Raw genomic sequence first — 57671 nt, forward strand, 5'->3', positions numbered from 1 at the left:
GTTTAGCCGCCGCTGTAATTACAGGGGTTGGTTTTTTGGGTGCGGGGACCATTTTATTTACAGGAAAGTCCATTACAGGACTTACAACGGCAGCTTCGATCTGGGTAGTTGCGGGGATTGGACTTGCAGTAGGTGCTGGATTTTATTTCGCTGCCATTGTATCTACCGTATTGGTTCTTCTTAACCTATGGGTGTTTAATAAAGTGGAAAGGCGTTATCTGAAAGCGAATAAACCCCATATTATTACACTAAGTGCGGTGTCTACACCTGTATTGATAGAGAAGATCTCTCATTTTATGGAAGAAGAGAAGATTGCCGTTCGTAAAATGACCGTAAGTGATCTAGATATTAGTTCATCGAACTATCGATCAGAGTTAGAAAGGCATGTCGAGGTTACTCTGCATGTACTCGTTCCAACCAGTTTCAATACGGTTTCCCTTGTTACTAAGTTGCAAGATTGGCATCAATTTCGTTCCATTTCAGTGGAATAGAAGACTTGCTTGCATAAGAAGGGTATTCTTTTGTATCTTATATAGATCATACAGAACTGTTCAAACCTACTGAACAGTTCTTTTTATATTTCTATTACTATGTTTCTGTTTACGAAGGTCAGACTGATAAATCCCATTTGATTTCCAGTTACACACAAAAGAGAATAGGGTAGTATCAAAAAGAAAATGGACTAACTGTTCATAGTCTGTTATTCAGGAGGTGGATAATCACATGCAGCCTTCCATGCAATCTGGCTCATCAAAACGTTTTACACGAAAAAAACATAAATTCGTTGCAGGTCTATTATCTGCTTTATTCCCGGGTCTGGGTCATTTATATCTTGGTGTATACCTTAAAGGTCTGACCTTTATTTTTCTCTTATTACTTGATTTATCAGCTCTTCTCTATTTCTCTACGATCGGTATACAAATTAACGTCCCACTGTTGATATTGCTGGGTCTTCTTATACCTGTTCTCTATTTCATCAATATTTATGAAGTTCTCCAACTTGCAGATCAAATTGTAATGCGCAAGCGCAGGCCTCAGGAGCAGAGCGACGAAGATGACAAGACTTTAGCTACAACTCGTCCTAATATTAGATTTTTAGCGTGGGAACGAGGAATATCCTTTGGGTTACTCCTTATTATTGGCGGTACCTTAATGGTATTGTTCATACAGAGACCGAGGTGGTTGCAGCAATACATCGCACTATATGGAACCACGGGCACAGCAGTTGTCTTGATTTTGATTGGCAGCATTTTTCTCGTTAGAGAAATTTTACTTTCGCTAAGCTTCTGGAAGAAACAAAAAAATAAAAGAATGGCTTTACCTTATAAAATTCGAATTGGACGGTATACAGCTACTTTATTTATTATGGTAACGGGTATTCTGCTTCTGCTTGATCAGGTATATCAGGCCGAGTATATGTTTGAGCTTCTAAGATACTGGCCGTTTATTCTAGTAATATGGGGAATCGAATTTATTATTTCGTTTATCCTGCATCAACAACTTCGGCCTTCCAGTAAAAGAAAATATAAATGGCGATTTAAGCCGGATTTCAAAGGTATCATCTTCTCCGTTACGCTTATCGCTTGTGTTTTTGTCGTAACCGAGCAGGATCATTACACTCATCTCTGGAACAGAGTAAGTTTGAATCTTTCCTCTGCTTCGATGGACTATAGTGAAGCTAAAGATAATCGGATTGTTAAAGACACCATTGCTGTTCCAGTAGAGATGAGTACGGCATCTGTTCTTATCGAGAATGTGAATGGAGATATTAGAGTAAATCGTGACGATGTGGATGAAATTCAGATTAACACGATTGTATGGGTAGATCAGGTAGAAGAAATTGAAGCAGAGGCAGTAGCAGAAGCTTCAGAGGTGAAGGTAAACGAAGGTAAGACCATTCATATTTCTACCTCGCCCCAAGGTTATGGGAGTGAATCGAAACGCCAGCCAAGACTCGATATGACGATTACGATCCCAGACGACCGTAGATTTGATCTGGAGGTTAGAACATCGAATGGTGCTATATATATGGATCGACCGCAAGCGATTAACAACATTAATGTCGAGAGCGGTAACGGTAAAATTTATATTCATAGTGCAATCGGTGATATACGAGCTAAAACGTTGAATGGGAACATATCGGTTGCCAATGTGACGGGAAGCGCTTCGTTAGATACGAATCGAGGAGATCTCAGAGCGGAAGATGTATCAAAAGAGATCCGTTTATCAACACAAGTGGGTCATATCCAAGCTTCCGGGGTTGTAGGAGATATTGAAGCAAAAACACGCAATGGGAATATTAATGTAATTGATCCTTTAAATAACCTCAATCTTGAAACATTGAATGGAGCAGTTAAGGTAACATCGAGTATGGTGGGTGGCAATTGGAATATATATAGTGCGGTGGGGGATATTAATCTATCATTACCTGAAGACGGCGACTATACCCTTGAGGGTTCCAGCACCTATGGTAACTTAAATAGTGAATTGCCATTTACCGTTAAGAACAGAGAAATTCAAGGAACGATTGGTGAAGGCGAGTATAAAATTACAATCGAGGGAAATAGTGATCTGGTAATCAATCAGATCCAAATGACGGAGGATATTTCAGAGCAACAGACAACTCCGCAGGATGAACTTTAGTACCTAAAGTATTTAACAGTGAACTTATACTTAGGATAATCATTCTTTTTTGTCTAATATACCTCTCCTTTGCCTATATGCGTTGACAACTGTAAGAATAACAATTTACAATAAATATGAAGTCTGTCACTTAACTTGGAAAAATTTTGTCTAATAATTTAAATATTTAATCCCTAGTAAGGGTGCGATGTAAGAAAGGTAAGGCGGTGGGCTTATGGCAACACGTGTCCAACATGCGTTAGAACAACTTAAAACGACTGGTGTCCGCATTACGCCTCAACGCCATGCGATTCTTAATTATTTAATGGAATCAATGGGACATCCAACTGCAGATGAAATTTATCGTGCGCTGGAGCCGCAATTTCCTAGTATGAGCGTGGCCACTGTATATAATAACTTAAAGATGTTTACACAAGCAGGTATGGTGAGAGAGCTGACTTATGGTGATAACTCCAGCCGATTTGATGCAAATATATCGGAACACTATCATATTATTTGCGAAAAGTGCGGAACAATTAAAGATTTCAGTTATCCTTCACTGCATGACGTAGAAGAGAAAGCCGCAGCCTGTACAGATTTTGAAGTGCATGGTCATCGTCTCGAACTATACGGTGTATGTAAAAGTTGTAGGTAGATAGAAAACTGTTACAATTACGTGAGAATTCCTTTTTGGAATTTCTCGCGTTTTTTTTATTTCTTTTCAAACTTTAGTACTTTACTTTTGTTATATCAAATGGAGGATACTTACATGGTGAGAAGAAAAACACGAAAAGCATGGACTAGAGTTCCCTTTTGGAAAAAGGTGTTGGGTTTAGGTTGTATTATCGCACTTGCTTACATATTGATTACGACCTTTGTGATTCGTAGCGTGGATGAAATTACGGATTGGAGAGAATTTGAAAAACCGATCTTCGTTGAAGGAGAACTTATGGATTATGAAGCGAAAGGCTCTAATGAGAGTTTGAAGCTGCCACTTTCCGTACTTCGAGAGAAAGTAGATCCTTCGATTCGTTATGAGGAGTCAGAGGGTGTAGTTATTTTAACTTCCCCTGATAAGGTGCTTCAGCTAACAAAAGATGAAGAACAGGGAAAACTAAATGGAAAACCTTATGTTTTACAAACCGTACCTAAAGAAACGAGTGGTGAACTTTACATTCCTGTACAAGCATTGAAGGAGGTATATGGAATCAGCGTTCATGAGAGCGCAGACACAGGAGCTGTTTTACTCATGAATCAAGGTGAAACCATAGAATATGCAGTAGCAACAGGCAATGGTAAACAAAAAGAAACGGAAGAAAGCATTTCTCTTTATCAAAAACCTAATAATCAAGCTGTTATTGTGAAAAGGATGAAACTTGGTGACCGGGTTAGGATATGGTCTTCTGATGGAGAATGGTTATTTGTGCAATTGGATAGTGGTTATACGGGGTATGTTTTAGCTAGGGAAGTAAAGCAGACAGAGACGGTAACTGTTCCTAAACTGGAAGTAGCACCAACAGCGGCAGATCAAAGATGGAAAGATAAAGCGATTAATCTTACATGGGAGGCGGTTTATAATCGTGCAGCTGACCCAGATAACCTTTCTGTTCTTAAAGGCGTGAATGTAGTTAGTCCTACGTGGTTCGAGATTTCAGATGATAAAGGGAATGTAGCAAGTAAGGCCGATCCTGTTTATGTGAAGAAAGCAAAATCATTAGGTATAGAAGTTTGGGGTCTGATAAGTAATGCATTTGATGCCGACCTTACGGCAGCAGCGTTGTCCACTTACGAAAAACGAAATAATATCATCACACAAATGATTGAATATGCGAAAACTTATCAGCTGAGTGGCATTAATGTTGATTTCGAGAGTGTATATACAGAAGATGGTGCGAAAGTTACTCAATTTATGAGAGAGCTTCGTCCTTATGCGAAGGAGAATGGGTTAGTGCTCTCGATTGCAGTAACACCGAAATCAAATAGTGAACTATGGAGTAAATTTCTTGACCGGAGATCACTTGGACAGATTGTTGATTACATGATGGTAATGACTTACGATGAGCATTGGGCTACAAGTCCAATAGCCGGATCTGTATCATCTATACCGTGGGCTGCAGCTGCGATGACTAAAATTATGGATGAGGATGAAGTACCAGCCGGCAAACTCCTACTCGGAGTGCCAACCTATACAAGAGTATGGACTGAGGAAACGACCGAGGGGGAGATCAAAGTGAGCTCCAAAGCAATTGGAATGGATACTGCCCAGGAAATTATCTCGACTCAGAAATTGACCCCTCAGTATGTAGAAGATACAGGTCAGCATTATGTAGAGTATGAGGACAAAGGAGTCCTAAAGAAGATTTGGCTTGAGGATAAGACATCGCTTAGAGCAAGAGTTGAACTAGCTGAGAGACTGGAATTAGCAGGAGTTGCTTCCTGGAGCAGAAGTTTTGCGAATGAAGGCGCTTGGGCTGTGCTAAACCGAATTCATTTGAACTAATATGATCTTATAATATAGTAAAGCCGTGCTAAGACTCCTTCCTTGGAGAGTTAGCACGGCTTTTTTTGTGTGTAAAGAGTGTAGATATTATTTTCTATAAGAATATGATGGCTAGGATTTTGATTTTTGGACATCTAGCTGATCGGCTGTTATGTTTGCTTTAGCGGGGTCAAACGTCATGATTGTTTTGCAAAACATACAGCGGTCCGTCTTACCCAGCATTTTAGTGAGTTTATGACATTCGGGGCATTCGATCTGAACCGCACTGACAGACATCATACCGGCCCAAAAGTAGATCCCTAGACTTCCCATCATTGCAATCAGACCAATAACAAGTCCAATACCTGCAGCGATCTTACCAGCAGAACCAAAAAAGACAATACCTGCTGTACCAAGCACCATAAGTCCCATACCCATCATGGTCAGCAGCAATCCCCAAGTTCGAAAGGCTTCAATTTTAGCTGATTTAAAAATCATTATAAATGCTCCTAACGTAAGAGTAGTTGTCTTCACTGTATAGCAGGAAACCTATGTTCTTATGTAGAAATATGTAGAACTATATTATAACTTAATTGGTAAAAAATCGCCATTTATTGTATGGAGGGAAAGCGTGGAATTAACTAATTTGTCTTTTCTGTCCGAAGAATCGGATAATCAGGGCGTCGTTGGAGCTATTGCATACCCTCATTCGGGAGAGCATTTTCATGGATCTCTTATGCAGGATTTTGAAGTGTATGTGTTAATTCTACACGAAGATAGCTCTTTGCATAATAAAATAAGACATTCCATTATAGGAGAACTCCGCTATCAGATTGTTTACATGGATTGGGTGAAGCTTAATCGGTACTTGATAACAGGAGAAGATCGAAATGTAACGGAGGCCTTTATGGATGGAGACATCTTGTGGGATCGAGACGAGAAACTCCATTTACTAAGAGAATACGTGCTAGCCTTTGGGAGTAAAATGCGTAAGCAAAAAATGTTTTATGAGTTCTCTTGTTTTTTAAATACCTGTATTGAGGCAAAGCGCTGGTTGAAAGATGGTCAGGTAATCGATGCGTATCAATGCATATTGAAATCACTCAAACACTGGGCAAGAATTGTGGTAATTGAGAGAGGCATTCCTCCAGAGCAAGCTGTATGGGCACAAATCAGAGATATGGACAGAGCTGTATATAAATTATATGACGAGCTTATAGCGAGTGAAGAGACCTTGGAACAGCGAGTGGAATTAACTTTACTAGCCTGTGAGTTTTCGGTTATGTCCAAAATGGAAAGCTGCTCTGAATTATTAATAGAAGTACTTCGCGAAAATAATCACCCTGCGAGTTTAGCTGAGTTAATGATACATCCTGATCTTTTGTACATTCATGAGGAGCTCCCACTCATGCTGCGTAAGTTAGTGCATCGTTCAATTATCAAGGAAACGGGCAGTTGGATTCCTTCATTAACGGAAAGCGGGAGAGAGATTCGATACTTTGTGAATTGATTCGAGTTCGTATGTTAAAGATAGAGGAGATGAGGAATATGATCTTCTCCTCTCTTTTCGACGAATATAATTGTTAAGCAAAAGAATATCAACAGCTATCAAGCTCTATTTACTAACAAATCTCGAAGTTAACTGAATAATACGGCTATTGAAGAAGGTGAGATGAAAAATCTTAAAAAAAGTTAGTTATATAGCTTGACTCATACCGTCTTAATATGATAAATTATAAATCGCCCGTTAAAAAGGCGACAAACTTTCAGGTTGAGTCATTACTAAATGATCTTTATCGACAAGAAAGTTTGAAAGAAAGTTTCAAAAAAAGTGCTTGACGAAATAAACGGCAATGTGTTATATTATAAAAGTCGCCGCTTGAAACAAGCGAGTGATGAAAAACGAAGTTTCACATAGAAGATTGATCTTTGAAAACTGAACAACGAGGAGTTTTACGCAAGTAAAACTCATGAGTGAATGAAATACAAATTCAATTTGTTGGTCATAACAAATTGAATAGAGAACTTTTAAGTTCTCGTCAGCATTTTCTAAATGAGCATATCGCTCTTTTCAATAACTTTATTGGAGAGTTTGATCCTGGCTCAGGACGAACGCTGGCGGCGTGCCTAATACATGCAAGTCGAGCGGAGTTAATGAGAAGCTTGCTTCTCTGAGACTTAGCGGCGGACGGGTGAGTAACACGTAGGCAACCTGCCCATAAGACTGGGATAACTACCGGAAACGGTAGCTAATACCGGATAGGTTCTTCTCTCGCATGAGAGAAGAAAGAAAGACGGAGCAATCTGTCACTTATGGATGGGCCTGCGGCGCATTAGCTAGTTGGTGGGGTAAAGGCCTACCAAGGCGACGATGCGTAGCCGACCTGAGAGGGTGATCGGCCACACTGGGACTGAGACACGGCCCAGACTCCTACGGGAGGCGACAGTAGGGAATCTTCCGCAATGGACGAAAGTCTGACGGAGCAACGCCGCGTGAGTGATGAAGGTTTTCGGATCGTAAAGCTCTGTTGCCAGGGAAGAACGTCCTTGAGAGTAACTGCTCAAGGAGTGACGGTACCTGAGAAGAAAGCCCCGGCTAACTACGTGCCAGCGGCCGCGGTAATACGTAGGGGGCAAGCGTTGTCCGGAATTATTGGGCGTAAAGCGCGCGCAGCAGCGGTTATTTAAGTTGGGTGTTTAATCCCGGGGCTCAACCTCGGGTCGCACCCAAAACTGGGTAACTTGAGTACGAAGAGGAAAGTGGAATTCCACGTGTAGCGGTGAAATGCGTAGAGATGTGGAGGAACACCAGTGGCGAAGGCGACTTTCTGGGCTGTAACTGACGCTGAGGCGCGAAAGCGTGGGGAGCAAACAGGATTAGATACCCTGGTAGTCCACGCCGTAAACGATGAATGCTAGGTGTTAGGGGTTTCGATACCCTTGGTGCCGAAGTTAACACATTAAGCATTCCGCCTGGGGAGTACGGTCGCAAGACTGAAACTCAAAGGAATTGACGGGGACCCGCACAAGCAGTGGAGTATGTGGTTTAATTCGAAGCAACGCGAAGAACCTTACCAGGTCTTGACATCCCTCTGACCGGTCTAGAGATAGACCTTTCCTTCGGGACAGAGGAGACAGGTGGTGCATGGTTGTCGTCAGCTCGTGTCGTGAGATGTTGGGTTAAGTCCCGCAACGAGCGCAACCCTTGATCTTAGTTGCCAGCAGGTAAAGCTGGGCACTCTAAGGTGACTGCCGGTACAAACCGGAGGAAGGTGGGGATGACGTCAAATCATCATGCCCCTTATGACCTGGGCTACACACGTACTACAATGGCCGGTACAACGGGCGAAAGAAAGCCGCGAGGTGGAGCAAATCCTTAAAAGCCGGTCTCAGTTCGGATTGCAGGCCGCAACTCGCCTGCATGAAGTCGGAATTGCTAGTAATCGCGGATCAGCATGCCGCGGTGAATACGTTCCCGGGTCTTGTACACACCGCCCGTCACACCACGAGAGTTTACAACACCCGAAGCCGGTGGGGTAACCGCAAGGAGCCAGCCGTCGAAGGTGGGGTAGATGATTGGGGTGAAGTCGTAACAAGGTAGCCGTATCGGAAGGTGCGGCTGGATCACCTCCTTTCTATGGAGAATTGTTTCCTGCAATGGAAACATTCAAATATACGTACGACGAAAGTCGACGGACTACTTTGCGAAAGCAAAGTAAACACTCACTCGTTGTTCAGTTTTGAGAGTTTAATCTCTCAAAATCAAGTCATGTAATTTTATCTACACAGTTTGTGTTAGACCAAAATTCCATGATCGCTGTTTCAGTGAAACAGCTTTGCTCATTGAAAACTAGATAACGAAACAATTTTGCGATTTTAGAAATATCCTTTAAGCTGAACTTGTGTTAAACAAGTGAAGATTAATAGATTGCTGAGTGAGGTTTTTGGATGAAGAACGACTTTTGGCGCATGCCAACTGGAGAGATTCAGCAAAAATACCGAACAATATGGTTAAGCTATTAAGAGCACACGGAGGATGCCTAGGCGCTAGGAGCCGATGAAGGACGTGGCGAACAACGATACTGCCTCGGGGAGCTGTACGCAAGCTTTGATCCGGGGATGTCCGAATGGGGAAACCCAGCTATCGTAATGGATAGTTATCTCTACCTGAATACATAGGGTAGTTGAAGGCAGACCAGGGGAACTGAAACATCTAAGTACCCTGAGGAAGAGAAAACAATAGTGATTCCGTCAGTAGCGGCGAGCGAACGCGGATTAGCCCAAACCAATCAGCTTGCTGGTTGGGGTTGTGGGACGTCTCACATGGAGTTACAAAGGAACCGATTAGTTGAAGAGGTCTGGAAAGGCCCGCCAGAGAAGGTAAAAGCCCTGTAGTCAAAAGTCTGTTCCCTCCGAGACGGATCCCGAGTAGTGCGAGGCACGTGAAACCTCGTATGAATCCGGCAGGACCATCTGCCAAGGCTAAATACTCCCTAGCGACCGATAGTGAAGCAGTACCGTGAGGGAAAGGTGAAAAGCACCCCGGAAGGGGAGTGAAATAGAACCTGAAACCGTGTGCTTACAAAAAGTCAGAGCCCGTTTTATGGGTGATGGCGTGCCTTTTGTAGAATGAACCGGCGAGTTACGTTCCCGTGCAAGGTTAAGGTGAAAAGCCGTAGCCGCGCCGAAAGCGAGTCTGAATAGGGCGACATAGTACGTGGACGTAGACCCGAAACCGTGTGATCTACCCCTGTCCAGGGTGAAGGTGCGGTAACACGCACTGGAGGCCCGAACCCACGCACGTTGAAAAGTGCGGGGATGAGGTGGGGGTAGCGGAGAAATTCCAATCGAACTCGGAGATAGCTGGTTCTCCCCGAAATAGCTTTAGGGCTAGCCTCGGAACAAGTAAGTCGTGGAGGTAGAGCACTGATTGGGTGCGGGGCCCGCAAGGGTTACCAAGCTCAGTCAAACTCCGAATGCCATAGACTTGTATTCCGGGAGTCAGACAGTGAGTGCTAAGATCCATTGTCAAGAGGGAAACAGCCCAGACCATCAGCTAAGGTCCCCAAGTGTGTGTTAAGTGGGAAAGGATGTGGAGTTGCACAGACAACCAGGATGTTGGCTTAGAAGCGACCACCATTTAAAGAGTGCGTAATAGCTCACTGGTCGAGTGACTCTGCGCCGAAAATGTAACGGGGCTAAACACACCACCGAAGCTATGGCTTGATACTATGTATCAGGGGTAGGGGAGCGTTGTATGCCGGGTTGAAGGTAGACCGGAAGGACTGGGGACTGCATACAAGTGAGAATGCCGGTATGAGTAACGAAAAGATCAGTGAGAATCTGATCCGCCGAAAACCTAAGGGTTCCTGAGGAAGGCTCGTCCGCTCAGGGTAAGTCGGGACCTAAGGCGAGGCCGAAAGGCGTAGTCGAAGGACAACAGGTCGAAATTCCTGTACCACCGTAAATCGTTACGAGCGATGGGGGGACGCAGTAGGGTAGTGACGCAGACTGATGGATGTCTGTCCAAGCAGTGAGGCTGATGTGTAGGCAAATCCGCACATCATTAAGGCTGGGCTGTGATGGGGAGTGAAAATTACAGTAGCGAAGGTCATGATCTCAGACTGCCAAGAAAAGCCTCTAGCCAGATGAAGGTGCCCGTACCGTAAACCGACACAGGTAGGTGAGAAGAGAATTCTAAGGCGCGCGGAAGAACTCTCGTTAAGGAACTCGGCAAAATGACCCCGTAACTTCGGGAGAAGGGGTACCCCGGTAGTGTGAATAGCAGGGGGTCGCAGTGAAAAGGCCCAAGCGACTGTTTAGCAAAAACACAGGTCTGTGCGAAGCCGCAAGGCGAAGTATACGGGCTGACGCCTGCCCGGTGCTGGAAGGTTAAGGGGAGTGGTTAGGGAGTAATCCGAAGCTATGAACCGAAGCCCCAGTAAACGGCGGCCGTAACTATAACGGTCCTAAGGTAGCGAAATTCCTTGTCAGGTAAATTCTGACCCGCACGAATGGCGTAACGACTTGGGCGCTGTCTCAACGAGAGATCCGGTGAAATTTTAATACCTGTGAAGATGCAGGTTACCCGCGACAAGACGGAAAGACCCCATGGAGCTTTACTGCGGCTTGATATTGGATTTGGGTACGATCTGTACAGGATAGGTGGGAGCCTAAGAAGCATGAGCGCCAGCTTGTGTGGAGGCAACGTTGGGATACCACCCTGATCGTATCTAGGTTCTAACTTGGTACCGTGATCCGGTGCGAGGACAGTGTCAGGGGGGCAGTTTGACTGGCGGTCGCCTCCTAAAGAGTAACGGAGGCGCCCAAAGGTTCCCTCAGAATGGTTGGAAATCATTCGCAGAGTGTAAAGGCACAAGGGAGCTTGACTGCGAGACCTACAAGTCGAGCAGGGACGAAAGTCGGGCTTAGTGATCCGGTGGTACCGCATGGAAGGGCCATCGCTCAACGGATAAAAGCTACCCTGGGGATAACAGGCTTATCTCCCCCAAGAGTCCACATCGACGGGGAGGTTTGGCACCTCGATGTCGGCTCATCGCATCCTGGGGCTGAAGTAGGTCCCAAGGGTTGGGCTGTTCGCCCATTAAAGCGGTACGCGAGCTGGGTTCAGAACGTCGTGAGACAGTTCGGTCCCTATCTGTCGTGGGCGTAGGAAATTTGAGAGGAGCTGTCCTTAGTACGAGAGGACCGGGATGGACATACCGCTGGTGTACCAGTTGTTCCGCCAGGAGCATCGCTGGGTAGCTATGTATGGAAGGGATAAGCGCTGAAAGCATCTAAGCGCGAAGCCCACCTCAAGATGAGATTTCCCAATTAGTAAGACCCCTTGAAGACGACGAGGTAGATAGGCTGGGGGTGGAAGTGCGGAATGCATGGAGCTGACCAGTACTAATCGGTCGAGGGCTTATCCTAAAAATAAATCGCAAAGATTGTTTCGTATCTAGTTTTCAGGGAGCAGAGGGTCGGGGGTTCGATCCCCTCAATCTCCACCATATAAATATCGCGGGGTGGAGCGACTCGGTAGCTCGTCGGGCTCATAACCCGAAGGTCGCAGGTTCAAATCCTGCCCCCGCAATTGTAATACCTGGAACTGTGGTGTAGAGGCCTAACATGCCTGCCTGTCACGCAGGAGATCGCGGGTTCGAATCCCGTCAGTTCCGCCATTTTTATTCTGAATAAGGCTCGGTAGCTCAGTCGGTAGAGCAGAGGACTGAAAATCCTCGTGTCGGCGGTTCGATTCCGTCCCGAGCCACCATTCAAAAATTAGCCGATGTAGCTCAACTGGTAGAGCAACTGACTTGTAATCAGTAGGTTGGGGGTTCAAGTCCTCTCGTCGGCACCAGTTTCATATGGAGGATTAGCGAAGTGGCCAAACGCATCAGACTGTAAATCTGCTCCCGTACGGGTTCGGTGGTTCGAATCCATCATCCTCCACCAGTTTTTAGGGGCATAGTTTAAAGGTAGAACAACGGTCTCCAAAACCGTTGGTGTGGGTTCAATTCCTGCTGCCCCTGCCAATTTTACAAATTTAGTATCATGATAAAGAATACATGGCGGTCGTGGCGAAGGGGTTAACGCACCGGTCTGTGGCTCCGGCATTCGTGGGTTCAAGTCCCATCGATCGCCCCATTTTTTCTTTATCACTGCTGGGGATTAGCCAAGCGGTAAGGCAACGGACTTTGACTCCGTCATGCATAGGTTCAAATCCTATATCCCCAGCCATTTATTTGCGGACGTGGCTCAGCGGTAGAGCATCGCCTTGCCAAGGCGAGGGTCGCGGGTTCGATTCCCGTCGTCCGCTCCAATATATACGGCGCCATAGCCAAGTGGTAAGGCACAGCTCTGCAAAAGCTTTATCCCCAGTTCGAATCTGGGTGGCGCCTCCATTTTTATTTATAAGCGGGAGTGGCGGAATCGGCAGACGCACAGGACTTAAAATCCTGCGGTAGGTGACTATCGTACCAGTTCAAGTCTGGTCTTCCGCATATCTAGTCTGTGCCCTTAGCTCAGCTGGATAGAGTATTTGATTGCGAATCAAAAAGCTTCGGAGTTCAAATCTTTTAGGGCACATATAATAGAATAAGCCGGTGTGGCGGAATTGGCAGACGCGCGCGACTCAAAATCGTGAGGGAAACCGTGGGGGTTCGAGTCCCTTCACCGGCATAGATCAATAAGGGTTATATTACTGAATTCAGTAATATAACCCTTATTTTATTTTCATATCATAAGTTAATGTTAATGTATCGTATGAGTTTGTGGTTTGAATGGAAATCGGAGTAACTGATTAGAGCTTGAAATAATCTATAGGTATTTATGAGGCTAAATGAGTTCGTTGATATCTGAGGTTCCCAGTCAAGTTATAATCATGGATAACTTAAAGGTCCGGGATGATCCCCGACCTGAGTCTAGGATAAAGAACCGTCCGGGGTCCGTTTTATAAATTGCGAAAATTACCTAAAATAAAGACATAAGAAACACGTAGTATACAAAAGAGGCGGTGATAACAAATTATGAGGTACACGAAAGAGAAAAACTTGGCCATCATTCTGATCGCCATCGGAGCATTAATATTACTCGGTAAGTTTATTCCTTTTCTCGGTTTTATCTCTGGAACGATTATGAGCTACCTAATACCGGTGATTATGATTGCGATCGGATATTACGGTATAAAAAGAGGGAATGCGCTTTTTGGTTACATCATACTGATTATCGGCGTACTTTACTTGCTCAGTAAACTTGCATGGCTTATCGGACCGCTTCTTGCCATCGGACTTATCATCTTCGGTATATCGATGTTAAGAGGTAGAGGATTAAAAAGGTATTAAGGAAGACGAATAGAGAAAAGGGAGGTAAACAAGAATGAGTGTGTTTCGCCGAATGCGGGATATAACCGCAGCTACAATTAATGAACATTTAGAGCAAAGTCAAGATCCTGTGAAAATGATCGACCAATTTCTCATGGATACAAGAAATGAGATCGGTGAGGTAGAAAAACTGCATGCACAATATTCACGTCACACAAGACAATTGAAGCAGCAGGTAGATGAAGCCAAAGCTATGATCATTAAACGAGAAGAGCAAGCACTTCTTGCGCTAAAAGCAGAGGAAGATCATCTTGCTAAACTGGCTCTACAAGAAAAAATGCTATATGAAGAAAAATACAACCAATATATCGGACTTTATGAACAGAGCAGAGATGCATTAACGGAGCTAGAAGAACAACTCGATCACTTAAAGACCGAATACCAAACGGTCTATAGCAAACGTCAGTACTATTATGCACGAATGCAGACGATACAGCTCCAGCAACGAATGAACGAACGAGCGGGCAAAATGGGAGGTACTCAAATTCCAGGTATGTTCGGAAGACTTGAGGATCGGGTCTCGGATATGGAATATGAAGCAAGAAGCCTTCGTGAGCTTCGTCGGGGCGAGCAAGAACGCAATTCATTACAGCATTCCGTATCTGACTTACTTGAAAGAGAGCTTGCAAAGCTTAAGAAGAAGTTGGATTCCGGAGGAAAGGAGTAACCATACATGAGTAAGCTATATCGCTCTAGACGTGATAAAAAAGTAACAGGATTGCTTGGCGGTTTATCTCAAACACTAGGTATGGATTCAACTCTTCTACGAGTGATTTTTATCTTAGTCACTTTCTTTACAGGTGTACCAATCTTCCTGTACTTTCTTGCTGCACTAGTTGTACCGAAAGAACCTTTTCCACCTTATGATCCATATGCTCCAGGGCCTGGAATGGGTGGGTTCCCTGGCGGAGGATTCTCTAACCCTCAAGGATATGACTCACAAGGCTTTGGAACTCCTAGAGACAATCGTTATAACAGTAATCGTTTTGATAGAGGATTTGGGGCTCCGAAAGAAGATCATTTGGACTCCATGATGGAAGATATCGAGAAAAAAGCATTGAAAAAAGAAAACGAAGAACTTCGTAAAAAACTATCAAAGTATGAGAAGGGAGAATTATAAAATGGGAGTATTTAAAAGAATTAAAGATATGACAAAAGCGTCGGTAAATGAGGTACTTGATAAAGTAGAGGATCCAATCGTTATGCTCAATCAGTACATTCGGGATATGGAAGCAGAGATTCGTGAAGCGGAGGTTACAGTTGCAAAACAAATGGCTAACGAGCGCCGTATGAAACAACGTTTGGAAGAAGCAGAGCGTCTTGGTGGACAACGTGAAGCACAGGCAGAATCTGCACTGATCAATGGTCAAGAAGAAGTAGCACGTAAGCTTCTAGAAGAAAAAATTTATTACGATCAAAAAGTATCTGAATATCAGAATCTGCATGCTGAATCCGAGACTCAAGCGAAAGAACTTGTACAACAACTGCATGATATGAAAGATGAGTTCTACAAAATGCGCAACAAACGTAACGAGCTTGTATCTCGTGCCCAAATGGCAAAAGCAAGAAAACAAATGTCCCAAATTAACAGTGTTCATTCCATTGAGAGCGGCAATGCATCACTAGGGTTCCACCGTATGGAAGAAAAAATCATGCAACTGGAAGCAGAAGCAGATGTAATGCGTGTACCTTACAGCTCCAGCTCCTATGCTCCTAATTCTGTAGATCAAGAAAAACAATTTCAAGTTAATGAGCAGCTGGAAGCATTGAAAAGTAAACTAAATGGAAAAGCTTCCACTTCTGAAGCACCAAAAGAATAAACTACCCAATGTATCATAGGATATGATATCCTAAGTATCGTGGAAAAGCCATACGGAGTTCATCCTTCGTATGGCCTTTTTACTGAAAAAACATGAATTGCAGTGGGATATCATTCTTAGTTTTATGCAATTAAATTGAGATATACATAACATGGATGAAATGAGAGGCAACTCTTGTTATCCATAAAAAAGGGGGTGTGACGAATGAGTAGAGGAAAGTCACTATTTGCTATTCTGGCAATAGGGATTGGCTTAATGATGTTGCTAGGGAGATTTTTGAGTTTCTTTACTATCGTTGCACTGCTCTTATTGATCTTTGGATATTACAAACATAAATCAGGGGACACCAAAAAAGGTCGTACTTTGATGTGGGCAGGAACAGCAATTATAATTCTAGATAATCTCATTCTCGTGGTAGGAATAATGTTGATTTCACTCGGTGTGTTTTATTGGAAGGGTCGTAAAGTACAGCCGCGAGAGGGATATATAATTAATCAGAACTTTATGTCTAATTATGCATGGGATCAAGCACCTTGGATTCTTCGAAACACCAGTATATGGCATGTTATAGGAGAAGTAGATGCTGATCTATCTCTTGCACTCCCTGAAGAAAAAGAAACGGTCATTTATTTGCAGGGTGTGATGGGTGATATTGACTTGTCCATCCCTGAAGATTACGGTGTAGAAATTGAAGCATTTGTGCTATTCGGAAGACAAAAGTTTGGAGATGACCAGAAAAGCGGTGGAATGAACAGGTTGGTTTATCAATCTCCTGGATATGCCGGAAGTGAATACAAAGTTAAATTTGTGATCTCCTATTTAATTGGAGACCTTGATGTAAAACTAACGTAATACTATCTATAGGAGAGGAGGTTCCGGATGCATTCCGAAAAGACAAAAAACATGGTGACTCGCGGCATGGGACAGGGCATTCTGTTTTCTGTATTGCTGGGAGCTGTCATCCTTTATATTCTTTCTTCTTATGGCTATTTAACGCCTTGGTCGACATGGGATCGATGGATTCCGTTCGGAGCAACTCTCGTATTATTGTTAGTTGGGGTGGGTGCTTGCTACGGATTCCTTCAAGCTTATCGAACAAAAGTGAAATTAGAGAGGCTTCGGGAGACATTATTGCAGTGGGAAAAGGGAAGTGTGATGCGAGCTGTTCCTGAGCTAGGAAGTGATGAGATCGGAAGACTAGGGGAACAACTTTCTCGTATCAGCAAAAAGTGGGAAGAGCAAGTAAGTTCTTTACAGCGTCTGTCGACCAATAATGCACAGCTTGCAGAGAAGGCTCGGATCTCCGCTATCGTGGAGGAAAGACAGCGACTTGCTCGAGAACTGCATGATGCGGTATCTCAGCAGCTTTTTGCTATTTCGATGACGGCTACAGCAGTCGGAAGAACACTTGACAAAGATTTTAATCGTGCGAAGAGACAAGTGGCGCTCATCGAGGAAATGTCAGCTGTCGCACAATCTGAGATGAGAGCACTTTTGCTTCATCTGCGGCCTGTATATTTAGAAGGGAAACATCTTGAACAGGGTCTTAGAGAATTAGTAAGAGAACTCCAAGTGAAAGTCCCTATGGAAATATTGTTTGAGATGGATGAGAATATTCACTTGGTAAAAGGAGTGGAAAATCATCTCTTCCGGATTATTCAGGAAGCGATGTCGAACACCCTTAGACATGCAAAAGCAGAAAAGATGGAAATTCGGATTCTGCGAAAAGATCAGGCAGTAAAAGTCGTCATTCGAGATGATGGAGAAGGTTTTGAGTTAGATGATAAAAAACAGGCCTCCTATGGTCTTTCTAATATGCAGGAACGTGTTAACGAAATTGGAGGGTCTATTCTCTGGATTACAGCACCAGGTAAAGGAACGAGAATAGAAATTACGGTTCCTGTAATGGATAAAGAAAGTGAGGTAACGCCAGGATGGAAGATGAATTGATGGTGAGAAATATCAAGGTCCTTTTGGTCGATGATCACGAGATGGTACGGATCGGTCTAGCTGCGGTACTGGATACCGAAGAAGGGATTGAAGTGATCGGAGAAGCAGGTAGCGGAGAAGAAGGTCTCCGGCTTGCGAAAGAGTATAATCCAGATGTAGTACTAATGGATCTCGTGATGGACGGAATGGACGGAATCGAAACTACTAGAGAACTGCTTAAACTACAGCCAGATTGCAAAGTTATTGTACTTACCAGTTATCTAGACGATGAAAAGATGTATCCCGTTATTGAAGCTGGAGCATTTAGTTACTTACTCAAAACGTCACGTGCTACAGAAATTGCAGATGCCATTCGGGCAGCGGATCGCGGACAGTCTGTACTGGAATCACAAGTTGCATCAAAAATGATGAATCGCTTTAGACAACCTCCAGCGCAAATGAAAGCTCATGAAGATTTAACGGATCGTGAAATGGATGTCTTACGATTGCTCGCTCAGGGTAAATCCAATCAAGACATTGCAGATACGCTAATCATTGGGATCAAAACAGTGAAATTTCATGTGACCAACATTTTAGCAAAACTCGATGTAGATGATCGTACGCAAGCTGCCATCTATGCTTATAAAAACGGACTAGCCGAATGAACATACACATATGTAAGGTACGATTCTTATCTTCGTAAGGAAGAAAAGGAATTCGTACCTTTTTAATATTGAAAAGAATGTAGTAAAGAGTAGTTAAACCAGATTAGATGAGGAATAATAAAGCCAAAGCAGTTAAACCTAAAGCCCAGCCCCATCCAGCTCCCCATCCGCCTCCGTAGCCATAACCGCCATAACCACCGTAAGGATAAAAGCCTTTGATCTTCGCGTTTGGTGTCCGTTTCTTTTTCTTTTTTGTTGTTTCTGTTTTTGGATTGGTCTCAAGAATGCTGGACTTGTATGCTCGGCATGGCCGATATTGTTGATTACGACGTTCATCTGCGACGAAGACATGAGTATTATTGCAAGCTTTAAGTCTACCGAAAATACGCCGGCCGTCTTTTGTTACCGCACAAACCATCTTTCCACAATGGCGGCTTAGTACCTCTGGAGTTAAAGGATTGACAGGATACATCTCGTACACCTCTTCATTAAATAAGATAGTAGTCAAGATATTTATATTCTTACAGAGTTAAATAGGTTTGGACGATGGACCAAACAAGTGAAAATAACTCTACTTGGAAGGATTAAGTCCGCCATTCAAGGTGAATATTAAAACAAAGGCATCAAAGTGAAGGTTTGATGAATGTTTATTGAAAGTAAAAGATTAGCAGAGAAAGTTCGTAGCTTTCAAAGGAATACTTATGCTAAAATGTCTTCAACATAAATGACTTTTGCTTCTGTGGAAAAGGCGATAGTTAACTGGAGACACATTTTAATATACTAAAAAATCTATGATATATAGGGGAAAGAAGGGGCCATGAATACGAATCAACCATTGGAATCACTCAAGACTTCGGGTGCCGTGTTTTTTATTTTCGGTGCAACAGGAGATCTTGCTCGGCGCAAGCTATTCCCAGCTATTTATAGTCTGTACCGCGAAGGGAAATTAGCACAAGATTTTGCAGTTGTCGGTTTGGCACGTCGCCCGCGTACACGTGAAGAATTCCGACTTGATGTACATACATCCATTCAAGAATTCTGTCGTTATTCCTGTGATACGATTGAAAGTGAAGAATGGATAACATTTGCAGAGCACTTCGAGTATCAATCTCTTGATATTAATAATGTCGAAGGTTTTCGTGAACTGCGTGTTCTGACGGAGGGACTAGAAACGAAGTTTGATATTCCGGGTAACCGTATGTTCTACCTGGCTTTGGCTCCTGAATTATTCGGCAGTGTGTCTTATAATTTAAAAGAGGGCGGACTTCTAGAGAGTGCTGGTTGGCATAGACTTGTTATCGAGAAGCCTTTTGGATATGATCTGGCTTCGGCTGAGAAATTGAATGAGCAAATTCGGGAAGTATTCCGCGAGGAAGAGATTTACCGGATAGATCATTATCTGGGTAAAGAAATGGTGCAAAATATTGAGGTCATTCGCTTTGGTAATGCGTTCTTTGAACCTTTATGGAATAACAAACATATTGCAAATATTCAAATCACCCTTGGTGAAACGGTCGGAGTAGAAGAGCGCGGAGGATATTATGACGCCGCAGGTGCACTTCGAGACATGGGACAAAATCACATGTTACAAATGCTCACTATGATCGCTATGGAACCACCTAGCCGTTTGCTTCCAGAAGATATTCGTGATGAGAAGGTGAAAGTTCTTCGGTCACTTCGCCCTTATGCAACAAGCGATGATGTGAAGAATAACGTGGTACGCGGCCAATATACAGCAGGTGAAGTGAGAGGCACTGAACTTCCTGGATATCGTCAGGAGGAGAAGGTGGATCCTAACTCCAATACAGAGACTTATTTTGCAGCCCGTGTATTTGTAGATAATTTCCGCTGGGCGGGTGTACCTTTCTATATTCGTACGGGAAAACGTCTTCCCGTGAAAACCACAGAGATTGTAGTCGAGTTTAAATCGATGCCAAACAATGTCTATTTAGGTCAAAAACATAAACTCGAACCTAACTTGCTCGTTATTCGTGTAAATCCAATGGAAGGAATCTACATTAAGATTAATGCGAAAAAACCAGGGACGGACTCACAAATTGAGCCGTTGGCTATGGATTTCTGCCAAAGCTGTATGATTGGAATCAACTCACCAGAAGCTTACGAACGACTTATTCATGATGCAACGAAAGGGGATTCTACTTACTTTACTCGTTGGGATGAAGTGGCGACAGCCTGGTCATTCGTGGATCGGATTGCTGCTGCATGGGCAGAGAATCCGGGTGATATTGAGACCTATCCTGCGGGAAGCTGGGGACCGAAAGCAACAGAAGATCTGCTCGCTAAAGATGGTTACTTCTGGTGGCCGGTTAATGGTCAGGATGAAGATAGCGTCGTGTGGATTAAAAATAATTAAGGTGTAATTACAATGTGGAAAAAGCAGGTCACTCTCTATGGAGAATGCCTGCTTTTTCTCATTCATGTATAAAGCTTAGGAAGACATCGTCATACCTCCGTTTACATGGATACACTGACCGGTCATGTATGAACCTTCATCAGAAGCAAGCAGGACATAGGCTCCTACGTGTTCAGCTGGTTGTCCCGGACGGCCCATAGGTACATCTTGTCCAAAACTTTCTACCATGTCTTCGCTCATAGTAGAAGGAATTAATGGAGTCCAGATTGGACCTGGAGCTACCATGTTTACTCGAATGTTTTTCTTCGCTAGACTTTGGGCCATACTGCGGGTAAACCCAACGATGGCTCCTTTGGTTGAAGTATAGTCAATAAATACTTGGTTCCCAACGTAAGGATTAACGGAAGTCGTGCTAATAATAGAGCTTCCTTCCTTTAGATGTGGTACCGCATATTTAGTCATATAGAAAACGGAATAGATATTTGTTTTAAATGTTTTATCCCATTGTTCGCTCGTAATGTTTTCAATTCCTTCCACTACGAACTGAATAGCAGCATTATTAACAAGGATATCAAGTTTGCCGAATTCTTGAACTGTTCTATCTACGATTTCTTTACATGTATTCTCGTCTGACACATCACCAGGAAGAAGTAGTGCTTTGACACCTTCTGCCTCAATATAATTTTTCGTTTCTTCTGCATCACCTTGCTCTTGATCAGAAAGATAGTTAATGGCTACATGAGCACCTTCTTTTGCATAGGCAATGGCAACAGCACGACCGATTCCGCTGTCTCCACCTGTAATAAGAGCCACTTTACCTTTTAGTTTTTCACTGCCTTTGTAATCAAGAGGCTGAATGGGACGAGGATCCATTTGGGATTCTACGCCAGGTTGACTAGCTTGTGTTTGTTTTGGAGTTCCATTTTTTTGTTGTTCGTAAATATTCATAAGTTGTCATCCTCCATTTAGCTAATAGGTTGTATCGTAGAATTACCCGTCTCATTTGTTCTAAAACAGAATATTTTCAAGAAATTAATATAGATACGGATGGGATTACAGGTAAAAATAATAAACAAATGTGGTACAATAGGAAAGTTAACTTGGTCGAATTCATCGTACTTAGGAAAGTGAAATTCACTCTTGTAACGAAAGGAAGGTGGCACCCTTGTGAGTAACCACTTAAAACTTTTATTATGGTATAGAGGCTTGCAGAGGGACTGCCTTTACATTTCACAAGAAGAGCCTATATGAAATAGAAAATATATAGATACTTATATTAATTTACTGAAGGGTAAGAGGGATAACAAAATGAGTAAATCACAAGAACAGGCTATACAGAAAGAAGTCGACAAACGTCGTACGTTTGCGATTATTTCTCACCCGGATGCCGGGAAAACGACATTAACGGAAAAGCTTCTTTTATTCGGGGGCGCGATTCGTCTTGCAGGAACAGTAAAAGCGCGTAAGGCTAGTAAGCACGCGACGAGTGACTGGATGGAAATTGAAAAGCAACGGGGGATTTCTGTAACGTCTTCTGTTATGCAGTTTGATTATAATGGGCACCGTATTAACATTCTCGATACTCCTGGTCACCAAGATTTCAGTGAAGACACGTACCGTACGCTTACTGCAGCCGATAGTGCAGTCATGCTGATTGACGTGGCTAAAGGGGTCGAGGCTCAGACGATTAAATTGTTCCAGGTCTGCGCGAAACGTGGAATCCCCATCTTTACGTTCATCAACAAATTGGACCGTGAAGGACAAAGCCCGTTTGATTTGATGGAGGAGCTGGAGAACGTACTCGGAATTCGTTCGGTACCAATGAACTGGCCAATCGGAATGGGACGAGAACTGTGCGGAGTATACGACCGGATGAAAAATCAGGTTGAATTATTCCAAGGAGATGACCACTCAAACATCCAAGTACAAAAAGTAGACAGTTATGAAGACCCGATAATTCGTGAGATGGCGGGTGAGTTTTTACATGAGCAGTTGAAACAGGATTTAGAGCTGCTGGATGTTGCTGGAGATCAATTTGATTATGAGAAAGTACTAAAAGGGGAATTAACTCCGGTGTTCTTTGGTAGTGCGGTAAACAACTTTGGTGTTCAAACCTTCCTAGAGAACTTCTTGGAACTTGCACCTAAACCTGAACCGCGCCGCAGTACGAAAGGTATGGTAGAGCCGACGAATGAGAAGTTCAGCGGATACGTATTTAAAATTCAGGCAAATATGAATCCTGCTCACCGTGACCGTGTTGCATTCCTTCGGATTGTATCTGGAAAATTCGAACGCGGAATGAGCGTACGCCATGTACGAGCAGGCAAAGAGATTAAACTATCCCAGCCGCAGCAATTCCTTGCTCAGGATCGGGATATCATTCAAGAAGCTTATCCTGGAGATATTATTGGTTTGTTTGATCCCGGTATTTTCCGAATTGGAGATTCTTTGAGCCAAGGCGGCGATATTGTGTTTGATGAATTGCCAACGTTCTCTCCTGAGATTTTCTCCAAAGTAACAGTTAAAAATGCCTTGAAACATAAACAGTATCAAAAAGGGATTGACCAGTTAACCGAAGAGGGAACCATTCAGGTATTCCGTACAGCAAGTTTCGATGAAACCATTCTTGGTGTAGTCGGACAATTGCAATTCGAAGTATTTGAACATCGGATGAAAGCAGAGTATGGGGTAGATGTACAATTACAGCGTATGCCGTATCAGTTTGCCCGTTGGATTATTGATGAAAAAATTGATCCAAGTAAATTCCGGATTAACTCTGTACTTGTTAAGGATAAGAAGGATAATTATGTCGTCTTATTCGAAAATGAATACGCGATGAGAACAGCGATCGATAAAAACCCGACTGCTCAATTCCTTGAGATGGCACCTTAAGCCAGCTGATTAGCTAGAAGAGCAAGATATCGACGATTTATAATAAAAAATCCTCCGTCCCATTAAGTATGGGCCGGGGGATTTCTTTTTTGCAGTAAAAGAAACAGATGTGGATCCTAGGTTAATGGTACGGGTTGAACGGTCTTTAAATGTGCTTGCGCAACTTTAACGAGTTCATCCTGTTTCTCCGCGGAGAGCTGTTTCCAGATCATTTCAAAAATAGAGCCAAGACCCGGTAATGCTGCTTCGGGACCGTCGACGGAACCTTCGATCATTTCCTTAAGCTCTTGATCTGTTTTACCGTGCACCTTATGAACAATAGCTTGACGCAAATCCATTACGATTGGCATTCGCTTGTCCCTCCAAATTCAGTCTTTTCCTGCATTTATACTGTTCCCCGCACCTCTCGCTTACATTCAAGTTTTTCAGACATTGTGGTATACTACGTAGGATGATAGCACCGCAGGAGGTATCCATATTATGGCTAAGAAGCAATATGCCGTCATCGGTATGGGCCGATTCGGATCCAGTGTCGCAAGCGTTCTTAGCGATATGGGTTTTGACGTGCTCGCCATTGATCGGGATGAGCAAAGAACACAAGAAATATCGAATGTAGTAACCCATGCGGTTTCTGCGGATTCTACAGATGAAGAGGCACTCAGGGCGCTTGGAATACGTAATTTTGACGTAGTGGTTGTCTCCATCGGGGAAGATATTCAGGCCAGCATTTTGACGACGCTGATCCTAAAGGATATGGGAATAACTACACTAGTTGTAAAAGCGAAGACAGAATTACATGGTAAGGTGCTCGAAAAAATCGGTGCAGATAAAGTGGTTTATCCAGAAAGAGATATGGGTATGCGGGTTGCTCACCATCTGGCATCTCCTAATATCCTAGATTACATTGAACTATCGGATGATTATAGCATTCTTGAAATGAAAGCTTCTTCAAATATTGTAGGTCAGAATTTAAAACAGCTTGATGTTCGTGCACGCTTTGGGTGCAACGTGATTGCGATTCGGCGGGGGACACAAATGAACATATCCCCGTATGCAGAAGACAGCATACTTCAAGATGATGTTCTTATCATTGTAGGTCATAAAGATGACCTCAGTAAGATGGAGCTGTCTTATTCGAAATAAGGAATAAATGAACTGGTGAAAGACATAAAGAAGGGAACTAAAAATGGAAATTGCTTCTGTTAACAATCCTCGTGTTAAGGATTGGGCTCAGCTTCTCGAGAAGAAGCACCGAACGAGACAAGGGAAATACATCATTGAAGGCATACATCTCGTCCAGGAGGCGCTTCAGCATCGTGCTGAGATTGAATGTATTGCTTATGATATGGATAAAGGCATTCCGAGTGAACTTAGCAGGTATGCGAGTGCAGCGGGTGTAGAATGGATTGGGGTTTCGGCTGCCGTTATTGCTAAATGTACAGATACGGTAACGCCGCAAGCGGTGTTTGCTGTTATTCGGAAAGATGATAAGCAAGCGGATGGACTACTCCGTAAACCGGATAGTCTCGTTATTGTGCTGGATCGGCTCCAGGACCCTGGAAATGTGGGAACGATTATCCGAAGTGCAGACGCTGCGGGGGCAGATGGTGTTATTTTGGGACGCGGAAGCGCGGATGTGTATAATCCTAAGACCATCAGGTCAACGATGGGATCGTTTTTTCACCTTCCGGTTGTAGAAGCAGATCTTAGTGTGATTTTGCCCGAGGCAAAAGAAGCAGGTATTACCCTCGTAAGCACTTCACTTGGTGCGGATCACTCCTGTTATTCTTATGATTTTAAAGGTTCACGCTGGATCGTGATTGGTAACGAGGGAAGTGGTGTATCTGAAGAGGTAGGAAGCCTTGTTGATGATGCTGTTATTATCCCAAGCAAGGGACAGGCAGAGTCACTGAATGCGGCGATGGCTGCAACGGTACTTCTATTTGAAGCAATGCGTCAGCGTCATTTTAACCAATAAAAGCTTTGGTTTATAATATCGACTATCCTTGAGCAGCTCATGCTCTGGATAGTTTTTTTTGTTATGTCCAAAATCATGAGGCACAAGCGAGCTCAGTTACCGTAAGTCCAAATGGAGCAGATGTGATCTTCTGCAGGAAAAGATCGGAAAAGTTAAGCATCCATTATCGAATATCCAATCTAGTCTATATTTATTTGGAACTTTTATGATCAAGGATGCGTCTTTTATTACAAGCAGGAAGCATCTTAAGGCAGAGCTAAGGACAACCATGGTATACTATGGAGGCTGAGCTATATGCCGATAAATAGAGAAAAAGAGCTCTGCTTTATTTTAGCTATAAAGAAAAATCAGATGATTTACGTTAAAAAGGAGAGTCATAATGAACATTCTACGTAAATGGACAGCTCTTGTGCTGTCGGCGCTTTTAATTGTGGCTGTATACCATCCAATCGCAGCTTATGCCGACGCGGCCGAGGGTGATGTCATTATCATTCTAGGGGAAAACTTAACGAATGATCAAAAAGTAAAAGTATTGGCTGATTTGGAAGCACCAAATGGCGCTACAGAACTAACCGTTACTAACGAAGAGGAACATAAATATCTGGGAAGTTATTTATCTAAAGCACAGATCGGCACCAGAGCACTTAGTTCTGCCAAGATTGTGATTGGTAAGGCAGGCAGTGGACTATCCGTAACTACGAATCATATCAACTGGGTAACAAGTGATATGTACCTGAATGCGATGATTACAGCTGGAGTTAAAGATGCACACGTGGTGATTACTGCTCCATTTGACGTATCCGGAACCGCGGCTCTTACGGGAATCATAAAAGCTTATGAAACAACGACAGATACTAAAATACCGGAACAACAAAAACAAGTAGCGAATGAGGAAATCGTCAAAACGGCAAAACTCTCTGATTCGATTGGAGCCGAAGAAACAACGACTCTGATGACGAATATTAAAGAGCAACTGGCAGAGAAACAGCCTCAGACAAGAGAAGCGATGCAATCATTAGTAGAAGATACAGCTAATAACCTAAATATCGCGATACCAGAGGCTCAATTGAATGGACTCGTAGACCTCTTCATGAACATGAAGGATGCCAATATTAACTGGAATGCGGTGGGGGAACAGTTAGATCAAGCGAAACAGCAGTTTACTGATTTTATTGAATCGGAAACAGGACAAGGAATCATTGCCAGCATTAAAAATTTCTTCGTGGGACTCATTGATGCAATAAAGAGTTGGTTCTCATCTTAATTGTAAAATGTGGGAGCACTATGCCGAAGTACGTAAAAATGATCTAATCTCATTTTACGTTGCTTCGGTTTTTTTATGGGGATTTCGCTGAAATCATCGCAATAAACGACAAAAAACCTTCCAAATTTCTCATTTGCATGGGATTCGGAGGTTCTTGTATGGATGTGTGTTCTGTTGTTTTGAATATTTTTTATGCGTTTATAACCATTCTTTAGCCCAACGACCAACCGCATTAAGCGCCCGGGCAAGTTCGGTTCCCTTTCGAGTTAAGGAGTATTCCGTACGTACTGGCCGATCTGCAATCACATTCCGAAGAATGATTCCTTCTTCTTCTAGTTCTTTCATTCGTTCTACGAGTACTCGTTTGCTTAAATCGGGAATCAGGGCATGTATTTCACTGAATCGCTTTGGCTCTTCCATTAAGGTGTGAATGATGGATGCAACCCACTTTCGTCCAATGATCTGGTATGACTGGGTCACTTTTTCACACATTTTCAAGTAATTTGACATGGATTCTTGGTCCATTGTAAAAGCCCCCTTCACGTTGGAATGTTTACTATAAGTAACTGTGATTTTCAATGGACTATATCACACTTTTTTTGAACGATTTATTAGTATAAGTAATAGAATAGCATAGAAAGCGCTACCATAACAGGTTAAAATTAATGTTCACAGATTGGACATTTTTTATTGACGAATGTTGTCGGATGGGTGTATTATGGTTACATAATCTTAATTGGTTACATTTAATAACCTAAAATAGAGGAAGCTGATGATTCAGCATTCTCTTTCGATGTTATGTATAGACAGAATGTGCACGTAACGTTCTTCACATGCTAATGTCGCACATTATAGAGTAAATATCAGGAGGCAATACGCATGGAAGCAATGACATTTGTCCTGTTCGGGGCTACAGGCGATCTAGCCAAAAGAAAAATATATCCGGCACTTTACAATTTATATGTCGATGAGAAAATGCCGAAAGCTTTTTCGGTAATCGGTCTGGGAAGAAGAGAAGTATCCGATGTTGATTTTCAAGCGAGAGTCGAGGAATCATTACATACATTCTCTCGCCGGTCGCCAGAAGATGCAGCTAACGTTCGGGATTTCTTAGGTGCATTTCGTTATACGTCGTTAAATAATAAGAACGTAGAAGACTACAAGAAACTGCTAGAGGTTGTGGAACGCCGTGAACAAGAACTGGGCATCCCGCAGAATCGGATGTTCTATTTGTCCGTAGCTCCGGAGTTTTTTGAACCAATTGCTGAGAACATTAAAGAAAGTGGTTTGGGATCAGGTAAGGGTTGGAAACGAATGATTATTGAAAAACCATTCGGCCATGATCTCGATTCAGCACGTCGTCTGAATGAGAAACTCAGCAATACATTTGCAGAAAATGAGATCTACCGGATTGACCACTTCCTTGGTAAACCGATGGTTCAAAACATGGAAGTTCTTAGTGCTACTAACCCTGTTATTCAAGCTCTATGGGGGAATCACTATGTATCCAACATTCAAATTACAGCAAGTGAAACGGTAGGAGTAGAAGAAAGAGCAGCGTATTATGACCAAAGCGGTGCAGTACGAGATATGTTCCAAAATCATATGCTGCAGTTACTCATGATGATTGCTTTACATCTACCGAAGAAATCTTCTCCAGAAGAGATTCGTTCGAAAAAGAAAAATACAGCAGAAGCACTCATTCCTCTCTTACAGGAAAAATTGAATGAGAACATTGTTCGTGCACAATATCGTGCAGGAGAGCTGCAAGGTAAACCTGTGGTAGCATATGTTGATGAACCTGGTGTTGAGTCAACCTCTCAGAATGATACGTACTTTGCTGCACGTGTATTTCTGGATGATCCGTTCTGGAATGAAGTTCCTTTCTATATTCGCACAGGTAAACGTCTCAGCGAGAAATCTACACGTATTGTCGTTGAATTTAAACGTCCGCTTAACACGGGGATTCCTGTCGATGAAAACTTAGGGGCGAATCTGCTGATTATTGATATTGGTCCACAAGAAGGAATTCGTATTCAATTGAATGCGAAAAGTCCAATGCACCACGATACGATTGAACCGATGGAACTCAGCTATAGTTCATCTTACGATAATGTTCCAGAAGCTTATGAGAATCTTATCTTTGATGCCTTGCGTGGAGATGCAACCTTCTTTGCACATTGGGATGAAGTAGAATTGTCCTGGAAATGGGTACAACCTATTCTAGATGCATTTACAGCAAATGAAGTACCACTTCATTATTATGAAGCAGGTACAGAAGGTCCAAAAGCTGCAGAAGAACTTCTTGCTCAAGATGGTAACGAGTGGCATTAATCATGAATAACTGATTTTATTCGCGTTATACAGCTGATTGAAGTTGATAACATATACAGTTTCACTACATTTTAGATTGAGCATAATTTAGGAGGCACTAGGACATGAAAGTAGGATTAATTGGTTTAGGTAAAATGGGACTTAATCTAGGTAAAAATCTGATCGACCACAAGCATGAAGTGGTTGCTTACGATTTGAATGAAAATGCAGTTTCAGAAATGAAAGAATACGGTGCAACCGGTGTTTCTTCTTACAAAGAAATGGCAGAATCCTTGGAATCACCAAGAATCCTATGGATTATGGTACCGCACTCCGTAGTTGATGGAGTCATTACGGATTTGATTCCACTATTGTCCAAGGGCGACATTGTTATTGAAGCGGGTAACTCTCATTACAAAGAATCGATTCGTCGTTATGAGCAGCTGAAAGAACATGGCATTCACTTCATGGACGTAGGTACTTCCGGCGGCATGGAAGGTGCAAGAAATGGTGCATGTTACATGATTGGCGGCGACGAAGAAGCATGGAATATTGTTGAACCGGTATTCAAAGACACAGCTGTAGAGAATGGATATCTATATGCAGGTAAAGCCGGCAGCGGACATTTCCTGAAAATGGTTCATAACGGAATTGAGTACGGTATGATGGCATCGATCGGTGAAGGATTCGAAGTTCTTGAGAAAAGTCACTATGACTTTGACTACGAAAAAGTAGCACGCGTATGGAACAACGGTTCTGTTATTCGTTCTTGGCTGATGGAACTGACAGAGCGTGCCTTCTCCAAAGATTCCAATCTGGACGAAATTCGCGGGGTCATGCATTCTTCCGGTGAAGGTAAATGGACGGTTGAAACCGCATTTGATCTACAGGCAGCTACTCCAGTTATCGCTCTTTCGCTTCTTATGCGTTACCGTTCCCTTGAGAATGATACATTTACAGGTAAAGTGGTAGCGGCACTCCGGAATGAGTTTGGCGGACATGCGGTAGAGAAAAAATAACAAAATTCTAAAATATGTTTAAAATATATGCCAATGTTTATATATAAATGTTGGCATATATTTTTATCTATTTGAGATCGACCTATTATTTTAAAAGATGGAGGGCATTTCATTATGAAATTTTTCTTAGATACTGGGAATGTTGAACAAATTAAAAGAATTCATCGTCTGGGTCTGGTAGATGGCGTAACGACGAATCCTTCTCTAATTGCTAAAGAAGGTCGCGTTTTTAAAGACGTGATCAAAGAAATTACTTCTTTTGTAGAAGGTCCTGTCAGTGCTGAAGTTATTGGTACAAAAGCAGAAGACATGTTAAAAGAAGCAGAAGAAATCGCTACGTGGGCACCAAATGTGGTTATTAAATTGCCAATGACTGAGGATGGTCTATACGCGACGAACGAACTGAGCAAAAAAGGAATTAAGACCAATGTAACTCTGGTTTTCTCAGCAGCTCAGGGACTTATGGCAGCAAAAGCAGGTGCAACATTCATCAGTCCATTTGTTGGACGTCTTGATGATATCTCAGTGGATGGAATGCAGCTTATCCGTGATTTGCGTCAGATCTTGGATACTTATAATCTTCCTGCGGAAATCATTGCAGCAAGTATCCGTAACGTGAAACATGTAGAGGATGCAGCTCTGGCGGGTGCACATATTGCTACGATTCCTGGTACACTGGTGCCAACCCTATGGAAACATCCGCTTACTGATAGTGGAATTGAACGTTTCCTTAAAGATTGGGAATCCGTTCCTCAAGATGCAAAACCACCGATGAAATAACTTTTGAAATTCTACTATTAAGAATTCAAGGTGAATAAAAAAAGGGAATTCCTACGGGAGTTCTCTTTTTTTGTGTGTACACAATACCGGAGATCATGAGGCTTGCTTCTTTTTCTAGGTCAGGCTGCATAGATTAAAAAAGGAACCTCTCTCAAGGGAGGAATGCGTGCATGGCATTCAGAAGATCTAGGTGGAGAAAGCAGCGTCAGAAAACAGGGGGACACTGGAAGAAGTGGGTACTGATCATCATGCTGGTGATCGTAATCTTAACGGTACAATCTGCTGCGTACATAGAGCGGAATCTGAAGCCTCCTATTATGCATCTAGCTAAAATCAGGGTAAAACAGCTGGCGACAGAAGCGATTAACAAAGCCATAACGAGTCAAATTGCAGATGGCAAACCGTCTGATGATCTCATTGAGTGGAAAACGGATACCAAGGGGAAAATCAGTGGTTTTATGCTGAATTATGATGAGCATATGAGAATTACTTCAAATGCTTTATCTATTGTTCAAACTACACTGCAAGATATGGAATCATTCAGGGATCACATTCCACTCGGGCAAGCACTGGGAAGTACGATATTATCATCTTTTGGTCCTAAGGTGCCCATTCGGATCGAACCACAAGGCGCGGTAAAAGTTGATCTTAGCACCAGACAGCAAAATGCAGGAATTAATATGATTTTGGTTGAGGTATATATTCATATCATTGCTGAGGTTGCGGTTGTAGTCCCCCTCGATATGGAACCGGAAATTGTGGACACGGAGCTGCCGATTTCCTACTTGCTTGTTGTTGGAGATGTGCCTATGTATTATTACGATAACCAAGGACGTCCCGTAGGAGAGAATGGAGCAAGTGCACCAAGCTTAGCGCTTCCTTCTTTGCCATCAGGTACAGGAACACCGAATACGGGAGTTACCACCCCTGATGCAAGCAGTACCGTTCCCAAGAATGAGGGGAATAGTGAACTGTATCTGGAAGAGCCGGAACCTCTTCTGCCGAATGGTAATGAGTGAGAGAGAAAATAAACCTATATCGTAAAAAGTGACTTGTACAAGAATCGTCTGTTGACAGAGGATGCTTAAGTAACAAGTCACTTAAAATTACGATGAGGTTTACTTTTTCTTTTTGGCTTGTAAAGCTTTACGTTCTTCATTCTCCCAGCGATGTAGTGATGGATAGGGATCAAATGACCATTCCGTAAGCCCTGTATCTCGGTAGATCCCATAATGAAGATGAGGTGGAAACTTCCCTTGTGTCCCTGGCTTACCATAGCCGGAGCTTCCTACCCAGCCGATGGTTTGTCCTGGAGTAACGATACTGCCTACGTGTATACCCTTTTCGAAACCGGACAAATGCGCATAGTAGTGATAGTGGTTGTCTAAGTCCCGTATTCCCACGCGCCATCCTCCAAATGGATTCCAGCCTTTGATTTCAATAATTCCATAACAAGTGCTTCGGACGGTCAGGCCATGCGGAGCAAAAAGGTCTGTTCCTTCATGTATTCTTCGTCCACCCCAGCTGCGGCTTGTTCCCCATGTGCTTCGGTAAGAGTACACGGTACCTAAAGGTAAAGGGAATGCATGCTTTGAAAGTTCAAGTGTGTCAAAATGCTTGTAGATTCTAGCGAATTGCTGTATTCTCTGTACCGCTCTTGTGTTTTGGTAATAGTGCCATAGTGAGATACCGATATCATCTGCCGATATCCCATATTTTGAAGCAACACGAGACATGGTAAAGAGTACGTCCACGTTGTTCTCTGGATCTGCTTTTTGATCTCCGGTTCCATCCAAACCAAGTCCACCAAAGAGGGCAATGGACATCGGATTCTTATCCTGCTGATCTGGATTTAAGATTCCTGTCCACCTTCGAGAATCAAAAAAGATACCTGTTAACCGATCTTCGTGTGCGCGGTCCTTCGGATGCGCTTTTGTCATCGTCCGCTCATACTGATCGATAGCGGCAAGATAATACCAAGGTACGCCGCTCACAATACTAATTTGGTCATATAATGCCTTACGTTCTTTATTTAGTTCTTGTGCACTTGGCGGATTTATAGGTTTCTCCTGAGCAAAGACATCAGCTGGTGCGAGTGAGGCAAAGAAAGAGAGTGTGAGTGTGACTTTCAGACAAAGCATTCGCAAGTTACGTTTTTTGTATATCCGTATCAACAGATACTCCTCCTTTCTTCATTCCCGCTCAAAGTTATGTTTAGGTTCACACAACTTCCTTGTTTTTATGCCTTATCATGAAAAAAGAATCTGAAGAGAAAAGAAGAATTGATAAGAAATGGAGGTTATTTCCATAATAATCGTGGTATAATGTGTCCGTGCGAAAGTCTAATACAACTCGATATAGAAAAGAGGGTACTTCCTTGGGAAGCAAAGTGAAAGAACCTAAACCAGAGTGGATTAAGATTAAACTAACCGCAGGCGAATCTTATCAAGAAATAAAAACAATGATGCGTTCGAAAACCCTTCATACGGTCTGCGAAGAAGCACGTTGTCCTAATATTTATGAGTGCTGGGCAAACCGTACAGCAACTTTTATGATCCTTGGCGATATTTGTACAAGAGCCTGTCGATTCTGTGCAGTAAATACGGGGCTGCCTACTGAGCTTGATTTACAGGAGCCTGAACGTGTTGCAGAAGCGGCAGAACAGATGAATTTACAGCATTGTGTAGTAACGAGTGTTGCGAGGGATGATCTTAAAGATGGGGGGGCTTCCATCTTTGCAGAAACGATCAAAGCGATACGCAGAAAACTACCTTTATGTAGTGTAGAAGTACTTATTCCTGATTTTCTGGGGAATAGGGAGGCACTGCAGATCGTAATGGATGCTAAACCGGATATTTTGAATCATAATATTGAAACGGTAGAACGCTTGTCTGATCAGGTTCGTGCCAAAGCTAAATATGAACGTTCTCTTGAATTGCTTAAAACGTCAAAAGAAATGAACCCCGATATACCAACCAAATCAAGTATTATGCTAGGGCTTGGGGAAGAGTGGGATGAAATTCTTCAGACAATGGATGATTTGAGATCAGTGGATTGCAATATTATGACGATTGGGCAATATCTTCAGCCTTCGGACAAGCATTTATATGTAAAAAGATATGTAACACCTGAAGAATTTGCGGAACTGAAAAAAGAAGGGCTTGCCCGAGGATTCAGTCATGTGGAATCTGGACCTATGGTTAGAAGTTCATATCATGCACATGAACAAGTAAAGTCTGCCGCGAATGCAAATAATGTAGTATAGTAGGAGTAAGCCTTTGCATGAAAAAGAGGCGGTTCGGATAGAAGGGAAGGAAGACGGTTTTGATTCAGATCAGCGGCAAAACTTATGAAGTCTTGCAGGACTATAGAAACGGTTGGAATCCGGAAGCCTTTCGTGATCGGTATAGCGATGTCCTTGAACGATATGATTACATTATTGGGGATTGGGGCTATAATCAACTGAGACTTAAAGGATTTTACCGAGAGAACCACCCGAAGGCGAATAAAGATACTTCGATTACGGGCATGGTTGATTATATTAATGAATATTGTAATTTTGGTTGTGCCTATTTTGTACTTCATAAGCAAAAAGAGCAAAAAGAACCTAAGGATTCAAAAGAAAAAGAAATTAAAGAATCTAAAGAAACTCAACCAAAAGAACAAAAAGAGGCTAAGGAGCCAAAAGAGCCAAAAGAGTCAAAAGAACACAAAGAACCTAAAGAACCTAAGGAACTTAAGGAACCGAGAGAACCAAAACAACCAAAAGAACCTAGAGAGCGCAAGTTTTCTAAGGAGAACAAAACAAAAGAAGAAGCTACAACAAAAAGCGGTTCCTGATGAGGAACCGCTTTTTGTTGTAGCTTAATCCAGAAAGGCTGTGCGAACTCGATCCCAAAACGGGTAAGGGCGGTATCTTGCAAAACTTACTTTCTGTCTGGAAACCTGACATCTTACAGATATAAGGTCATCAATCGTCATATTGACGTGATCAATGGTAAGTAGCAGTCTTTGGGATTTTCTAGAGAAAATATCGCAATGATGATGCTTTGGCAGTACGATAGGCGATCCTAACGTACGGTAGACCCGGTTATTAATGGAGGCGATCTCAGCAATTTGCATTGCTTCAATCGTGGGGTGAATCATGGCTCCGCCAAGTGCTTTGTTGTAAGCCGTGCTGCCGGAAGGGGTGGATACGCAAATGCCGTCACCACGAAACATCTCAAAAGTAATATCATTAATATCGACTTGAGCTACAACTGTTCCATCGACACCCTTGAGGGTAAACTCATTAAGTGCAACCATGGAGGTAACCCCTGACTTTCGGTGAATCTCCAGTTCTACTAAAGGGTACTCAACAATACGTGGCTGCAACTGCTGACTCGTATCTAGACCGTTACTCATAAGTTTGATCAGCTCATGAAGTTCATCTGCTTTCCAGTCTGCATAAAATCCAAGATGACCTGTATGAACGCCAACAAAAGCAATATCAGGGATTTGATCTATAAACGTATGAAAAGCCTGTAGCATGGTGCCATCGCCGCCAATAGAAACAACGATCTCTGGAGATTTGGCATCGAGTATAAATCCGTGCTCTTCAGCGAGACGATGAAATTGCTCGGCCAAATCCATAGATAAAGAGTCTCCTCTGTCCTGAACATAATATCTCAAGATGAAAGCTCCTTTGTAATAAGTATAACTTGATGATATCCAATTTCAGGACAGAAAACAATCGCTGCAACACATTTCCTTTAGTTTCGAGATTTGGCGATGAATTGATTAATCCATACGTAGACAGCGGTTATCATAATTAACCCGCCAATCAGAATCATAGTGATTACTAATTGTAATGGGAGCAGATGGAAACCTGTCAGAAGAGAAGCTGGATCGGAAAGTCCTGACGGATATATCGTTTCTACACTATTCATGATTGGGTTCCAGCATAAAAATACAATTCCAGCTGCAAGGATCGCGTGAATGGCTCTCGCAAACATAAAAGGTAAATAACGCAGCGGTGTAGAGTTCAGAATGCTCACAACCTGAGCATGAACCGATAAACCTCCCCACGAAAGAATACAAGCAGCAGCAGTAACTTTATAGATCAGGGGGATTCCCTCTAATGTTCCGGCATACCGAGCTCCGAGTGTAACTTCAAACAATCCTCCAACAAGCGACTGAGATAATTCTTTAGGGAATCCTAGAAATAGAAGGACTTGTTCAAGCCAGCGGTACATTCCATTCATAAATCCAGCTTGTGTAAATAATTCGAGAATGACCGAAAAAAATACGACGAGTCCGCCCACAACGATCATCAACTGTAATGAAGAACGGATTGCTTGTTGCACAAGTTGTCCAAGAGAACGCCCATCACTCTCACGAGCTTGATGCATTTCATAAAATGCATGCTTTAAACGGTTACCCTTTACAGTCAACGCTTCCGTATTCTCGGGCGTATCTTTTGGACCATGAAACCGCATCAGAAACCCAACGATGAGTCCAGATCCATAATGAGCAATGGCTAGAATTCCTGCTAACGCAGGCATGTGAAAAAAACCAACAGCGACGGCACCAATTAAGAAAATAGGATCAGATGTTGTAGTAAAAGCAACGAGTCGTTCTCCCTCTTCTCGTGTAATTTGTTTTTGTTCCCATAACTTAGCTGTAAGTTTAGCTCCAACCGGGTATCCGGAAGCATAACTAATAGCGGCTACAAAACCGCCCGTTCCTGGGATTCGAAATACCGGTCTCATAAATGGATGAAGAAGAGTGCCCATGAAGTGGACAATGCCAAGTCCAAGCAGTAATTCTGATATTACAAAAAAGGGAAATAGAGAAGGGAAGAGGACCTCCCACCAAATGGAAAGACCACGAACTCCAGATTCCCATACGGATAAAGGATAAATCACCATTAAAATGCATATACTGAGTAGACCGCAGGTGATCAAAATTGGTAAGGCTAGACGCTTCATATGCCATGGTTCGCCCCTTTTTCTAAAAGCTGTTCGCTGGTTATAAATACTATATGAGCCAAGATGGACAAACAGGACAAAAAAAACAGAAAGCGTTTGCAAATTTACTGTAATTTAAGGAAATGTATGCTAATATAAATAGTAATTAGTGAATAGATCTAAAGTCCTCTTTTGATATGCCTGATTTCTATTATGAAAAGGATGGAGTGGTGTCGTGATGGGAGTAATTGCAGGGATACTCGTTTGCGCTATTGTATATGTGATGCGGGAAGCGCATACCCATCCCGGAGAAGAAGACTGGCGGAGTTATTAAGGTCAACTGCAAATATATACTCAAGGCAAGAACAGCTGATATGAGGCAAGAGTCCTAGATAGATAGGAGCTCTTGTCTTTTTTTGTTATACTAGAGCATGAACTTTAGCATGAGAAAGAAGGCGAGAGAATGGATCCGAATAAAACGCTTTATGAGAACTTGGGGGGCGCTGAGGGTGTAAGAGCACTTGTTGAGGCTTTTTATCCGAAGGTACAAAAAAATGAATTGCTATCTCCGCTTTTTCCAGAGGATATTACTCCGGTTATGGAGAAACAGTATATGTTTTTAAGTCAATTTTTCGGAGGTCCCTCTCTGTATTCTGATGCAAATGGTCATCCGATGATGAGAGCAAGGCATTTACCTTTTCCTGTTACCGAAGAGCGGGCTCAGGCTTGGTTATCTTGTATGTATGAAGCTTTAAAAGAAATGGATATTCCCGAGACGGTTGTCGATGTTACGATTCAGCGATTATCTGGCCCGGCCTATCATTTTATCAATACTCCCTCCTAATGAGGAACAAGAAAAGCACCGGTTTTCACCGGTGCTTTTCTGTTCATAAGGATCTTAAGCGCTGATCAGCGAGCAGATAATCCTGATCATTATCGAGCAAAGTCACCCGGTTTTTACAGCATGGAAAGACAAGTAGATGTTTTTTTCCGTCATGTATTAATGGAAGTTGATTCGGTTTCAAGGGAAGTAGAACATTCTCTGCCGAGCAAAATGGACACTCCTGAACATAAATGTCACCCATTACAATGTCATAGGGCCATGTATTTTCAAAAGGGATCATAAATGCTTATCCTTAGCTTGGTCTGTACTGGTATTGGATTTCTCCGCTGCTGGAGAAGATTCTTCCTTAGCCAGCTCAGCTAGTTTTTGCATAAGGATATGTTGCGGCATATGCATGAGATGCTCAATAGGAACACCTAGTTTTTTAGATAACGTAACGGCTGTCTCTGCAGAAATCTGTAAAGGTCTCATTTATATTTCCTCCTGAAAGTTATATATAGAATTTAGGTAATGACTGGAATCAATAGAAGCATAATTCTGATATAGTATTAGTTATACACCTTGAACAGGGGTTGTTCAAACCTGTTTCTTGATGTTTTTTGAAAAATAAATAAAAGAGGTGGCAAAAGTATGAGTAAAACACTGCGTCAAACATGGGATTTGGAAACGATTTTTAGCGGAGGTTCCTCATCGGAAACCTTTGCTGTTTATCTTAAACAACTAGAGCAGGATATCGCAAGTTTAAATACACAAGTGGCTGATACAAAAGTTCCTGTGACAATAGAAGATACATATGCTTACGATGGAATGATTGATCAGCTTCAAGATATTATTGCACGATTATCGGAAGGTTCTGCCTTTGTATCATGCCTTGGTGCAGAGAATCAAGATGATAAAAAAGCGGTACAGCTCACGGGCAGAATTGCTTCACTACACGCCCAGTTAGCGAGTGTGAAGACCAGGTTTGACAGCTTGCTGCAACAAACGGATGACGAAGTGTGGACTGGGTGGATGAAGCGTCCTGAGATCATGCCCATCTCTTTTGTTATGAATGAGAGCCGTCAAGAAGCGAAAGAAAAAATGGCACCTGAACTGGAAAGCTTAGCACTTGATCTTGCCGTGGATGGTTACCATGGTTGGGGAGATTTCTATGATACGATCGTAAGTAAAGTGCGGGTTCCTTATGAAGAGAATGGGGAAACAACATACTTGTCAGCGGGACAAGCAGCGAATAAATTACAGCATCCCGATCGCGAAGTACGTGAAACGATGCTAGTGAATTGGGAAAAAGCTTGGAGTGAGGTGGCAGATTACTGTGCTGATACCCTCAATCATCTCGGCGGGTTTCGTTTGAAACTGTATGAGAGAAGAGGTTGGGATTCCGTTCTCAAAGAACCACTTGCGATTAATCGAATGTCTGCACAGACCCTTGATGCGATGTGGGATGTGATAACACGCGCGAAACCAGCCCTTGTAAAATATCTGGAACGCAAGGCAAAGCTTCTTGGAACTCAGCGTTTATCCTGGGCTGACGTATCCGCACCTATCGGTGAATCAACAGGAACGATTTCTTACGAGAAAGCGGCGGAAAGTATTGTATCTCAATTCCGTAAATTTAGCCCTCGGATGGCTGATTTTGCACAGATGGCCTTTGATAAACAGTGGATTGAGGCTGAGGACCGCCCAGGTAAACGACCTGGAGGGTTCTGCACATCGCTTCCTGTAAGCAAGGAAACGCGTATTTTTATGACTTATGCAGGTACTGCCTCGAATGTGTCCACACTAGCCCATGAGCTTGGACATGGTTATCATCAGCACGTAATGGATGATATGGAGATCTTGAATCAAAGCTATGCTATGAACGTAGCAGAGACGGCTTCTACTTTTGCAGAGCTGATTGTAGCAGATGCACTGATCCAAGAAGCAGACGAAAAAGAAAAGCTTGCTTTACTGGAAGAAAAAATTCAGAATACGGTTGCTTTCTTTATGAATATTCATGCTCGCTTCCTCTTCGAAACACGTTTCTATGAGAAACGGAAGGAAGGTCTTCTCAGTGCAGAGGAATTGTCTGAATTAATGGAAGAAGCACAGCGGGAAGCGTTCTGTGACTCTCTAGGTTCATATCATCCCACATTCTGGGCATCGAAGTTGCATTTTTATATCACGGGAGTCCCATTCTATAATTTTCCTTATACATTTGGTTTCATGTTCAGTACAGGAATTTATGCACAGGCTCAAAAAGAAGGAGCTACATTTGCTGAAAAATATGACAATTTATTGCGGGATACCGGCCGAATGACGGTAGAGGAACTTGCTGATAAACATTTAGGAACAGATGTAACAAAACCTGATTTCTGGCAGGGAGCTGCTGATCTATGTATAGCTGATATTGAGCAATTCCTTCATATGACTGAGAACCTATAATAGACGTGAATAAATAGGACCTTAGCAGCGATGCTGAGGTTCTTTGGTTTATAAAAATTTATTAATTTATAGTTGATATTTGTCGAAATGTGTTCACAAAATAAAAAAACCGATATTATTTGCATAAATTTGTTGTAAAATAGAAAAATTTGACATATAATGAGTCACAAGCCCTATATACATAGGCTAAAAGTATAAGAGGATGGTGTATATGATCTCAATTGATCAGCTTTCTCTACCTAGACAATTGGATATTGTCTTTAGAGCACTTGATGGTGAACTTACAGGTCTTGATTCAGGAATTGTTTTTGTGCAAATCCGAAATAATGTAATAGGTAAATTCGGGATTAGACATTATCCTGTACCTATGAAAAAAGGGATGGAGAGTTCTCCAAAAGGACTCACAGAATCGCAAAGGTCTTCTTTTCGGCTTATGGCCCTAGAATCACTTAAGTTAAAAAAACACTGGACGCATGGAGAAATCACTTATGATTTCGCCGTTAGAAATGACATGATTGTTGTAGATTCAACTTTAGAATCCAATTATAACCTTGCTAGTTTGATGATTCGCTACCCGCGTACTACATATACAGATGTTCAATTAGGTCCATCATAATAACAAAGCGGCCCTCTCGAAAAGAGAAGACCGCTTCGTTAACCCGCTTAGATTCTTGCGTGGAACCTAGCTAGATTTATGAAAAGATAACGACGTTTATTGACGACCAGCCAATTGCTGTTCAGCGATTTGTACCAGACGTTTTGTGATATAACCTCCGAGAGATCCAGTCTCACGGGAAGTATAGTTACCGTAGTAACCATCTGCCGGAATTGTTACGCCTAGTTCTTGTGCTGCTTCCAATTTAAGTTGTTGAAGTGCAGCATTTGCTTGTGGAACTACCAAATTGTTAGAACGAGATCCTGATGCCATGTGTTGTCACCTCCTTTTGTGCTTTGTGAGATTAGTATGGTTTTAGGAAGAGAAAATATACTCAAAAAACAAGCAGGTAACAAGTGGAAATAGAAGGTATAGTCTGAAGTGAAATTCGGGTTAAAATTTGAGGTAAAAGCCAAGGTCAACTTGTTGTAAAATACAAGTGTATAAAGCAAAAATAGACAGCTGATATAGCTGTCTATTTGTAAGATAACTTTTTATTATTCTGGTTCTGCAGGTTGAATGATTTCAATCTGTGTAAAGAGTTCAATGGTCTGACCTGGCTCCATATGTAGGAGTCCTGTGAAGTCTGCATTTCTCTCGATATTGGGAGCATCAGGCAACCAAGTATAAGGCTCAATGCACAAATAATCACTGCTTTCTCCTTTGGTAAATAATACCCAATGTAAAAAAGAATCTTTATTCGCTGTATATTTAATGGCATAACCATCATTACGCGTAAGATATGCAGTGTCATGTTCACGATTTGACCTGAATATGGTATCTAAATTCTGTCCTGCCAGATTTACCCCATTAGGCAAACCGGCAAGAGAACCCAAACCCTCTAAATCTCCAGTTGGAAGTAAATCTTCGTTCAGCGGATAAATTCCATTCACCGGAAGTTTAATATTCCAACGCTGTGGCTCTCCATCGAGCATAAACCAAGTGTGGTATCCCATACCAAACGGTGCTGCATGATCACCTTGATGGGTAACGCGAAGTTGCTGTGTGAGAGTAGAACCTTGCAGTCTAAAAGTCATGGAAAATGTCATAGGAATAGGAAAATGCTTCATCCAGAGTTCATCTTCACTTGTCTTCCATTCCGTTGTTACGGTGCATCCATCTTCGTCTTCTTCTATGTCACTAACACACCAAGGCTGTGTACGATGAAGTCCATGAATATGGTTATTATTTACGGAATTTTGAGCAAATTGATATTCTTGGCCTTCATATTCAAAGTGACCCAGGTGAATACGCCCTGGGGGGATCAACATCGGAACACCAAAATGGTAAGGTTTCTGAAGATAAAAAGCGAGATCCTGTTCGTCAGGTTTACGAACGACTTCCCGGTTTTGAATACGATCATAAATGGATATAATGTTGTTACCGAGGCGGGGTAGCAGGGTGACTTCAAGATCACGACTGTGCAAAATATAAGTATCATAGCCGTTCCAAAGCCCTTTGGTCACTTGTTTCATCTTTTTTGCTCCTTTTCCCACGAAAGATCTTAAGCATCTTACACGTATGTCTATCATAACAGATAATTGTATCTGTAGTAAAAAGGGACTTGGATTTCACAAATGAAATTTATGTGATTTCTGCTTCTCATATTTCATGTTGACATGAGAACTTTATCATGATTATGATAAAGCAAGTATATAACTTATAATCGTTGATAGGGATAAGTAAGCTTAGTGATGGCAACTTCAGAAAGCCGATGGTTGATGCGAATCGGTGTTGCGGACTTTGACTGAATGGACCCTGGAGAGCCTGGCTTAACGAGAAGTGATGCTTCTTTAGTAGGTCAGGACGACTAATCCGCGTTAAGGAAGATAAGGTTGCTTATGAGCAGTTTTCTATGTGCAAGTAAGCAGCAAATTAGGGTGGCACCACGGTCTCACGTCCCTTTCACGGGATGTGGGGCCTTTTTTGTATTTTGTTTTATTTTTGAATGAGATGAATTATAGGAGGAATAAAGAATGAAAACGGTATTCTCGGGTATTCAACCTAGTGGAAAACTAACCCTAGGGAATTATATTGGGGCAATGAAAAATTTCGTTAAGTTACAAGATGAGTATCATTGTAATTTTGTAGTTGTAGACTTGCACGCAATTACGGTTACCCAGGACCCAGCTGCGCTTTACGAACAATCTAAAGATGTTGCAGCTTTGTATCTCGCTGCTGGAATTGATCCAAAGAAAGCAAATGTATTCTTGCAATCTCATGTTCCTCAGCACGCAGAACTCGGATGGATGCTGACTACGCTGACAGCGATGGGTGAGCTTGAACGTATGACCCAATTTAAAGATAAATCGGCAGGCAAAGAATCCGTAGGTGCAGGACTTTTTGTATACCCTTCTTTGATGGCAGCTGATATTCTGCTCTACAATGCGGATCTTGTACCCGTTGGAGATGACCAAAAGCAGCATATGGAACTAACTAGAGACCTTGCTCAGCGGTTTAATCGTCGTTATGGAGAGTTCTTTACCATTCCTGAAATCTATACTCCAAAAGTAGGGGCACGAATTATGTCTCTGGATGATGCATCTAAAAAAATGAGTAAGAGTAACCCAAATCCAGGAAGCTATATCTCGCTTTTGGATACACCTAAAGACATTCGTAAAAAAATCAGTCGTGCAACAACCGATTCAGACAGTACGGTCCGATTTGATCCTGAGAACAAACCGGAGATCAGTAATTTAATGAGTATTTATAGCGAATGTTCCGGACTCTCACTGCAAGAGATCGAAAAACAGTATGAGGGACAAATGTATGGGGCTTTCAAGAAGGAACTTGCGGAAGTGGTGGTTTCTGTTATTGAACCGATGCAGGAGAGATTCCGTGAGATTCGTGAGTCCGATGAGTTGATGCGTATTCTAAATGAATCTGCTGAGCGGGCAAGAGAGATCGCCGCTGCCAATCTGACAGAAGTGAAAAAACGGATGGGTTTTGTTGTTTAAAATCTAAGACTGGTTCATCTCAGCACGATTTCGTTTTGCCTTGATGATGAATCCCCAGCCGATATTGCAGATGGCTAAAATACTAAAGAGTAGAGCTAACCATAAGGAATGGCTAAGTGAAACTGCGGTGACCATAAGTAATATAATAGAAGAAGCGGCAAACCAAAGAGACAGACCTTTACTCATGTGAAAGTACCTCCAAAAAAATATTTTTAAAAAGAAGTATAGCTTTTCGAGAGAGAGCCATAATAATCTTGCAAGCTTGCAACAGCACATATCACGCGCGAAGCGAAAGGAGATTACACACATGGCATCAGGATCTCGTTCTAACAATTTGGTAGTTCCACAAGCGAACGCTGCACTTCAACAACTTAAATTGGAAGCTGCTCAAGAGCTGGGCGTAACAATTCCGGCGGATGGTTACTACGGTAACTATACTTCCCGCGAAACAGGTTCACTCGGGGGATATATCACAAAACGTCTAGTGCAAATCGCTGAACAGCAATTGTCTGGTCAAAGCAAATAAATGTAACTCCATAATCAAAATTAGTGAGCTTGGACGGTATTCCTACCGTCCAAGCTTTTTGTGTTGCCTATGTAGCTGATTCTGCATGAAAGCGGTGTATTCCGTCAAGCATAAAAAAACGGCCTCTAAGGGCCGTTTTCTTTTTTTGATACTTAGATGTGAGAGCCAAGGGATAATTTTTTCTCCATCTTATCCTCACTAAGCCAGCCTACATAAGTGCTGATCGGCTCATAATTTTTGTCCATTACCATACAGGCAACAAAGGGATACTGTTTACGATGACGATACCTTACATCTCCCCATCGAACAAAATAGCCAAAACTTAATTCTTCAACCTCTGCAACAGCAAAGGAAGTAAAATATAGAAATGCCTGAATGTCTGGATGAGACTTAGAAATCTCAACAGCAGGATGATCTGAGGATACGGCACGCTTACTCCACACGAGGAGATGTCCGTCTAGTTTCCCAATCTCGTAGCTGCCGTCTTTGTGAGCTTTTACCACATGCCAGCGGTTTAAGTGAATTGTAGGTATCACATAATACTTATCTTCAGGTACGGATGAGGTATCCATCTTTCTTACTTGTTTCGTTTTGGAATGATGAACCAGTGTACGCCAGACGTAATAGAGAGCCAAGAATGAATATAGGACAATAAAAGTAGGTGCAGGATCGAAAATTCCAAAGAACCAGAATAAAATAGCGATCACATGGGTTGTAAAAAGAACGGGATCAAAAATATGAATGATATTCCACGAAATCCATTTCTCTGTAAAAGGACGCATAGCTTGTGTACCGTATGTATTAAATACATCGGTAAATACGTGAACACATACGGCTATTCCCGTCCATAACGCAACATGCAGGATCGGTATGTCTCGGAATAACAAGGAAATAACGGCAGTAATTAGCGCTGTCCATATAAATAGAAAGGGGATCGAATGAGTTATCCCTCGATGGTTTCTTATATAGGAAGCATTATTTTTTTTAATCCGAAGAACGGTATCACTATCTGGAGCTTGTGACCCTGCAACGGTGCCAATCATGACGGCAACGGCCAGTTCTGGATTTGAGGCCACGACAGGGTCAACGAAGCTCAGGCCAGCAAGACCAAAGCCCATAACAAAATGTGTAGCTGTATCCATGTAGGTACTCTCCTTTTTGGTAACTAAATCATAAATTCTGCTGAGATTGTTACTTTGTAATGATAAAGATACTAAATTATTTAATGCCCTATTGAGGAAATCTCTATTCAAGTAAGAAAAGTTACAATGCTCGTATTTTGCCATAAAGGTACATGATATTCCAATAACTTACCTCACAAATAGGAAATTTGTCATAGCCTATTCATATTTCAATGATCTTTGTCAAAGACTTTCCTTATTTGTTATGATAAAATTTATATCGGAGGCAATAATATTTTTCTCCAATAAGACGTTCATCGTAAGGAGGATTTACAAGCGTGAATAATAGATATCAGGCATCTTCCGATACAGCAGCGATCCCCGCACGGCCTACGCCGCCGAGAGAATCTGCAACATGGAAAGATTTTGTAGTATTAACAAAGCCGGGAATTCTGAGAACAAACCTGGTTGCCGCATTTGGTGGTTTTTGGCTTGGATCTCAATGGGATGTTGATTATTTAAGAATGATTATTACCATGATCGGGACGATGCTCGTAATGGCCTCATCCTGTGTGTTCAATAATTATTTTGATCGTGAATTAGATAAAAAAATGGAACGAACTCGTAATCGAGCACTACCCACTGGGAAACTCAGCCCGAAGGTAGTGCTTACTTATGCGGTCAGCTTAGGAATTTTGGGACTTGTAGTTTTGTTTACCTATTCCGGCTGGCTTGCAGGCGTCCTTGGTATTTTTGGGATGTTCATTTACGTTATCATTTACACCTTATGGCTGAAGCGTTCATCTACATGGAGTACATCCATAGGTGGATTCTCCGGTGCGGTACCACCCGTTATCGGATATGTAGCTGCATCAGGAACACTTGATCTAGGTGCTCTACTTTTGTTTGCTTTGTTGTTTCTATGGCAGCCTCCACATTTCTGGGCACTGGCAATTCGCAGGGTAGAAGATTATCGTGCTGGAGGATATCCGCTTCTTCCTGTAGTAAAAGGTATCGAACGTACAAAAATCCAGATGATTCCTTATATTATCCTTCTAGTCCCTGTACCGATTTTGATGTATGTGTACAATTACACAGGTTTTGTGTTTATGATTGTTTCGTTAGTTTTATCGTTGATATGGTTATTTTACGGCTTCCAAGGTTTCAAAGCAAAAGACACCGATGCCTGGGCCAAAAAAATGTTTTTCTTCTCGATTAATTACCTAACGATCAGTTTTCTTCTTATGATTCTAGATACGGTTCATAAATAAGAGAATGACTTTGTTTCAAAAACAATATCTATTTTTATTACACCAAGTAACTTAGCGTTAATCATGAAATAAGAGGGAGACCCGCTCCAAACTGGATGGGCCTCCTCCTTTTTTACTCTTCGACTTCAAAAATGTTACATAGTTTATGAATATTGTAAGTTGTACATTTCCTACATCATTTTCATCAACCATTCATTGAAGAAGGAGCGGATCTTTTTGATTTTCAAAAAGTACATATGGACATGGATATTATTATTGATTGCAGCAGTTATGGCAGGTTATCTCATTTATAATGCACTCGATTTTGGAAAAGAAGAGTATCCCAAGTTAGGAAAAGTAGAAAGTTTTTCAATGGAAAATGTGGATGGAAGCACGGTTTCGCTAGAAGATACGCAAGGGAAAACACGTCTGTTTTATTTTTATTTTACAAGTTGTCCTGATGTATGTCCGGTGACGACGTTTAGCATGTCTCAGATACAGGAACTTTTGAAGGAAGATGGGACGTTTGGCAAGGATGCTTCGTTTGTTTCCATATCATTTGATCCAGAAGTTGACACTAGAGAAACTATTAAAGCTTTTGGAGATCGGTTCAAAGCAGATTATTCTGGCTGGTATTTTCTGAGGGGAGATGCAGAAGAGACAAAACAGTTAGCAAGAGAATCATTTAAAATTCTCATTGAAGGAAACAGCGTAGATAATTTCGTACATGCTAATCTGATTGCATTGGTGGATCAAGATAACAATATACGCAAAATCTATAATGCTTCTAATACAGAAGAGGCTGCACCGGAGATCATTGCAAGAGACGTTAGAAATGTAGTGAGTGAATAATCACTATATACTGTATCGTGAAGAAGCTGTGTCCATTAAAGGCACAGCTTTTTTATTTACTGAAATGGTTGCTGAAATTCAGGGTAGATAATGTATTCATCGAGTCCTGCTTTTTCTAACTGGGCAATAAGATACTCATCAGGCGTACCTTCCACCCCTGCATATCCTCGTCTGGTATAAATATGTTCTGCATCCGGGAAAGTATCTCTGAGTTCACCTCGAATACGTTTTCCAGAGCTGTCATTGTCCATAAACAAATAAACCTCATCATATTGAATCTGTTTACGAAGCTTCTCTAGCTTCATGCTATTGAGTGTTCCATACGTGCATAAAATAGAAATCTCGGGTTGTAACAACCGACGGAGTTTGCTGCGATCATTTTTACCTTCCACAATGACATGAATCGGCATCGTATACTTCACCTCTTGTTTTATTCGCATATGGACTCGAAATTCCCCGGGAAATGTTTATGTTCTATTTTATCGCAAAGTACGGATTTCATGCAAAAAGATCAGTCCATTAATGGACTGATCTTTTTATTAGATGTGTTTTGGTTCCGGAGTAAGTGTGGAGGTACGCACCTGTTTAGAAAATGGTAAAAACAAGAGACCAATCATGAGGACAAGGAAAGCTAGGAAGTAAGGAGAGATATCCATACGAATTTGTCCTGATACGATGGGACCTACAAACGAACCTAATGAAGTGGCAATAGATTGAATGGAAAAAATTCGTCCAAGCCGAGCTCCACCGCTTAGCTGTACAAACATGGTAGCTAGTGCTGGGAAGATAATACCTTTCGATGTACCAAGGACATATAGGATCAGCCATAAAGGCAATTCGGGTGTAGAAGCGAGCAGAAAGAAGCTGATTGCCATAAGTAATACGCCTGCGGCAAGACGAAGCTTCGTTGAATAACGATTGAGAAATAACATACTAAGTGTAGTGAGTGCTCCTAAGCTGATAATGGAGAATAAGAGGCCTGTTGATAAAATGGAAGCTGATCCGCTGCCTCGGAGGGGGAGTTCAAAGAATAGAACGCCCTGAGAGCATGCAATGACTAAGGGTAAAACAAAGTAACGCCAAGATATGGGAAGGAATCGACCTTCCATCGGAGGCAGCACTTTGGTACTCTGCGTACTGGCTGTATTCATGGCAGGAATCGTGAAAAAAGCCATCAGTCCAGTAACGATCAATAGAATTCCAAGGCTCTGAAAAGCCCCAGAGAAGCCAATACCTGCAACAATGAAGGCACCCGCTGCGGGAGAGACCACAGAAGCCAGTGTATGGACTACACCATGTCCTGACATATATTTTCCTTGCGTTGTTGGGTCAGACGACAACTGAGCAAGCAGAGTCATACAGGCGGGGGAGAGAAAAGCAAGAACAAATCCGCTGAGTGCCCGTAAAATAAGCAACTGCCAAGGGGTTTCAACATAGGCTTGAAGTAGTAAAAGGATCCCAGCTGTTGTTAGACTGAAAATAATGTAACGCTTGCTTCCATACTTATCGATTTGTGTGCCTGCAATCAGATTTCCCGGTAGATGGGTTAAGGAATAAATGCCCATCATCCAACCAATAAAGGTGGGAGCTGCGCCTAATGAAATTGCAAAAGGCGTAAGAATAGGATACTGTGCATGTAAATCAAAGAAGGCTAAAAATAGAAATAAATAAAGCCATATGGCCGTTTTCAAGGAAACAGCACCTCCCATTTCAATATATAGCCTAGAACATCGTATGATATACTTGTACGCCTAATAGGACAGTCTTATACCGTATTTTTGCGTAAACCGGTGCTTAGCTGACAGCAGTATCGGTAATCATGTATAATATTCGGGAACTCATAACAATGGAGTTCGGGAGGTGGATGATCATAATGGATTTAGAAGTATGGAAAGAGTTCGTACAGCAAAATTGGCTGGTTATTATTGTTGCTTTGATCTTATTGTTTATTGTCATTAATGTACTTAAGACGGTACTCAAGTGGGCTATCGTTCTTGTAATTGTGGCCGCACTGATCATATACAGCGGTGTTTCTTTAGACCAGATCAAAGATGTAGTTACGGATGTAAGTTCGTCTACTGTGGAAACGGTGAAGACAGAGGCACAAGAACTGATGCAGAACGAAGCGAAGCAAGCTACCTATGTTCTTCACAAAGATGGAACGTTTACAATTACGAGTCCCAATGTGGAAGTTACAGGGGAACAAGGCAAAGATAAAGTGAAAGTAAGTCTGCGCGGTGTATCTGTAGGTGAGTGGAGTATTAATAATGCAGCTGTGAAAGAGTATATGGAAACCGCACAAAACTAAATAAAGATAAATATAAGTATAGGAATAACAGGGGTGAAAACATGTTCGAATCATGGATCGATAGCCTTTTGAACGGAAATGTGGTCACGCTTGTTCTATTGGTCATTCTCCTTGTATCACTGATCCAAGGATTTGCAAGAGGAGCTTCACGCTCAGCAGGAGCGCTGGTAAACCTGGTTACGGAAGGGATGTTTACCGTCATCGGTCTAGCTAGTGCTTTTTTCCTTTCTATGAAGTTATCTCCAATTGTTCAAACGTGGCTAGCACAACATAGTGAGAATATACCGAATCGGGATTTGAAAGTATGGGAGCAAATTTATTATACTGCCATTACCGGGCTAACTGATTTTCCGTTAATGCGATTTGCTGTTCTATTTATGATTAGTTATGCAGTGATACGTTTTGTTCTGTCTGTAATTGGTGGTTTGCTTACAGGGCTGGGTCTTGGAAGGTCGAATACCAGATCTCGTAAGGATCCAGGAATGATTAGCCGCCTTCTTGGTGCTGTTTTCGGAGTTGTTGTCGGCGTAGCGAGGAGCATTCTGGTAATTGCGCTGTTATTTATAGTAGTGAGTCTATATCCAGGAAGTGCATTTAGTAATTATGTGGAATCTTCCCCTTTATATCAGCAGGGTGCCAAAAAAGTGATTGAACCGCTCTCGGGAACACTGATCAAGGAACGGCTTCCTGTCATTACCCAAGCGGCAAAAAATGAACTAACCGGCATTATGCAACGAAGATATGAAGTGATCGATCGGAGTATTCCTAAGGATATAGAAGGAGCGGCTGCTAAAGTAACAGAGAACGCGGCCACTGATGAAGAAAAGGCAAAGGCGCTCTATCAATGGGTAGGTACTCGTGTTGAATATGACTACGGCAAAGTAGAGGACTATGAACAAAGAGGCATATGGAATGAGCAAACACCGCAGGATACTTTTCAAACGATGAAAGGTGTTTGCATTGACTATGCAAGGCTATACGCGGTTATGGCCCGGTCACAAGGATTGGATGTAAAAGTCATTACAGGTCTTGGATATAATGGACAAGGCGGATACGGTGCTCATGCATGGAACGAAGTATATTTAAGTGAAACAGATGAGTGGGTACCTCTTGATCCAACTTGGGCGAATAGTGGGAATTGGTTTAATCCATCTAACTTCTATGACACCCATATTAAAGATCAGTCCTTATAATGTATTTGTTAAACCGCAGTTAGAAAGGATAGTTTAGGAATGAGCAAAGAGGAAACAGACCCACATATGAAAAAAAAGATTGTTGAGGAGAAAAGATTCACTTTTCGACTAAATGTCTTTTTTCTTGCAACCTTTTTAATCTTTGGTGTACTGATCATCAGGCTGGCTTATCTGCAGCTGGTTCAGGGTCCTACGCTAAAAAAAGAAGAAGCAAGTGTCGCAACGAAAAGTGTATCTCTTTCACCCATTCGAGGGACGATATTTGACTCTACGGGTGAGAATCGCCTTGCCTATTCCACCTCAACTCAGTCTTTATATGTGAGTTTAGATAAAAACTACACCCGTGAAGAAAACAAAGATGAATTAAAAGAGCTGGTTTCGAGTCTCAAAAATGTCTTTGATCTTTATGGAGATTCGAGCAAAACAATGACAGAAGCTGATATTGAGGAAGCTCTTGATATCTCCTATCGTAAGAATTTTGGGTATACGCCGAGAAGAGTTAAGACGGATCTGACAGATGAAGAGATTGCCTATTTTCTATCCCATAAGGATGAGTTTCCAACCGTGGAAGTGGTAGAAGAAAACGTAAGACGTTATAACGAGGATACGGTTGCCGTACAAACTGTAGGATATATGAAGCCATTTCGTTCCGTTATTGATCCGGATTATGGGCTCGGTTATTATCTGAAAGCCAAGGAAGAAACCGACCCTAAGCTTCAATATCTGGATGACGAGGAAGTCGGATATGATGGTGTAGAGTTTATGTTTCAAGAGGAATTAAGAGGAACAAAGGGCGTTAAGACATTCCCGGTTAACTCACAAAATCAAATTTCTGGCGAAGCAGAGATTACGGCTCCTAAAAAAGGGAATAACGTTTGGTTATCTATTAATAAAGATGTCCAGTTGGCTACCGAACAGGCAATTATGGACCAATTGGAATATTTGCAAACGACAAGTAATTCTAGTATAAAAGCACCAAATGCCAAAACGGGATTTGCAGTAGCCATGGAAGTGGACACAGGTAAGATCGTATCGATGGCAAGTATGCCAGACTATGACCCGAACATTTGGACAAAAGGAAGCATGACACAAGAAGAACTTAATAATATTGCTCCTTATGCTTCAAATGGTGCAATTCGCGAAGTGTATCAGTCCTACAGCAGTAAAGAGGAGAGTTATAAACATCCCTCTTCCACGGTGCTGCTCGGTTCCGTTATTAAGCCATTATCTGTTCTCATTGGTCTGCAAGAAAATTTATTTACAACATCTACTTTATATAATGACGTGGGGGTAGGGAAGTTTGGTAAGAAGGGTTATGAAACTTCCGTTCGAAATTCGGGGAGTCACGCTTATGGTTTGATCGATCCTGCTTCTGCTATTGAGCACTCCTCTAATGCATTTATGGTAGAGATGGTCGGTAATAAATTATATGAGAAGTATGGTGCAGATGGTGTTGAGGTATGGGATAAATACATGAAGGAATTTGGGCTAGGGGTATCGACAGAGAGTGGTTTACCTAATGAACAGTCAGGTCTTCGCGAATATATAAATGAAGCAGAGAATAGCAGTTCGCAGTCAGCACTTGCCTATGCTTCTTTCGGGCAGCAAGGAAAGTACACCACACTTCAGCTTGCTCAGTATGCAGCCATGCTTGCGAATGAAGGGAAACGTTTAAAACCACAAATTGCTAGCAAGATTACGGATGTAGAAGGCAATGTAGTGAAAGAATTTGGTGCAGAAATACTAAACACCGTTGAATTTGATTCTTCTTTTTGGGATGAAATCAAAGCAGGGATGAATAGTAATGCTCAAGGATTTGAGGGATTCCCGTATGATTTTGCCCGCAAAACAGGAACATCTCAGCAAAGTGTAGGCGGAGAACTCGTCGAAAACGGCGTATTTATTACATTTGCTCCTAGAGACAATCCCAAGCTTGCCATTGCTGTTGTTGTGCCTGAAGGGGGATTTGGTTCAGTCAGTGCAGCGCCTATCGCACGTAAAATATATGATGCCTATGATCAATATATTGGCCTTGATGGAACACCGAAAATTCAAGATTCTCAAGCTGAAAGTGATGCTTCTGAACAAGGTGATTCCGGTGAATAGGCTATGAAATAGCCATTTGTAATATACCATGATAAAAACAGCGTGTGCCACGTTAATGAGGCACACGCTGTTTTGTCGTTTTATGACGAAATTGTAATCAGCAAAAGAGAAATTTGGACAACAGTTGTGGTAGAATAAAAAAAGGATATCTATGGAACAGAAAGAAAAGTGAGGTATGGTATGACGCAGCAGCAAAATCACGAAAAAGAAGAACTCTCAAATAAGCGCCGCTTTAGTTTTCGTCTGAATTTTTTCTTCTTTAGCTCTTTTATTATTTTTTCTATTATTATCATTAGGCTTGCTGTGCTTCAGTTTGTAGAAGGACCGGAGCTCGCCCAGCAGGAGAGCGGCAGTGTGACTAAGAATATACCGCTACTACCGGTAAGGGGTTCCATACTTGACTCTACGGGTGAGGTGAAACTGGCTTATTCAGAGCCTATTCAGTCACTGTATATTACTTTATATAAAAATTATAGTAAGCCGACGGACGGTTCGGTTAATCCAAACCATGAAGAGGCACTGGAGATGGCTGAACGTCTAGCTGAAGTTTTTGAAAAGTATAAAGACCCAAGTGCGGAAACAATAACAGCAGCGGATATCGAAAAGGCAATGGATCTCAATTATCGACAAACGCATGGCTATACACCTAGGCTGATTAAGAGTAACTTATCAGAAAAAGAGATCGCTTATTTTTTGCAACATAAAAAAGAGTTTCCAGGTGTCAGCGTAATCGAAGAAACGGTAAGAAAATATGATGAGGATACAGTTGCTGTACAAGCAATCGGCTACCTCAAAACGTTTAAGACCTCAAAAACTCTCGAGAAATATAAAGAATTAGATGAATTGAATAAAGATCAAACCGAACCAGGGCTCGTGTATTCGGAACTGGAGTCGGTTGGTGTAGATGGCCTTGAAATGCAGTATCAGGATGAACTTCGCGGTAAAGCAGGCTATAGTCAAATTCCAATCAATCCACTGAATCTTCCAGAAGAAGGTACAGTGATTCAGGCTCCTGAGAAAGGAAATGACATCGTATCTACCATCAATAAGGATATTCAGGTAGAAACGGAACAAGCGATTCTGGATCAGCTCGACTGGCTGCATCGTAATCCTGTCTCCGGTAAATTACATCCTAATGCTACAACGGGTTATGCTGTTGCGATGGAAGTAGATACAGGGAATATTGTGGCAATGGCAAGTATGCCGGATTACGACCCCAATGATGAATGGGATTATGACAAAATCAAGTACATTTATCGTAACGGGACAACCGAATCGTACCCGCCGGATGATTCGAGAAGAAGGATGGAATCGACGGTTCTCTTGGGTTCTACGATTAAACCACTTAGTGTTTTAATCGGTTTAAAAGAAGGTCTATTTAGTACAAATACGGCCTATCAAGATGTAGGATATGCCCTTTTTGGTCGTGACGATTCTAGAGTACGAAACTCACAGAATCATGTGTATGGACTGCTTTTTCCGGATACAGCTATTAAACACTCCTCGAATGCGTTTATGGTGGATATGATCGGTGAAAGACTGTATAACAAGTTCGGCAGTAAAGGAATTGATATCTGGGATCAGCATATGAAAGAGTTTGGTCTTGGTGTTGAGACAGGTGTAGATTTACCGCGTGAATTTAAGGGGCAAATTGAGTATAAGAATGAAAAGGAAACAGCTCTTTCTCGTCTTGCATTCGCATCTTTTGGACAGCAGGGTAAGTATACGACCATGCAACTTGCTCAATACACAACGATGCTTGCTAACAAAGGAAAAAGGTTGGAACCGCATCTTATCAAAGAAATTCGTGATTCCGAAGGAAATGTAGTGAAGAAAATTGAGCCTAAAATACTCAATGAAGTGGATTTTGCAGATGAGTACTGGAATACGGTCCATCGCGGCATGTCAACGAATGTAGATATGGCCTTCTCAGGTTTCCAATATGACTTCGCTAGAAAAACAGGTACCTCGCAGCAAGATATTTTTTACAATGGGACAAAAAATAGGATTGATAATGGTGTATTTATAGCTTTTGCACCGCGCAATAATCCGAAACTGGCTGTAGCCGTCGTGATGCCGGAAGGTGGTTTTGGTTCCAGCAGTGCGGCTCCTGTTGCTCGTAAAATTTTTGATGCATATGATAAAGTGTACGGTCTGGATGGTATTCCTAAAGGGGACCCGCAAGACGATGAAGAAACTTCACAAAACGAATAGATGGATAAAAAGGCGTCTTTTGCAGAAAAGCAAAGGGCGTCTTCTTTTTTGTACAATGGTGGTAAATGTTGGTATAATTAGAGCGTATGTACAGTTAGTGTTTTATCTATGGGGGGACCAATGATGAATCGTTATGAACAGGATGAAGAGAATATAAAGATCGAGCGGAGACGGACTTTTCGTATGAATATTTCCTTTTTTGCTGTTTTTACATTATTTTGTGTTCTTATCGTGCGACTTGCATTTATACAGTTTGTAGAAGGGGAAGAACTGTCGAATCTGGAACGAGGTGAGAACAAAAGAGCAGTACCCATGATGCCGATCCGAGGGACGATCTATGATTCTACTCATACACCGCTGGCTTATTCAGAGCCCTCGCATTCCTTATATATTTCTTTATACGAGAATTATGGATTGTCGAATGGGATTCCTACAGCGGGAAGAATTGAAATGAATTTAATGGCCGAAAAGATAGCAGATGTCTTTACGAAATATGGGGACAAGGATGCCCCGGAAATCACAGCTGGGCAGATTATAGAGGGTCTCGATCTGAATTATTCCAAATTCGGTGGATATGTCCCTCGTCTTATTAAAAGCAATTTATCAGATAAAGAAGTAGCTTACTTCTTGCAGAATAAAGATCAGTTTAAAGGGATTCAAATCATCGAAGAAACGGTGCGTAAATACCATAAAGATACGCTTGCTACGCAAACGGTTGGATACTTGTTTAAATATAAAGGAGCCAAGGATGATTCTTTCTATAAGAAGATTAGTGAACAAAATTCAGAAGTAGGTCTAGAAAATCCAGGTCTTTTTTATCAGGAGAATGAGAATGTTGGCTTTGGCGGGCTTGAATTGCAATATCAGAAGGAACTTCGCGGGGAGTCAGGATATCAGCTAATACCGGTTGACATGCGAAATATGCCGACAGGTCCAGGAGAGATGGTTGCTCCTAAGAAAGGGAACGATCTATATACAAATCTGCATAAAGATGTGCAGCGGATAACGGAACAGGCTATTATAGATCAGATTAAAGCGCTGCGTACGAGTGGAAGAAAAGAATCACGTAATGCAAAGACAGGCTATGCTGTAGCTATGGAAGTCGATACCGGAAATGTAATTGCTATGGCAAGCATGCCGGATTACGATACGAACGTATGGGAGAACGGTGGAGTTTCCCCTAAGGTATATGACGAAATCAAGAATGTATATCAAAATGGCACAATACGATCTTTTTTTCCAACCGATCAAACGAATACACCGGAGTCTGTAGTTCTACTAGGTTCTACGATCAAACCTCTTAGTGTTCTGATTGGTCTTAAAGAAGGACTGATCAGCCCTTCGACGAGTTATCCAGATAAGGGATATGCTGAATTTGGACGGGATGGCTCAAGAGTAGGGAACTCTGGTGGTGCAGTGATGGGAAGATTGACTCCACGGGAGGCTATTCGCAGATCATCCAATGCTTTTATGGTGGATTTGATTGGGGAAGGACTTTGGAACCGTTACGGCAGCGAGGGAGTCGAAATCTGGGATAAATATATGAAAGAGTTCGGACTTGGGGTAGAAACAGGGGTCGATCTACCAAACGAATATCGTGGATATATTGAATATAATCAGGAAGGACAAACGGCGCTGGCATCTCTTGCTTTCGCATCCTTTGGCCAACAGGGAAAATACACGACAATGCAGCTTGCTCAGTACGTAGGAATGCTTGCGAATAAAGGAAAACGTATGGAACCACATCTTGTCAGTGAGATTAGGGATTCCGAAGGGAATGTTATCCGTAAAATAAAACCTAAAGTACTGAATGAAGCAAAGTTTAACGATGCGCATTGGGATTTGATCCGAAGCGCGATGGCAACCAATGTAGGAACAAGCTTTGATGGTTTCCCTTATGATTTTGCAAGGAAGACAGGTACTTCTCAACAAAGGATTTATCCAGGAAATGGTAGGGCAGCGGTGACGGTGGATAATGGAGTGTTTATTGCCTTTGCTCCTCGTGAAAATCCAAAACTTGCGGTCGCAGTTATGATTCCGGAAGGCGGCTTTGGATCGGTTAGTGCTGCGCCAATCGCTCGCAAAATTTTCGATGCGTATGATGAGTACTATGGATTAGATGGTATACCCAAAAAAGAGAAGGTAAAGAAAGAAAAATAATAATGGTCATATTTTTAAACAAAGTGATCGTTAATTTTACATCATTATATATAGGCTACAGCCGTTTTGTAGCCGAATCTAAGACAAGCAAGA

General features: G+C 42.1%; 51 protein-coding genes, 13 tRNA genes, 2 rRNA genes and 1 other annotated feature (1 of these 67 only partly in view). Of the genes, 50 read left to right on the plus strand and 16 right to left on the minus strand.

What is annotated here, in order from left to right; genetic code table 11:
• From ACWPWY_RS22355 to ACWPWY_RS22370, 4 genes are all read left to right on the plus strand, one after another.
• A protein-coding gene (locus ACWPWY_RS22355; protein ID WP_454193711.1) for an MgtC/SapB family protein crosses the window boundary here: on the plus strand, positions 1-491 show its 3' portion. It extends 223 nt beyond the left edge of the window; only the last 491 of its 714 coding nucleotides appear in the window; the start codon falls outside the window, past its left edge; its stop codon occupies positions 489-491.
• A 232-nt stretch (positions 492-723) separates the two neighbouring features.
• Positions 724-2643, plus strand: coding sequence for a DUF4097 family beta strand repeat-containing protein (locus tag ACWPWY_RS22360; protein ID WP_454193712.1), 1920 nt, complete (start codon positions 724-726; stop codon positions 2641-2643).
• Between the two features lie 214 nt (positions 2644-2857).
• Positions 2858-3277, plus strand: a complete 420-nt coding sequence (gene perR / locus ACWPWY_RS22365) for a peroxide-responsive transcriptional repressor PerR (RefSeq protein WP_191804064.1) — start codon at positions 2858-2860, stop codon at positions 3275-3277.
• Between the two features lie 114 nt (positions 3278-3391).
• On the plus strand, positions 3392-5122 hold the full coding sequence (locus ACWPWY_RS22370; protein ID WP_454193713.1) for a glycosyl hydrolase family 18 protein: 1731 nt from the start codon (positions 3392-3394) through the stop codon (positions 5120-5122).
• A 111-nt stretch (positions 5123-5233) separates the two neighbouring features.
• On the opposite strand, the gene ACWPWY_RS22375 is transcribed toward ACWPWY_RS22370, so the two are convergent.
• On the minus strand, positions 5234-5599 hold the full coding sequence (locus tag ACWPWY_RS22375; protein ID WP_454193714.1) for a DUF2614 family zinc ribbon-containing protein: 366 nt from the start codon (positions 5597-5599) through the stop codon (positions 5234-5236).
• Between the two features lie 133 nt (positions 5600-5732).
• Here ACWPWY_RS22375 and ACWPWY_RS22380 point away from each other — a divergent pair, with 133 nt between their 5' ends.
• The 23 genes from ACWPWY_RS22380 (at position 5733) to ACWPWY_RS22490 (ending at position 18400) form a co-directional block, all read left to right on the plus strand.
• On the plus strand, positions 5733-6611 hold the full coding sequence (locus ACWPWY_RS22380; RefSeq protein WP_454193715.1) for a nucleotidyltransferase-like protein: 879 nt from the start codon (positions 5733-5735) through the stop codon (positions 6609-6611).
• 570 nt (positions 6612-7181) lie between these two features.
• Positions 7182-8736 (plus strand): 16S ribosomal RNA (locus tag ACWPWY_RS22385).
• A 374-nt stretch (positions 8737-9110) separates the two neighbouring features.
• Positions 9111-12034: ribosomal RNA gene (locus ACWPWY_RS22390) — 23S ribosomal RNA — on the plus strand.
• Together the 16S and 23S rRNA genes with 13 tRNA genes alongside form the textbook arrangement of a ribosomal RNA operon.
• An 89-nt stretch (positions 12035-12123) precedes the next feature.
• Positions 12124-12197, plus strand: a tRNA-Met gene (locus ACWPWY_RS22395).
• An 11-nt stretch (positions 12198-12208) separates the two neighbouring features.
• Positions 12209-12285, plus strand: a tRNA-Asp gene (locus tag ACWPWY_RS22400).
• A 16-nt stretch (positions 12286-12301) separates the two neighbouring features.
• Positions 12302-12377 (plus strand) — tRNA-Phe (locus tag ACWPWY_RS22405).
• Positions 12378-12388: 11 nt separating this feature from the next.
• Positions 12389-12464, plus strand: a tRNA-Thr gene (locus ACWPWY_RS22410).
• 9 nt (positions 12465-12473) lie between these two features.
• A tRNA-Tyr gene (locus ACWPWY_RS22415) sits at positions 12474-12559 on the plus strand.
• 6 nt (positions 12560-12565) lie between these two features.
• Positions 12566-12639 (plus strand) — tRNA-Trp (locus ACWPWY_RS22420).
• A 36-nt stretch (positions 12640-12675) separates the two neighbouring features.
• A tRNA-His gene (locus ACWPWY_RS22425) sits at positions 12676-12751 on the plus strand.
• 18 nt (positions 12752-12769) lie between these two features.
• Positions 12770-12844, plus strand: a tRNA-Gln gene (locus ACWPWY_RS22430).
• Positions 12845-12851: 7 nt separating this feature from the next.
• Positions 12852-12926, plus strand: a tRNA-Gly gene (locus ACWPWY_RS22435).
• Positions 12927-12934: 8 nt separating this feature from the next.
• Positions 12935-13008 (plus strand) — tRNA-Cys (locus tag ACWPWY_RS22440).
• Positions 13009-13021: 13 nt separating this feature from the next.
• Positions 13022-13107 (plus strand) — tRNA-Leu (locus tag ACWPWY_RS22445).
• 10 nt (positions 13108-13117) lie between these two features.
• Positions 13118-13192: transfer RNA gene (locus ACWPWY_RS22450), tRNA-Arg, on the plus strand.
• Positions 13193-13205: 13 nt separating this feature from the next.
• Positions 13206-13285 (plus strand) — tRNA-Leu (locus ACWPWY_RS22455).
• 347 nt (positions 13286-13632) lie between these two features.
• The gene (locus ACWPWY_RS22460; RefSeq protein ID WP_454193716.1) at positions 13633-13947 is read left to right on the plus strand and encodes a LiaF transmembrane domain-containing protein; all 315 of its coding nucleotides are present in this window, start codon (positions 13633-13635) and stop codon (positions 13945-13947) included.
• 34 nt (positions 13948-13981) lie between these two features.
• Positions 13982-14653 (plus strand): PspA/IM30 family protein, encoded by a 672-nt coding sequence (locus tag ACWPWY_RS22465; protein ID WP_454193717.1) that lies wholly within the window; start codon positions 13982-13984, stop codon positions 14651-14653.
• Between the two features lie 6 nt (positions 14654-14659).
• Complete coding sequence (locus tag ACWPWY_RS22470; RefSeq protein ID WP_454193718.1) at positions 14660-15106, plus strand: PspC domain-containing protein; 447 nt, start codon at positions 14660-14662, stop codon at positions 15104-15106.
• Position 15107: 1 nt separating this feature from the next.
• Positions 15108-15806 (plus strand): PspA/IM30 family protein, encoded by a 699-nt coding sequence (locus tag ACWPWY_RS22475; RefSeq protein ID WP_454193719.1) that lies wholly within the window; start codon positions 15108-15110, stop codon positions 15804-15806.
• A 204-nt stretch (positions 15807-16010) separates the two neighbouring features.
• Positions 16011-16658 carry a cell wall-active antibiotics response protein LiaF gene (gene liaF / locus ACWPWY_RS22480; RefSeq protein ID WP_454193720.1) on the plus strand — a complete coding sequence of 216 codons (648 nt, stop codon included), beginning with the start codon at positions 16011-16013 and terminating at the stop codon, positions 16656-16658.
• 27 nt (positions 16659-16685) lie between these two features.
• Positions 16686-17756 (plus strand): sensor histidine kinase, encoded by a 1071-nt coding sequence (locus ACWPWY_RS22485; RefSeq protein WP_454193721.1) that lies wholly within the window; start codon positions 16686-16688, stop codon positions 17754-17756.
• The gene (locus tag ACWPWY_RS22490; protein WP_454193920.1) at positions 17756-18400 is read left to right on the plus strand and encodes a response regulator; all 645 of its coding nucleotides are present in this window, start codon (positions 17756-17758) and stop codon (positions 18398-18400) included. Before ACWPWY_RS22485 ends, ACWPWY_RS22490 begins: the two co-directional genes overlap by 1 nt.
• Before the next feature lie 103 nt (positions 18401-18503).
• Here ACWPWY_RS22490 and ACWPWY_RS22495 read toward each other — a convergent pair whose 3' ends face one another.
• Positions 18504-18908, minus strand: coding sequence for a hypothetical protein (locus tag ACWPWY_RS22495; protein WP_454193722.1), 405 nt, complete (start codon positions 18906-18908; stop codon positions 18504-18506).
• A 309-nt stretch (positions 18909-19217) separates the two neighbouring features.
• Between ACWPWY_RS22495 and zwf (ACWPWY_RS22500) the strand changes: the two genes are divergently transcribed.
• Complete coding sequence (gene zwf / locus ACWPWY_RS22500) at positions 19218-20774, plus strand: glucose-6-phosphate dehydrogenase (RefSeq protein WP_454193723.1); 1557 nt, start codon at positions 19218-19220, stop codon at positions 20772-20774.
• Between the two features lie 75 nt (positions 20775-20849).
• Here the strand turns inward: zwf (ACWPWY_RS22500) and ACWPWY_RS22505 are convergent, their stop codons facing one another.
• Positions 20850-21722, minus strand: coding sequence for an SDR family oxidoreductase (locus ACWPWY_RS22505; protein ID WP_454193724.1), 873 nt, complete (start codon positions 21720-21722; stop codon positions 20850-20852).
• A gap of 360 nt (positions 21723-22082) precedes the next feature.
• On the opposite strand from ACWPWY_RS22505, the gene ACWPWY_RS22510 reads away from it, so the two are divergent.
• Complete coding sequence (locus tag ACWPWY_RS22510; protein WP_454193725.1) at positions 22083-23666, plus strand: peptide chain release factor 3; 1584 nt, start codon at positions 22083-22085, stop codon at positions 23664-23666.
• A gap of 116 nt (positions 23667-23782) precedes the next feature.
• Here ACWPWY_RS22510 and ACWPWY_RS22515 read toward each other — a convergent pair whose 3' ends face one another.
• Positions 23783-24016: a small acid-soluble spore protein SspI gene (locus tag ACWPWY_RS22515; RefSeq protein WP_454193726.1), complete on the minus strand. Its 234-nt coding sequence runs from the start codon at positions 24014-24016 to the stop codon at positions 23783-23785.
• Positions 24017-24137: 121 nt separating this feature from the next.
• Between ACWPWY_RS22515 and ACWPWY_RS22520 the strand changes: the two genes are divergently transcribed.
• From ACWPWY_RS22520 to ACWPWY_RS22530, 3 genes are all read left to right on the plus strand, one after another.
• Positions 24138-24809 carry a potassium channel family protein gene (locus ACWPWY_RS22520; RefSeq protein WP_454193921.1) on the plus strand — a complete coding sequence of 224 codons (672 nt, stop codon included), beginning with the start codon at positions 24138-24140 and terminating at the stop codon, positions 24807-24809.
• Positions 24810-24852: 43 nt separating this feature from the next.
• Positions 24853-25644, plus strand: coding sequence for a TrmH family RNA methyltransferase (locus tag ACWPWY_RS22525; RefSeq protein ID WP_454193727.1), 792 nt, complete (start codon positions 24853-24855; stop codon positions 25642-25644).
• A 379-nt stretch (positions 25645-26023) separates the two neighbouring features.
• The gene (locus ACWPWY_RS22530; protein ID WP_454193728.1) at positions 26024-26908 is read left to right on the plus strand and encodes a DUF1002 domain-containing protein; all 885 of its coding nucleotides are present in this window, start codon (positions 26024-26026) and stop codon (positions 26906-26908) included.
• Positions 26909-27106: 198 nt separating this feature from the next.
• Here the strand turns inward: ACWPWY_RS22530 and ACWPWY_RS22535 are convergent, their stop codons facing one another.
• Positions 27107-27418, minus strand: coding sequence for a winged helix-turn-helix transcriptional regulator (locus ACWPWY_RS22535; RefSeq protein ID WP_454193922.1), 312 nt, complete (start codon positions 27416-27418; stop codon positions 27107-27109).
• 369 nt (positions 27419-27787) lie between these two features.
• Between ACWPWY_RS22535 and zwf (ACWPWY_RS22540) the strand changes: the two genes are divergently transcribed.
• The 4 genes from zwf (ACWPWY_RS22540) (at position 27788) to yunB (ending at position 32039) form a co-directional block, all read left to right on the plus strand.
• Positions 27788-29242, plus strand: a complete 1455-nt coding sequence (gene zwf / locus ACWPWY_RS22540) for a glucose-6-phosphate dehydrogenase (protein ID WP_454193729.1) — start codon at positions 27788-27790, stop codon at positions 29240-29242.
• A gap of 104 nt (positions 29243-29346) precedes the next feature.
• Positions 29347-30240, plus strand: coding sequence for a phosphogluconate dehydrogenase (NAD(+)-dependent, decarboxylating) (gnd, locus tag ACWPWY_RS22545; RefSeq protein ID WP_454193730.1), 894 nt, complete (start codon positions 29347-29349; stop codon positions 30238-30240).
• A gap of 114 nt (positions 30241-30354) precedes the next feature.
• Entirely contained in the window at positions 30355-31020 is a 666-nt protein-coding gene (gene fsa / locus ACWPWY_RS22550) for a fructose-6-phosphate aldolase (protein WP_454193731.1), read from the plus strand.
• 170 nt (positions 31021-31190) lie between these two features.
• Positions 31191-32039, plus strand: a complete 849-nt coding sequence (gene yunB / locus ACWPWY_RS22555; protein ID WP_454193732.1) for a sporulation protein YunB — start codon at positions 31191-31193, stop codon at positions 32037-32039.
• A 99-nt stretch (positions 32040-32138) separates the two neighbouring features.
• Here yunB and ACWPWY_RS22560 read toward each other — a convergent pair whose 3' ends face one another.
• Complete coding sequence (locus tag ACWPWY_RS22560; RefSeq protein ID WP_454193923.1) at positions 32139-33161, minus strand: M23 family metallopeptidase; 1023 nt, start codon at positions 33159-33161, stop codon at positions 32139-32141.
• Positions 33162-33397: 236 nt separating this feature from the next.
• On the opposite strand from ACWPWY_RS22560, the gene lipA reads away from it, so the two are divergent.
• Together lipA and ACWPWY_RS22570 are read left to right on the plus strand one after the other, a co-directional pair.
• Positions 33398-34285, plus strand: coding sequence for a lipoyl synthase (gene lipA, locus ACWPWY_RS22565; protein WP_454193733.1), 888 nt, complete (start codon positions 33398-33400; stop codon positions 34283-34285).
• Positions 34286-34344: 59 nt separating this feature from the next.
• Positions 34345-34860: a YutD-like domain-containing protein gene (locus ACWPWY_RS22570; protein ID WP_454193734.1), complete on the plus strand. Its 516-nt coding sequence runs from the start codon at positions 34345-34347 to the stop codon at positions 34858-34860.
• A 24-nt stretch (positions 34861-34884) separates the two neighbouring features.
• Here ACWPWY_RS22570 and ACWPWY_RS22575 read toward each other — a convergent pair whose 3' ends face one another.
• On the minus strand, positions 34885-35691 hold the full coding sequence (locus tag ACWPWY_RS22575) for an NAD kinase (protein WP_454193735.1): 807 nt from the start codon (positions 35689-35691) through the stop codon (positions 34885-34887).
• A gap of 80 nt (positions 35692-35771) precedes the next feature.
• Positions 35772-36989, minus strand: coding sequence for a sporulation integral membrane protein YlbJ (ylbJ, locus tag ACWPWY_RS22580; RefSeq protein WP_454193736.1), 1218 nt, complete (start codon positions 36987-36989; stop codon positions 35772-35774).
• A 442-nt stretch (positions 36990-37431) separates the two neighbouring features.
• Between ylbJ and ACWPWY_RS22585 the strand changes: the two genes are divergently transcribed.
• Positions 37432-37812 (plus strand): globin domain-containing protein, encoded by a 381-nt coding sequence (locus ACWPWY_RS22585; protein ID WP_454193737.1) that lies wholly within the window; start codon positions 37432-37434, stop codon positions 37810-37812.
• Positions 37813-37855: 43 nt separating this feature from the next.
• Here the strand turns inward: ACWPWY_RS22585 and ACWPWY_RS22590 are convergent, their stop codons facing one another.
• Positions 37856-38092 (minus strand): hypothetical protein, encoded by a 237-nt coding sequence (locus ACWPWY_RS22590; protein ID WP_454193738.1) that lies wholly within the window; start codon positions 38090-38092, stop codon positions 37856-37858.
• Positions 38089-38283 carry a YycC family protein gene (locus ACWPWY_RS22595; protein WP_454193739.1) on the minus strand — a complete coding sequence of 65 codons (195 nt, stop codon included), beginning with the start codon at positions 38281-38283 and terminating at the stop codon, positions 38089-38091. Before ACWPWY_RS22595 ends, ACWPWY_RS22590 begins: the two co-directional genes overlap by 4 nt.
• Before the next feature lie 159 nt (positions 38284-38442).
• On the opposite strand from ACWPWY_RS22595, the gene ACWPWY_RS22600 reads away from it, so the two are divergent.
• Together ACWPWY_RS22600 and ACWPWY_RS22605 are read left to right on the plus strand one after the other, a co-directional pair.
• Complete coding sequence (locus ACWPWY_RS22600; RefSeq protein WP_454193740.1) at positions 38443-40236, plus strand: M3 family oligoendopeptidase; 1794 nt, start codon at positions 38443-38445, stop codon at positions 40234-40236.
• 211 nt (positions 40237-40447) lie between these two features.
• Positions 40448-40852 carry an O-methyltransferase gene (locus tag ACWPWY_RS22605; protein WP_454193741.1) on the plus strand — a complete coding sequence of 135 codons (405 nt, stop codon included), beginning with the start codon at positions 40448-40450 and terminating at the stop codon, positions 40850-40852.
• Between the two features lie 96 nt (positions 40853-40948).
• Here ACWPWY_RS22605 and ACWPWY_RS22610 read toward each other — a convergent pair whose 3' ends face one another.
• Together ACWPWY_RS22610 and ACWPWY_RS22615 are read right to left on the minus strand one after the other, a co-directional pair.
• On the minus strand, positions 40949-41164 hold the full coding sequence (locus ACWPWY_RS22610; RefSeq protein ID WP_191801921.1) for an alpha/beta-type small acid-soluble spore protein: 216 nt from the start codon (positions 41162-41164) through the stop codon (positions 40949-40951).
• A 224-nt stretch (positions 41165-41388) separates the two neighbouring features.
• Positions 41389-42366, minus strand: coding sequence for an aldose epimerase family protein (locus ACWPWY_RS22615; protein WP_454193742.1), 978 nt, complete (start codon positions 42364-42366; stop codon positions 41389-41391).
• A 185-nt stretch (positions 42367-42551) separates the two neighbouring features.
• Positions 42552-42798 (plus strand) — a binding site (T-box leader).
• Between the two features lie 69 nt (positions 42799-42867).
• On the opposite strand from ACWPWY_RS22615, the gene trpS reads away from it, so the two are divergent.
• Positions 42868-43848, plus strand: a complete 981-nt coding sequence (trpS, locus tag ACWPWY_RS22620; RefSeq protein ID WP_454193743.1) for a tryptophan--tRNA ligase — start codon at positions 42868-42870, stop codon at positions 43846-43848.
• Positions 43849-43851: 3 nt separating this feature from the next.
• Here trpS and ACWPWY_RS22625 read toward each other — a convergent pair whose 3' ends face one another.
• Positions 43852-44034 carry a hypothetical protein gene (locus tag ACWPWY_RS22625; RefSeq protein WP_454193744.1) on the minus strand — a complete coding sequence of 61 codons (183 nt, stop codon included), beginning with the start codon at positions 44032-44034 and terminating at the stop codon, positions 43852-43854.
• A 121-nt stretch (positions 44035-44155) separates the two neighbouring features.
• On the opposite strand from ACWPWY_RS22625, the gene ACWPWY_RS22630 reads away from it, so the two are divergent.
• Positions 44156-44374 carry an alpha/beta-type small acid-soluble spore protein gene (locus tag ACWPWY_RS22630; RefSeq protein WP_191801928.1) on the plus strand — a complete coding sequence of 73 codons (219 nt, stop codon included), beginning with the start codon at positions 44156-44158 and terminating at the stop codon, positions 44372-44374.
• Positions 44375-44526: 152 nt separating this feature from the next.
• Here the strand turns inward: ACWPWY_RS22630 and ACWPWY_RS22635 are convergent, their stop codons facing one another.
• Positions 44527-45516: a metal-dependent hydrolase gene (locus ACWPWY_RS22635; protein WP_454193745.1), complete on the minus strand. Its 990-nt coding sequence runs from the start codon at positions 45514-45516 to the stop codon at positions 44527-44529.
• Between the two features lie 317 nt (positions 45517-45833).
• Between ACWPWY_RS22635 and cyoE the strand changes: the two genes are divergently transcribed.
• Both cyoE and ACWPWY_RS22645 read left to right on the plus strand, forming a co-directional pair.
• The gene (gene cyoE, locus ACWPWY_RS22640) at positions 45834-46766 is read left to right on the plus strand and encodes a heme o synthase (RefSeq protein WP_454193746.1); all 933 of its coding nucleotides are present in this window, start codon (positions 45834-45836) and stop codon (positions 46764-46766) included.
• 270 nt (positions 46767-47036) lie between these two features.
• Entirely contained in the window at positions 47037-47597 is a 561-nt protein-coding gene (locus ACWPWY_RS22645; protein ID WP_454193924.1) for an SCO family protein, read from the plus strand.
• Between the two features lie 56 nt (positions 47598-47653).
• On the opposite strand, the gene ACWPWY_RS22650 is transcribed toward ACWPWY_RS22645, so the two are convergent.
• Both ACWPWY_RS22650 and ACWPWY_RS22655 read right to left on the minus strand, forming a co-directional pair.
• The gene (locus ACWPWY_RS22650) at positions 47654-48007 is read right to left on the minus strand and encodes a toprim domain-containing protein (protein ID WP_454193925.1); all 354 of its coding nucleotides are present in this window, start codon (positions 48005-48007) and stop codon (positions 47654-47656) included.
• A 129-nt stretch (positions 48008-48136) separates the two neighbouring features.
• Positions 48137-49288 carry an MFS transporter gene (locus tag ACWPWY_RS22655; protein WP_454193747.1) on the minus strand — a complete coding sequence of 384 codons (1152 nt, stop codon included), beginning with the start codon at positions 49286-49288 and terminating at the stop codon, positions 48137-48139.
• A 182-nt stretch (positions 49289-49470) separates the two neighbouring features.
• Between ACWPWY_RS22655 and ACWPWY_RS22660 the strand changes: the two genes are divergently transcribed.
• From ACWPWY_RS22660 to ACWPWY_RS22680, 5 genes are all read left to right on the plus strand, one after another.
• Positions 49471-49905: a hypothetical protein gene (locus ACWPWY_RS22660; protein WP_454193748.1), complete on the plus strand. Its 435-nt coding sequence runs from the start codon at positions 49471-49473 to the stop codon at positions 49903-49905.
• 41 nt (positions 49906-49946) lie between these two features.
• Positions 49947-51098, plus strand: coding sequence for a transglutaminase domain-containing protein (locus tag ACWPWY_RS22665; RefSeq protein WP_454193749.1), 1152 nt, complete (start codon positions 49947-49949; stop codon positions 51096-51098).
• Positions 51099-51137: 39 nt separating this feature from the next.
• Complete coding sequence (locus tag ACWPWY_RS22670) at positions 51138-53204, plus strand: peptidoglycan D,D-transpeptidase FtsI family protein (RefSeq protein WP_454193750.1); 2067 nt, start codon at positions 51138-51140, stop codon at positions 53202-53204.
• A gap of 180 nt (positions 53205-53384) precedes the next feature.
• Complete coding sequence (locus ACWPWY_RS22675) at positions 53385-55418, plus strand: peptidoglycan D,D-transpeptidase FtsI family protein (RefSeq protein WP_454193751.1); 2034 nt, start codon at positions 53385-53387, stop codon at positions 55416-55418.
• Between the two features lie 120 nt (positions 55419-55538).
• Positions 55539-57578 carry a peptidoglycan D,D-transpeptidase FtsI family protein gene (locus ACWPWY_RS22680; protein ID WP_454193752.1) on the plus strand — a complete coding sequence of 680 codons (2040 nt, stop codon included), beginning with the start codon at positions 55539-55541 and terminating at the stop codon, positions 57576-57578.
• Positions 57579-57671: the final 93 nt, after the last annotated feature.

The organism is Paenibacillus sp. Marseille-Q7038 (assembly GCF_965111595.1).

Bases quoted from the DNA above. Each gene is read 5' to 3' on its own strand.
- ACWPWY_RS22360 (WP_454193712.1), top strand. From the start codon at position 724: ATGCAGCCTTCCATGCAATCTGGCTCATCAAAACGTTTTACACGAAAA.
- perR (WP_191804064.1), top strand. From the start codon at position 2,858: ATGGCAACACGTGTCCAACATGCGTTAGAACAACTTAAAACGACTGGT.
- ACWPWY_RS22370 (WP_454193713.1), top strand. From the start codon at position 3,392: ATGGTGAGAAGAAAAACACGAAAAGCATGGACTAGAGTTCCCTTTTGG.
- ACWPWY_RS22375 (WP_454193714.1), bottom strand. From the start codon at position 5,599: ATGATTTTTAAATCAGCTAAAATTGAAGCCTTTCGAACTTGGGGATTG.
- ACWPWY_RS22460 (WP_454193716.1), top strand. From the start codon at position 13,633: ATGAGGTACACGAAAGAGAAAAACTTGGCCATCATTCTGATCGCCATC.
- ACWPWY_RS22465 (WP_454193717.1), top strand. From the start codon at position 13,982: ATGAGTGTGTTTCGCCGAATGCGGGATATAACCGCAGCTACAATTAAT.
- ACWPWY_RS22470 (WP_454193718.1), top strand. From the start codon at position 14,660: ATGAGTAAGCTATATCGCTCTAGACGTGATAAAAAAGTAACAGGATTG.
- ACWPWY_RS22475 (WP_454193719.1), top strand. From the start codon at position 15,108: ATGGGAGTATTTAAAAGAATTAAAGATATGACAAAAGCGTCGGTAAAT.
- liaF (WP_454193720.1), top strand. From the start codon at position 16,011: ATGAGTAGAGGAAAGTCACTATTTGCTATTCTGGCAATAGGGATTGGC.
- ACWPWY_RS22485 (WP_454193721.1), top strand. From the start codon at position 16,686: ATGCATTCCGAAAAGACAAAAAACATGGTGACTCGCGGCATGGGACAG.
- ACWPWY_RS22490 (WP_454193920.1), top strand. From the start codon at position 17,756: ATGGTGAGAAATATCAAGGTCCTTTTGGTCGATGATCACGAGATGGTA.
- zwf (WP_454193723.1), top strand. From the start codon at position 19,218: ATGAATACGAATCAACCATTGGAATCACTCAAGACTTCGGGTGCCGTG.
- ACWPWY_RS22505 (WP_454193724.1), bottom strand. From the start codon at position 21,722: ATGAATATTTACGAACAACAAAAAAATGGAACTCCAAAACAAACACAA.
- ACWPWY_RS22510 (WP_454193725.1), top strand. From the start codon at position 22,083: ATGAGTAAATCACAAGAACAGGCTATACAGAAAGAAGTCGACAAACGT.
- ACWPWY_RS22515 (WP_454193726.1), bottom strand. From the start codon at position 24,016: ATGCCAATCGTAATGGATTTGCGTCAAGCTATTGTTCATAAGGTGCAC.
- ACWPWY_RS22525 (WP_454193727.1), top strand. From the start codon at position 24,853: ATGGAAATTGCTTCTGTTAACAATCCTCGTGTTAAGGATTGGGCTCAG.
- ACWPWY_RS22530 (WP_454193728.1), top strand. From the start codon at position 26,024: ATGAACATTCTACGTAAATGGACAGCTCTTGTGCTGTCGGCGCTTTTA.
- ACWPWY_RS22535 (WP_454193922.1), bottom strand. From the start codon at position 27,418: ATGTCAAATTACTTGAAAATGTGTGAAAAAGTGACCCAGTCATACCAG.
- zwf (WP_454193729.1), top strand. From the start codon at position 27,788: ATGGAAGCAATGACATTTGTCCTGTTCGGGGCTACAGGCGATCTAGCC.
- gnd (WP_454193730.1), top strand. From the start codon at position 29,347: ATGAAAGTAGGATTAATTGGTTTAGGTAAAATGGGACTTAATCTAGGT.
- fsa (WP_454193731.1), top strand. From the start codon at position 30,355: ATGAAATTTTTCTTAGATACTGGGAATGTTGAACAAATTAAAAGAATT.
- yunB (WP_454193732.1), top strand. From the start codon at position 31,191: ATGGCATTCAGAAGATCTAGGTGGAGAAAGCAGCGTCAGAAAACAGGG.
- ACWPWY_RS22560 (WP_454193923.1), bottom strand. From the start codon at position 33,161: ATGCTTTGTCTGAAAGTCACACTCACACTCTCTTTCTTTGCCTCACTC.
- ylbJ (WP_454193736.1), bottom strand. From the start codon at position 36,989: ATGAAGCGTCTAGCCTTACCAATTTTGATCACCTGCGGTCTACTCAGT.
- ACWPWY_RS22585 (WP_454193737.1), top strand. From the start codon at position 37,432: ATGGATCCGAATAAAACGCTTTATGAGAACTTGGGGGGCGCTGAGGGT.
- ACWPWY_RS22590 (WP_454193738.1), bottom strand. From the start codon at position 38,092: ATGATCCCTTTTGAAAATACATGGCCCTATGACATTGTAATGGGTGAC.
- ACWPWY_RS22595 (WP_454193739.1), bottom strand. From the start codon at position 38,283: ATGAGACCTTTACAGATTTCTGCAGAGACAGCCGTTACGTTATCTAAA.
- ACWPWY_RS22600 (WP_454193740.1), top strand. From the start codon at position 38,443: ATGAGTAAAACACTGCGTCAAACATGGGATTTGGAAACGATTTTTAGC.
- ACWPWY_RS22605 (WP_454193741.1), top strand. From the start codon at position 40,448: ATGATCTCAATTGATCAGCTTTCTCTACCTAGACAATTGGATATTGTC.
- ACWPWY_RS22610 (WP_191801921.1), bottom strand. From the start codon at position 41,164: ATGGCATCAGGATCTCGTTCTAACAATTTGGTAGTTCCACAAGCAAAT.
- ACWPWY_RS22615 (WP_454193742.1), bottom strand. From the start codon at position 42,366: ATGAAACAAGTGACCAAAGGGCTTTGGAACGGCTATGATACTTATATT.
- trpS (WP_454193743.1), top strand. From the start codon at position 42,868: ATGAAAACGGTATTCTCGGGTATTCAACCTAGTGGAAAACTAACCCTA.
- ACWPWY_RS22625 (WP_454193744.1), bottom strand. From the start codon at position 44,034: ATGAGTAAAGGTCTGTCTCTTTGGTTTGCCGCTTCTTCTATTATATTA.
- ACWPWY_RS22630 (WP_191801928.1), top strand. From the start codon at position 44,156: ATGGCATCAGGATCTCGTTCTAACAATTTGGTAGTTCCACAAGCGAAC.
- ACWPWY_RS22635 (WP_454193745.1), bottom strand. From the start codon at position 45,516: ATGGATACAGCTACACATTTTGTTATGGGCTTTGGTCTTGCTGGCCTG.
- ACWPWY_RS22645 (WP_454193924.1), top strand. From the start codon at position 47,037: ATGGCAGGTTATCTCATTTATAATGCACTCGATTTTGGAAAAGAAGAG.
- ACWPWY_RS22650 (WP_454193925.1), bottom strand. From the start codon at position 48,007: ATGCCGATTCATGTCATTGTGGAAGGTAAAAATGATCGCAGCAAACTC.
- ACWPWY_RS22660 (WP_454193748.1), top strand. From the start codon at position 49,471: ATGGATTTAGAAGTATGGAAAGAGTTCGTACAGCAAAATTGGCTGGTT.
- ACWPWY_RS22665 (WP_454193749.1), top strand. From the start codon at position 49,947: ATGTTCGAATCATGGATCGATAGCCTTTTGAACGGAAATGTGGTCACG.
- ACWPWY_RS22670 (WP_454193750.1), top strand. From the start codon at position 51,138: ATGAGCAAAGAGGAAACAGACCCACATATGAAAAAAAAGATTGTTGAG.
- ACWPWY_RS22675 (WP_454193751.1), top strand. From the start codon at position 53,385: ATGACGCAGCAGCAAAATCACGAAAAAGAAGAACTCTCAAATAAGCGC.
- ACWPWY_RS22680 (WP_454193752.1), top strand. From the start codon at position 55,539: ATGATGAATCGTTATGAACAGGATGAAGAGAATATAAAGATCGAGCGG.